Source organism: Hylemonella sp. P2_B10 (assembly GCF_056404875.1).
In genome coordinates this window covers 1-55,264 of sequence record NZ_JBFUDE010000006.1, presented here as the reverse complement: position 1 = coordinate 55,264, position 55,264 = coordinate 1, and the positions used below count along the sequence as shown (strand labels likewise).

Here is a 55,264-nt window from a genome sequence, read left to right as displayed (position 1 = left end):
ATCGTCGGCGTCAACGTGGACAAAAAACCTGACGACGCCACCAGGTTCCTCAGCCGCACGCCGGCCCGCTTTGATGTGGTGTTCGACACCGAGGGCAAGACGCCCAGCGCCTACGGTGTCAAGGCCATGCCCACCTCTTACCTGATCGCGCCCAACGGCAAGGTGCTGGCGGTGCATGGTGGCTTTCGCGAGGAAGACCGCGAGAAGCTGGAACGCGAGATCAAACAGATGCTGGACATCAAGTGAAGGCCTTGAACATGCTCAACACACTGACACGCGCCTCACTGGCCTTGATGGCCCTGTGCGGGCTGGCACTGCTCACCGGCTGCGCCAACCTGGGCCAGGTGCAGCCGTGGGAAAAGGGCAACCTGGCCCGCCCGGCCATGACCTTTGACAACGACCGGCTGGAAAAAGCCTTTGGTGAGCACACCTACACCAGCAAGGAAACCGCTGCCGGTGGCAGCGGCGTGGGTGGCGGGGGCTGCGGATGCAATTGAACAAGCTAACGGCTGCGCAAGCCGCTGGCGCCAGCAGCGCATGCGTCAGCGCGACCACCAGCGCGGCCCCGGCGCCCGGCTCGGTAGGCACCGCACTGCTGCTGGCCGCCATGGCGCTGCCCCTGGCGATGCCGGCACCGGCTCAGGCCGAGAGCGCGCCCGAGCGCGGCACCCTGGCCTTCAAGTACCTGGACTACCTGGACAGCCAGCCGGGCAAGGACCGCATCGCGGTGCGCGCGCCGTCCTTCCTGCTGGTGGCACCGGTGGGCAGCGACTGGTCCATCGCCAGCACGGTCACCTCGGACGTCATCTCCGGCGCCTCGCCGGCTTTCCACAACAACGGCTTTGGCAAGCTGTTTGACCACCGCCGCGCCGGCTCGCTGGAGGTCACGCGCTACTTCGGCAGCGGCACGGTCACGGTGGGCGCCAATGTGTCGAGCGAGAACGACTACCTGTCGCGCGGGGTGTCGCTGCAGATCACCCGCGCCAACGACAGCAAGAACACCACCTGGCAGTTTGGCCTGGCCCATACCGGCGACGAGATCAACCCCAGCAACCGCGTCACCCGCAACCAGACCAAGAGCGTCAACGAGTTGCTGGTGGGCGTGACACAGGTGCTGACGGCCAACGACATCGCGCAGGTCAACCTGGGCTTCTCCTGGGGCAACGGCTACTACAACGACCCCTACAAGGTGGTGGACCGCCGCCCGCGCGAGCGCAACCACGCCACGCTGATGGCGCGCTGGAACCACTTCTTTGACGCCCTTGACGCCACCAGCCGTGCCAGCTACCGCTACTACAGCAACACCTGGGGCGTGCGCGCCCACACGTTCGAGCTGGAATACGTGCAGCCGCTGGGCTTGGGCTGGACGCTGACGCCGTCGGCACGGGTCTACACGCAGACCGCCGCGCGCTTCTATGTCGATGCCGACCCCAGCATCCTGCCCTTTGCGCCCAACCCGCCCGAAGGCGCCGAGATCTATTCGGAAGACACGCGCCTGTCGGCCTTCGGCGCCCACACGCTGGGCATCAAGATCGCCAAGCAGTTGAACGACGACTGGTCGGTGGACTTCAAGGTCGAGCGCTACGAGCAGCGTGCCGGCTGGACGCTGTTTGGCGACGGCAGCCCCAACCTGCTGCCATTCCGCTACCGCGGCTACCAGCTGGGGCTGACGCGCCAGTTTTGATCCCATTGTTTTGACCGTCCGTGACTATCGTGCCAGACACCATTTCTTCCCCCGCCATGCCGACTTACCGCACCCAGTTCCAGGCCATGGCCAGCCTGTGCGAGGTGGTGCTGTCGGCGCACGACGAGTCACAGGCCCATGCGTTGGCGCAGGCCGCCGAGGCCGAGGTGCGCCGCATCGAGACCAAGTTCTCGCGCTACCTGCCCGACAGCATCGTGTCGCGCATCAACGCCGCCGCCGGCGGCCAGCCGGTGCTGTGTGACGACGAGACCTGGTCGCTGCTGGGCTATGCCGATTCGCTGCACCAGGCCAGTGGCGGCCTGTTCGACATCACCTCCGGCGTGCTGCGCCGGGTTTGGAACTTCAAGCAGCCGCGCGTGCCCGGGCCGGCCGAGCTGGCTGAGGTGCTCGCGCTGGTGGGCTGGAGCCGGGTGGAGCGCTTGCAGCAGCCGCAGGGGCGGCGCGTGCGCCTGCCGCAGCCGGGCATGGAGATCGACTTTGGTGGTTTCGGCAAGGAATACGCGGCCGACCGCGCCGCTGGCCTGTTGGCCCAGCGTGGCGTGCGCCACGGTTATGTGAACCTGGCCGGCGACATCCGCGTCATCGGCCCCAAGCCCGACGGCACGCCGTGGCACATCGGCATCCAGCACCCGCGCCACACCGGGCAACTGCTGGCCACCATCCCGTTGAGCCAGGGTGGCCTGGCCACCAGCGGCGACTACGAGCGCTATTTCGAACTGGACGGCCAGCGTTACTGCCACGTGCTGGATCCCCGCACCGGCATGCCCGTCACCCACTGGCAGTCGGTCAGCGTGATCGCGCCGCTGGCGGTGGTGGCGGGCAACTGCACCACCATCGCGATGCTGAAGCAGGCCCAGGGGCTGGAATTCCTGCAGGCCGCCGGCATGACGTATCTGGCGGTGGACCAGCACGGCACCGTTCACCAGCAAAGCCCGGAGCCTGCGCCCGCCTGATGCCATGGGCCTCGCGGCCACGGCCATTCACCCCATTCACAACATTTCCATCGGAGGGAACACACCATGCCAACACAACTTCTGGGCAACAGCAATGATCTGCGCACCATTACTGGCGGCAATCTGGAGATCGACCTGGACGGCCAGGGCGGCACCGACACGCTGAATCTGGGCACACAGTTCCAGAGCGATTTCAGCATCACCAAGTCGGCCGATGGCGCCGTGCACCTTGACACGCTGTCGGGCGCCAGCCAGTTCTTCCACGCCACGCTGTACAACTGGGAGCGCCTGGAGTTCGGCGACGGCACCTCCATCAACCTGCAGACCTTGTTCCCGTCCGCCACGCCCGTCACCGCCACGCTGGGCAGCAGCGCGCAGGGCAAGCAGAGCGGCAACGTCAACTACGCGCTGACCTTCAGCGAGTCCGTCACCGGGCTGGACGCGACCGACTTCACCGTCAGCAACGGCACCGTGGTGGGCGTGCAGGGCAGCGGCGCCACCTACACCGTGGTGGTGGCGCCCAGCGCCGGCGTGGACGGCCCACTGGGGCTGACCTTGAAGGCCTCTTCCGTCACCGGCAGCGGCGGCGGCACGCTGGCCAATGCGCTGGCCGCGGCAGCCGTGGCGGTGGACACCAAGGCACCCAGCCTGGCATCCAGCACGCCCGCGAACGGCGCCACCGGCGTGGCCATGGGCAGCACGGTGGTGCTGAATTTCAGCGAAGCGATCCAGAAGGGCAGCGGCAGCATCGTGCTGAAGGACGTCGCTGGCGCCGTGCTGGCCAGCTATGACGTTGCCACCAGCCCGCTGGTGGTCGTCAACGGCAGCAGCCTGTCGGTCTTCCCCACGCTGGCCTCGGGCACCAAGTACACGCTGGAGCTGCCTGCCGGCGCTGTCAAGGACAGTGCTGGCAACAGCCTCAGCGGCACGCTGTCCACCGGCTTTGCCACCTCGGGCGTGAAGGCCACCATCGTCGGCACCGCCAACGCCGACAAGCTGACCGGCACCGCCAACAACGACGTCATCCAGGGCCTCAATGGCGACGACAGCATTGACGGCCTGGGCGGCACCGACACCGCCGTCTACGAGGGCAGCCGCTCCAACTACGACCTGAAGCTGGGCGTCACGCTTGACGCCGTGACCACCGTGGCCGACAAGCGCGTGTTCATCGCCATCCTGCCCGGCGGCGACGGCACCGACAGCCTGACGCACGTGGAGCGCCTGCAGTTTGCCGACCAGAGCGTGGCGCTGGACCTGGGCGCCACGCAGGCGGCCGGCAAGGCGGTGCTGATGCTGGCCGCCACGCTGGGGCCGGGCATCCTGCAAAACCAGGGCCTGGGCGGCCTGTTCCTGAGCTTTTTCGACACCGGCGCCAGCGTGCAAGATGGTGCCAACCTGCTGGTGGGCGCCGGCATCGTCGCCGCCTTTGCCGGTGGCACGGACAACACCAGCTTCGTCAAGTTCATCTACAACAACGTCAACGGCAAGGCGCCTGATGCCGCCACGCTGGCCCAGGCGGTGGCCGCGCTGGACAACCACACCACCACGCAGGCCCAGTACATGGCCGACCTGACCGTTTCGCAGGCCAACCAGGACCATGTGAACCTGGTGGGGCTGGCGCAGACCGGCTGGAGCTACCTGCTCTGAGTGGCAGCGCTTGCCCCCGGGGCGCGGCGGACACGTTCGGGTTTTAGAATGGCCTGAACGGGCTTTGCTGCCGCACACACAGGGGATCACTTGAGCGCTTCGTCACCGGGTTTCATTCGCCGGGCCTTCCGGTTTTGCTGGCGCGTGCTGGACACCAGCCGGCGCGTGGTCGTCAACCTGATCTTCCTGGCGGTGGTGCTGGTGCTGGCGGTCGGCTGGTACACCAGCGGGCCGCGCAAGCTGGCCGACAAGACCGCGCTGGTGCTGGACTTGCGCGGCACCCTGGTCGAGCAGGACGCCGGCAGCCCGCGCGACCTGGCGCTGGCCCGGGTGCGTGGCGACTCGCGCAGCACCACCCGCCTGCGCGACGTGCTGGCGGTGCTGAAGGCCGGCGCTGCCGACCCGCGCATCAACAGCGTGCTGCTGATCACCGACGAGTTGCACGGCGCCGGCCTGCCCATGCTGCACGAGGTGGCGCAGGCGCTGGAGCGCTTCAAGGCCAGCGGCAAGCCGGTCATCGCCTGGGGCTCGCGCTATGACCAGCGCCAGTATTACCTGGCCGCGCACGCCAGCCAGATCTACCTGCATCCCATGGGGCAGGTGCTGCTGGAGGGTTTTGGCGGCTACCGCAACTACTACCGCGACGCGCTGGACAAGCTGGGTGTCAGCGTCAACGTGATGAAGGTGGGCACGTTCAAGAGCTTTGGCGAGCCCTACACCGCCAATGGCCCCTCGCCCGAAGCCGCCGAGGCCGACAACTACGTGCTGGGCGCGCTGTGGGCCGGCTACCTGGTCGACGTGGAAAAGGCGCGCAAGCTGCCCGCCGGCAGCATCATGAACGGCATCAACAAGCTGCCCGAGCTGATGAAGGCCGCCGAGGGCGATGGCGCCAAGCTGGCTGTCAGTAGCAAGCTGGTGGATGGCCTGAAGACGCGCGACCAGCTGCGCGACGCCATGCTGAAGCAGGGCGAGCGCGATGTGGCCAACAAGACCTTCCGCCAGGTCGGCATGGACGAGTACCTGGGCATGCAAAAGCCGCAGTTGAGCGGCGGCGTGGTGGGCGTGATCGTGGCCATGGGCGACATCACCGACGGCACGGCCAACGCCGGCCAGATCGGTGGCCTGTCCACCGCAGCGCTGGTGCGCCAGGCGCGCGACGACGATGACGTGAAAGCCATCGTGCTGCGGGTCGATTCGCCCGGCGGCAGCGCCTTTGGCGCCGAGCTGATACGCCGCGAGTTGGAGCTGACACGCCAGGCCGGCAAGCCGGTGGTGGTGTCCATGGGCAATGTGGCGGCCTCCGGCGGTTACTGGATCGCCATGGCCGCCGACGAGGTGGTGGCCGATGCCAGCACCGTCACCGGGTCGATCGGCGTGTTCACGCTGCTGCCCACCGCCGACAAGGCGCTGGACAAGCTGGGCGTGCACACCGGCGGCGCCACCAGCACCTGGCTGCGCGGCGCCTACGACCCGCGCCGCCCACTGGACCCGCGCCTGGCCGACGTCATCCAGAGCGGCATCAACCACATCTACATGGACTTCACCACCAAGGCCGCGCAGGCGCGCAAGACCACGCAACCCAAGATCGACCAGGTGGCGCAAGGCCGGGTGTGGACCGGCCAGCAGGCACTGGCGCGCGGCCTGGTGGACACCGTGGGCAGCTATGACGACGCGCTGAAGTCCGCCGCCAGGCGCGCCAAGCTGGGGGACGACTACCGCGTGGCCTACATCGAGCGCGGCATCTCGCGGCTGGACAAGGTGCTGCGCTTTGTCGGCCTGAGCGGCGTCAGCGTGGACGTGCAATTGCAGTGGCTGCCGCAGTGGCTGACCGGTGGGCCGGTGGGCCCTGTGGATGCGCTGCAGTTTGCACCGCAGGCCGCGCGCGACATGGTGGACGACCTGGCCTGGCTGGCCCAGGCGGCCGGTGGCCAGGCCTTTGCGCCGCTGACGCATTGCCTGTGTCGCCAGCCCTGAGCGGGTTTACAAAGCTTTACACCGCCATGCCCATGGGGTGACAGTGGGCATTTACGCTGGCCACAATGGTTTATTTGCTGCCCGCCACGCGGGCCAAGGAGAAACCCGGCATGAGCGCAACCGTGAATGACACCCTGAGTTACAGGCCCTTACAGCAGACCCGCATCGCGGCCGATGGCTGTTACGTGCTGGAGGCCTTCAACCCGCCCCAGGTCACCGCCGATTCGGCCGCCATCCTGGCCATGACCGACCTGGCGCGCATGCCGTCCGCCACCATCACCCCCGACGCCAGCCTTGCCGACGCCAACCAGTCCATGGTGCTGCGCGGCGTGCGGCTGTTGCTGGTGGTGGTGGAGGGCAGCCGCATCGCCGGCGTGGTGACCTCGGTCGATGTGCTGGGCGAAAAGCCGTTGCTGGTGGCGCAAAGGCGCCAGAGCCGGCGCAACGAGTTGCGCGTGGCCGATGTGATGGTGCCGGTGGAGCAGATGGAGGTGTTGCGCATCGAAGACGTGCGCAAGGCCAATGTGGGCCAGATTGCCACCACGCTGATGGCTGATGGCCGCGCCCATGCGCTGGTGGTCGGCCAGGGGCCGGGCCCGCGCCAGTCGCTGCTGGGTATTTTTTCGGCCACGCAGATCGCGCGCCAGCTGGGCGTGCAGATACAGACGCATGAGACGGCCCGCACCTTTGCCGAGATCGAGGCGGTCATTGCCGGCGTGTGAGCCGGCTTTTCTTTGCGCCACCGGTGTGTGAGTTCAGCCACGCCAGCGCGTGGTGATGCAACCAGCCAGCGCCTGCGCCCACAGCGCATAGCCGTGCGGCCCGGGGTGAAAGCCATCCGTGGCCAGTGCGTCGCCGGGCTCGGCGGCCGGCAGGGGCAGCAGCACCCGCAGTGCCGGCGATGCTGCTCCGGGATGCAGTTGCGCGGCCAGGCGGCGGTTCATCTCACAAGCCCAACGGCCCAGGAACCAGCGCAGCGGCTGCGGCAACGCGCTGAAACTGTGCATGGGCGGCACCGCGCTGTGGATGACCAGGCGCGGCGCAAAGCGCTGCTGCACCAGCCGCGCCAACGCGTCTTGCAGCGCCAGCCAGCGCGTCGGCGCGCACAGGCCCGTGACGTCGTTGACCCCCACGCTGAGCACCACGACGTCAAACGCTTGCTCGGGGATCCCGGCCAGCGCGCGCACCAACCCAGCGGAGTCCAGCCCGGTGCTGGCCAGCAACTGCCATTGCAGCGAGAAATGCCGGCCCAGCAGCGGCACCAGCTGGCCGGACAAGGCCTGCTGCTGCGTGGCCGCGCCCACGCCAGCCGCTGCCGAGTCGCCGGCCAGCAGCAGGCGCAGTGGCGGCCCGCTGCCGTGGCTGCCTGCGCGCTCACCGGGCGGTTCGGGCAGCTTGGGCGTCACCCGGCGCACATGCCGGCCCTGCAGCCACAGCAGCGGCCCCAGCGCGCCCATCAGCGCCATCCGCTGCCAATCGGGCAAGGGCGGGGTGCTGGCGGTCGTGCCAGGGGCGGGCGCCTGTTGGCTCACAGCCCCAGGTCGCTCAGGCTGGGGTGGTCGTCCGGCCGCCGGCCTTGCGGCCAGTGGAATTTGCGCTCCGTGGCGTCTATCGCCAGGTCGTTGATGCTGGCGTAGCGGTAGGCCATGTAGCCCTCGGGGCTGAACTGCCAGTTTTCGTTGCCGTAGGAGCGCCACCACTGGCCCTGCGCGTCGTGCCACTCGTAGGCGAAGCGCACCGCGATGCGGTCGCCGTCAAACGCCCACAGCTCCTTGATCAACCGATATTCCAGCTCCTTGGCCCATTTGCGCGTCAGGAATTCCTCAATCTGCGAGCGCCCACGCGGAAACTCCGCGCGGTTGCGCCACTGGCTGTCGGGCGTGTAGGCCATGGCCACGCGCTGCGGCTCACGCGTGTTCCAGGCGTCTTCGGCCATGCGCACCTTCTGGATGGCGGTCTCGCGGGTGAAGGGCGGCAGCGGCGGGCGGGGGGCTTCAGACGCGCTCATGCAAGGGTCTCCTTACGGGTGGGATGGTTGTCACACAGTGTCACTTGAATGCATTGTGCGCCACCTAGAATGCCTGTTATTCGCAAGAGATTATTCCTGCAACTGCAACAATATGGACCGCTTTCACCTGATGAACGTGTTCGTTGCCGTGGTGGACTCCGGCGGCCTGGCCGGCGCCGGGCGCAAGCTGGGCATGTCGCCGCCGGCCGTCACCCGGGCCATGGCCGAGTTGGAGGCCAGCGTGGGTGCGCGGTTGCTGGCGCGCACCACCCGCGTCGTGCGCGTCACCGAGGCCGGCGCGCGTTATGTGGAGGATTGCCGGCGCATCCTGGCCGACGTGGACATGGCCAACGAGTCGGCAGCCGGCGTGCACGCCGAGCCGCGTGGCCGCATCACCATCACCGCGCCCATGCTGTTCGGGCGCATGCACGTGACGCCCATCGTCACCGACTACCTGCGCCGCCACCCGCACACCAGCGCCGCCTGCTGGTTCCTGGACCGCATGGTCAACATCGTGGAAGAGGGCGCCGACGTGGCCGTGCGCATTGGCGAGCTGCCGGATTCCTCGCTGCAGGCGATTGCCGTGGGCAGCGTGCGCCGCATGGTGTGCGCGTCGCCCGCTTACCTGGCGCAGCATGGCAGGCCGCAGCAGCCGCAAGACCTGGCCGCGCACACGCTGATCTCGGCCAATGCCGTCACGCCCATGCCGGAGTGGCGCCTGGTGGAAAAGCGCACCGGCGAGGCGCGCAATGTGCGCACCGCGCCGCGCCTGCTGACCACCACCAACGACTCGGCCATCGCCGCCGCCGTCAGCGGCTTCGGCCTGACCCGGGTAATGAGCTACCAGGTGGCCGACGAACTGCAGTCCGGCGCCTTGCAGGTGGTGCTGGAAGACTTTGAGCCAGCACCGGCCCCCGTCCACGTGGTGCACCGCGAAGGGCGCTACGCGTCGGAAAAGGTGCGCAGCTTTCTGGACCTGGCGATCGCACGGCTGCGCGACAACGCGTCGTTGAATCCGGCGGGGCCGTAGCTTTTGACCCTGGGTTGAGGTGCTGCACGCCTTGCAAGGCACAATGGCCGCATGAAACCACCCGCGCGGCTGCAGAGCCTGGTAGAAGAAGGCCTGATCGACACCGTGGTGCGCCAGCTGATGAGTGGCAAGGAGGCCGAGGTGTATGTGGTGCGCTGCGGCGCCGAGACCCTGTGCGCCAAGATCTACAAGGAAGCCACCCAGCGCAGCTTTCGCCAGGCGGTGGACTACACCGAAAACCGCAAGGTCAAGAACTCACGCCAGGCCCGCGCCATGGCCAAGGGCACACGCTACGGCCGCCAGGCCACCGAAGCCGCCTGGCAAAGCGCCGAGGTGGACGCGCTGCACCGGCTGGCTGCCGCCGGCGTGCGCGTGCCCCGGCCGCACGACTTCTTTGAAGGCGTGCTGCTGATGGAGCTGGTGACGGACGCCCACGGCGACGCCGCCCCGCGCCTGAACGACGTCGCTTTCACCCCCGAGCAGGCGCGCCAGCACCACGCCACGCTGCTGCAGGAAGTGGTGCGCATGCTGTGCGCGGGCGTGGTGCATGGCGACCTGTCGGAGTTCAACATCCTGTTGGGCACCGGCAGCGACGGCCAGCCCAGCCCGGTCATCATCGACCTGCCGCAGGCGGTGGACGCCGCCGGCAACAACCATGCGCAACGCATGCTGCTGCGCGACGTCCACAACCTGCGCGACTTCTTCGGCCGCTTCGCCCCCGAGCTGCTGCCCACGCGTTATGGCGAAGAGATCTGGAGCCTGTACCAGCGCGGCATCCTGGGCCTGGACACGCCGCTGACCGGCCAGTTCGCCGGCCCCAAAGGCCCCGCCGATGTGGGCGCCGTGCTGCGCGAAATCAAGGACACCGAGGCCGACGAGGCGGCGCGGCGCCTGCGCATGGCCGCAGCCGCTGGGGTCACGCCCAGGTGATCTGGTAGTCCAGCGAGTGCCCGATGCGCTCCGAGAAGCGGGCGACCGATTTGGACGCCATCCGCTCGGCCAAACCCACCGGTATGTGCGCGACGAGCCAGTTGCCCATGCCCGGGGGGTCGCCTGCCAGCGTGCGCGGGCCCGAGGTGGGCGTATAGCCCACGGTCGCCTCCAGCTTGTCGGCCTTCAGCAGCAGGTCGTACAGGTGGCGGAACAGGATGAAGACGGAGTCGTTCTGGTGCGCCGCCCAGTTCGCCACCGGCAGGAAGTCCACCATGTGGATCAGGTGGTAGTTCAGCCCGATCCAGAAATCCCGGCCAGCCATGGTGATGGGCGCGTTGTCGATCACGCGGTGGAACGAGATGGAGGTCAGCGCGTCGGCGCGGTGGGCGTTGTCTTGCAGCTCCTGGCGCAGCGGCCCGACCAGCAGCAGCCGCAGCACGGAGGGGAAGGCCTCCACCTGCGTCCACTCGTCGGGCGTCATCAGCTGGCGCAGCGCCGGGATCTTGTCGGCCGTCATCGCAAACGTGTTGGTGCTGGTGCCCAGGATGGAGTGCAGGAACAGCACCAGCGGCGAATGCCCGGGGTAGTGCTGCACGCTGTACTCGTAGCAGAAGTACAGGTGGTCGAGGAAGGAGCCGTCGGCGTGCTCGACGTCGAAGTCGCACTCGCTCACCAGGAACTGCATCAGCGCCGGGTCGATCGGGGGCAGCGGGCGCCCCGCGCGGGCGGCGTCGTACTCGGTCTGCACCGCCTGGGCGGCCGCGGCGTCCCAATGGGCCTCGATGCCCACCCGGGTGTTCATCACGAAGCGGGCGGCGTTGCCCTCCAGGGTCTTGAAGATGGTGCGGTCGAGGTCGAAGTTGGGGATGGGCTCGACGCGCACCTTGCCGTTGTGCTCCAGGGCGGCGCCGCGGGCGATGGCAGCCTTGCGCTGGGTGGTGGGGTCGGGACGCTCGGCGGCGGACTGCTTCATGGTTGGGAACCTCGGCGACTTCTCGCTGTGTCTGTGTGCACGAGGGACAGTGCCGCCGTGCGTTCGCGGGCAGTTTAGCGCAGCCACTGCCTGTGGTCTAGAACGTCGCGTGCACAGCCCGCAGCAGTTCCGGCGTGATCTCGGGCAGCACGCCAAACCAGTGCTGAAACGCCAGCCGCGCCTGGTTCAGGAGCATGCCCAGGCCGTTCACCGTCGGGTTGCCGCGCAAGCGGGCGGCGGCCAGCAGCGGCGTTTCCAGCGGCACATAGACGATGTCGGACACCAGCGCGTGCGCCGGCAGCTTGTCCAGCGAAATGTCCAGCGCGTCCTGCCCCTTCATGCCCTGGCTGGTGGTGTTGACCAGCAGCGCTGCGCCATCCAGCGCGTCATGCCGCTGCTCCCACGGCAGCGCGCGCACCGGTGCACCGAATTCGGCCGCCATGGCCAGCGCCTTGTCGGGGCTGCGGTTGAGCAGCCGTATCTCCTTGGCCCCCCGGTCGGCCAGGCTGACGATGACGGCGCGTGCCGCCCCACCCGCGCCCAGCACCACCGCTGGCCCGGCGTCGGCACGCCAGCAGCCCTGCGCGTCCAGCAGGCTCTGGATATACCCGAGGCCATCCGTGTTGTAGCCCTTCAGTTCACCGGCAGGTGACACCACGATGGTGTTGACAGCCCCAATGCGCCGCGCCAGCGGCTCAATGTGGTCCACCAGCGCCATCGCCTCGACCTTGTGCGGAATGGTCAGGTTGCAACCCGCAAAGCCCAGCGCCGACAAGCCGCGCAGCGCATCACCCAGGCGCTCAGGCGGCACCGGCAGCAGCACATAGCGGCCGTTGAGCCCCAGTTCGCGGATCCAATGGTTGTGAATGGCCGGCGACCGCGAATGCGCCACCGGATGGCCCATGACGCCGGCCAGGATGAAGGGTTTGTCGTTCGTGCTCATGCGACGCCAATGGTAACTTCAGACGTGGCATGGAATGCGGGTGCATGCTGGCGTGGCTGGTTGGCTAGGATCAGGCCGCCACGGCACTCCGCTCCGCGGCTGTCCCCCGGCCCTGCGGGCCTCCTCCTTGATGCCGCTGCGCAGAGTGCCATGACGTCCTGATCCTGCGGAGGAAGTGTGCGAGCGGCTCTGCCGGGCCCTCTTACTTAGGCTTGCGGTCCGCGGTCAAAGCGTCGAAGACCATATCCCGAACCGCCGCCAAGTTATGAACAGATGCTTCTTCCAGGCGATACGAGACAATTTGACCATCCCAAGTATTGGAGTACACCCGTTGGTTCAGGTTGTCGACCAGAACTGATCCCATGGTTGTCCCTGGACCAGAGTTAACAACCATTTGAGAATTGCGCCATGGTCCAACAAACGTGTGTTCCAAGGTTTTTTCTGCGCTTTCAAATCGTTCACCTGAGTGGGCTACAGCGTGGCGAACCGCAAAAAGGTTTGGGAAGTCGTCCAAAAGCTTTTTTCGAGCCATTCCGATTTCTTTGACACGCTCCTCCATCACCAGTTTTGTCAGCTTGGCGGACAAGGAAATCAAGCCATCGAGCGTTCTTAGAAAATTAAACAAAGTGAGGGCACCATCCCGACCAGCTATGGCCACCCAACCATCAACAATCTCTAGCGTGAGATCTGCCTGGGCATCATTGGGATCGTTCTCAAATTCGCTGCGCGCTTGTGCGTGCACTGCCGCAATATGTTCGTAGAGTTGCATTGCCGCCTCAAAGGCGCGAACATAGTAGTTCAGCATGGCAGCGGATGTTCTAATTTTTATAGCTATGTCTTGATCCTCGACGTCAACCAAGTCAAGAACGTGGGGTTCGTGCCGATGAAAATTGGGCATCGCACCACTGGGTGTGGTCCCCGTGGCTCGATGTCCGAAAACAGTCAGCATGCTTGCAGATGGTGGCGTTTGGACTGACTTAGGTTTGGGCTGCCTAGGCATTTCGCGATGCTATCAGCCATGCGGTCAAGCTGCTGACTGAGCGTAGGCGTTTTGCGGTAGGCCCGTCAACGACCCCGATGTCGCTGGGGCGTGTGGCGCAGCGGCATCAAGGAGGAGGGCCGAAGGCCTGGGGGACAGCCGCGGAGCCACACGCACCAGCGGCGTCGGCAGCGAGCGAACTAAGCCGCGTCTGCGGTCAGTCCGCGCCCCACATCTCCCGAGCAGTCTCGACAACGAGACGCAGCTTCGCCCGCTGGGCTTCCACCGCGATGTTGTTGCCATGCACCGTGCTGGAGAAACCGCACTGCGGCGACAAGGCCAGCTGCTCCATGGGCGCGTAGCGGGCGGCATGGTCTATGCGGCGCTTCAGCTCGTCCTTGTCTTCCATCTCGCCAAACTTGGTCGTCACCAGGCCCAACACCACCGTCTTGCCCTTGGGCAGGAAACGCAGCGGCTTGAAATCGCCCGAGCGGTCGTCGTCGTATTCGAGGAAATAGGCGTCCAGGTCCATCTCCTTCAGCAAGGCTTCCGCCACCGGCTCGTAGTTGCCTGCGGCGGCGTGCGTGCTCTTGAAGTTGCCCCGGCACAGGTGCATGGCCAGCAGCATGCCCGGGGGCTTTTGCGCCACCACCTTGTTGATGAACTGGGCGTAACGGTGCGGCAGCTCGTTGGGGTCGTCACCGCGCTGGCGGGCCGCCTCGCGCATCTTCTCGTCGCACAGATACGCCAGGTTGGTGTCGTCCATCTGCACATAGGTGCAGCCGGCGGCAGCCAGCGAGTGCAGCTCTTCGCCATAGGCCTTGGCCACGTCGTCGTAAAACGCGGGGTCGAGCTCCGAGTAGTGTTCGCGGCTGATGCCGGCGCGCCCGCCGCGGAAATGCAGCATGGTGGGCGAGGGGATGGTCACCTTGGGTGTGCAACCCGCCGCCACCTGGCTCTTCAGGTATTCAAAATCGGCGCGCTGGATGTCTTTCACATGGCGCACCTTGTCGATGACGCGCATCACCGGCGGCGCCAGCTCTTGCGTGCCGTCGGGCTTTTGGATGGTCACCGGGATGTCGGTCTTCACCCCGCCCAGCTGCTCCAGGAAGTCGATGTGGAAGTAGGTGCGGCGGAACTCGCCATCGGTGATGCTTTTCAGGCCCACATCCTGCTGGAACTTCACCGCTTCCGTGATGGCCTTGTCCTCCACCACCCGCAGCTGTTCGGGCGTGATGGCGCCGCGCGCCTTGTCCTCGCGGGCTTGCAACAGGTAGGCGGGGCGCAGCAGGCTGCCTACGTGATCGTAACGGGCGGGTAGCTTTTGCATAGGGGTCTCTTCGGTTGGCGAACGGCGGGTTTAGGAGGTATTGTTGAGCAGGGGGCCATGCAACAATGGCGCCGCGGTTATTGTGATGCGCCTGTGGCCCGGGTGGGCGCCGCCTTGGCTCCAGCTGCTATTGCAAACTGCTATATCTAAAAGTCTAAAACACCGCTTGTGGAATAACGCAAGCCCCCCGACACTTCCGCAAAACCCAAGCATTGGAGACACCATGAAAAAACGCCTGTTCCTCAGCGCCACCGTGGCAGCCGTGGGTGCGCTGTGCGCCAGCGCCGCGCTGGCCCAGGACGCTAACACCTTCAAGATCGGCCTGATCCTGCCCATGACCGGCCAGCAGGCCACCACCGGCAAGCAGATCGAGGCGGCGGCCAAGCTGTACATGGCGCAAAACGGCGACATGGTGGCCGGCAAGAAGGTGGTGCTGATCGTCAAGGACGACACCAGCGTGCCTGATGTCACCAAGCGCCTGGCGCAGGAGCTGGTGGTCAACGACAAGGTCAACGTGCTGGCGGGCTTTGGCATCACGCCGTCAGCCATGGCCACGGCACCCATCGCCACCCAGTCCAAGACGCCGCAGGTGGTGATGGCGGCGGCCACCTCCAGCATCACCGAGGCGTCGCCCTACATCGTGCGCACCAGTTTCACGCTGCCGCAGGTGTCGGTGGCGCTGGCCGACTGGGCGCCCAAGAACGGCATCAAGCGCGTGGTCAGCCTGGTGTCCGACTACGGCCCCGGCATCGACGCCGAAAAATTCTTCAATGCCCGCATGGCGCTCAACGGCGGCACCGTGGTAGAGGCGCTGCGCGTGCCGCTGCGCAACCCCGATTTCGCCCCCTTCCTGCAAAAGGTTCGCGACGCCAAGCCGGACGCGCTGTTCGTCTTCGTGCCCTCGGGCGCTGGCGCTGCGGTGATGAAGCAGTTCCTGGAGCGCGGCATGGACAAGGCCGGCATCAAACTGATCGCCACCGGCGACGTGACCGATGACGACCAGTTGAACGACATGGGCGACGGTGCCCTGGGTGTGGTCACCTCGCACCACTACTCGGCGGCCCACCCCTCGGCCACCAACAAGAAGTTCGTCGAGGCCTTCCAGAAGGCCAACAAGGGCATGCGCCCCAACTTCATGGGCGTGGGCGGCTACGACGGCATGCGCGTGATCTACGAGGCGTTGAAGGCCACCAAGGGCAACGGCGGTGGCGACGCGCTGCTGGCGGCCATGAAGGGGCAGATCTTCGAAAGCCCGCGCGGCCCGGTCTACATCGACGCGCAGACGCGCGACATCGTGCAAAACGTCTACTTGCGCAAGGTCGAGAAGAAGGACGGCCAGCTGTACAACGTGGAGTTCGACGTCATCAAGGACGTCAAGGACCCCGGCAAGGCGAAGTAAGCCTTCTTCCCCTGTTTCTGCTTGCTAGCGGAGCCGCCCATGCGCGATGATGTGGCGGCTTCCCCCGGTGTTGCCTTTTTGAATCCATGCTGACCATCCTCTTCGACGGCATTGCCTACGGCATGCTGCTGTTCATCCTGGCCGTGGGGCTGGCCGTGACCATGGGGCTGATGAATTTCATCAACCTGGCGCACGGCGCCTTTGCCATGATGGGCGGCTACATCACCGTGCTGGCGATGCAGAAGCTCAATGTGCCTTTCCTGTGGTGCCTGCCGCTGGCCTTTGCCGGCGCCGCGCTCATCGGCGGCCTGGCCGAGCGGCTGCTGTACCGCCGGCTGTACCACCGGCCGCACCTGGACCAGGTGCTGTTCTCCATCGGCCTGGTGTTCATGGCGGTGGCGGCGGTGGACTATTTCGTTGGCTCCAGCCAGCAGATCCTGCAACTGCCCGAGTGGCTGAAGGGCCGCACCGAGCTGGGCAGCGGTGCGCTGATGCTGGGCATGGGGCATTACCGGCTGTTCATCATCGCCGTCTGCGCCGCGCTGACGGTGGCGCTGCAGTATGTGCTGGCGCGCACCCGCTTTGGCAGCCGGTTGCGCGCGGCGGTGGACGACCAGCGCGTGGCGGCGGGCATGGGCATCAACGTCAACATCATCTTCCTGTCCACCTTCGCCTTCGGCTCCGGCCTAGCAGGCCTGGGCGGCGCTTTAGGCGCCGAGGTGCTGGGCATGGACCCGGCCTTTCCGCTGAAGTACATGATCTACTTTCTGATCGTCGTCGCCGTGGGCGGTACCTCGTCCATCACTGGCCCGCTGCTGGCGGCGCTGCTGCTGGGCATTGCCGATGTGGCCGGCAAGTACTACATCCCCAAGCTGGGCGGCTTCATCGTCTACACGTTGATGATCGCGCTGCTGATCTGGCGGCCCCAGGGCCTGTTCGTGCGCAAGGGGGGAAAGGCATGAACCCGAACGTGCAACATAGCGGCGAAGTTGCTCAAGCAGCGCTCTTGCGCAGCAGCCGCTGGCGCTGGTGGGAACCGTTGTTCTGGCTGGCCGCGCTGGCCTCGCCCTGGCTGCTGAGCAGCCAGGCGCTGATCATCAACGAGGTGGCCATCGTGGCGCTGTTCGCGCTGTCGCTGGACTTGATCCTGGGCTACGCCGGCATCGTGTCACTGGGCCAGGCCGCCTTCTTCGGCCTGGGCGGTTACGCGGCGGCGTTGTTTGCCAAGCTGGTGATGCCCGACCCGCTGGTGGGCCTGCTGTTTGGCACCGTGTGCGCCATGGCGCTGGGCGCGGTGTGTTCGCTGACCATCCTGCGCGGCAACGATCTGACGCGGCTGATGGTGACCATGGGCGTGGCGCTGATCCTGGCCGAAATCGCCAACAAGCTGGACTGGCTGACCGGCGGCGCCGACGGCCTGCAAGGCGTGGTGATGGGCCCGCTGCTGGGCCGCTTCGAGTTCGACCTCTATGGCCAGACCGCCGCCAGCTACTCCCTGGTGGTGCTGCTGCTGGGCTTCCTGCTGGCGCGCCGCCTGGTGCATTCACCGCTGGGTGCCACGCTGAAGGCCTTGCGCGACAATCGGTTGCGCGCCATGGCCATCGGCATACCGGTCTCTGCGCGCCTCAGCCTGGTCTATACCGTGGGCGCCGCGCTGGCCGGCGCGGCCGGCGCGCTGCTGGGGCAGACCTCGGGCTTTGCCTCGCTGGAGCTGTTCGAGTTTCACCGCTCGGCCGACCTGATGCTGATGCTGGTGGTGGGCGGCGCCGGCTGGCTGTATGGCGGCGTGCTGGGCGCGGTGGTGTTCAAGCTGCTGCAGCACCATCTGTCGGCCATCACGCCGCAATACTGGACCTTCTGGCTCGGCCTGTTCCTGGTGCTGCTGGTGCTGGTGGGGCGCGACCGGCTGGTGCGGCCGTGGACGTGGTTCCGCCGTGGCGGCGCTGACGCAGGCCAGCAAGGAGGCCACTCATGAGCGGCACGGATACCAACAGCACCGTGCTCGCCGCACAAGGTTTGGTGATGCGCTTTGGCGGCATCACCGCCACGCAGGACGTCACGCTGAACCTGCAGCGCGGCGCCCGCCACGCGCTGATCGGCCCCAACGGCGCCGGCAAGACCACGCTGATCAACCTGCTGACCGGCGTGCTGCAACCCAGCGCCGGCCGCATCCTGCTGCAGGGTGAAGACATCACCACCCTGGCGCCGCACCGCCGGGTGCGCCGTGGGCTGGTGCGCACCTTCCAGATCAACCAGCTGTTCGACACGTTGACACCGCTGGAAACCCTGGCGCTGACCGTGTCGCAGCACCAAGGCCTGGGCCTCAAATGGTGGCAGCCGCTGGGCAAGAGCCGCGCCGTGGCGCAGCGCTGCGAAGAGCTGCTGGCGCAGTTTCACCTGACCGCGCAGATGAACCAGCCTACCCGGCTGCTGCCCTACGGCAAGCGCCGGCTGCTGGAGATCGCCATTGCGCTGGCCTGCGAGCCGCGCGTGCTGCTGCTGGACGAGCCGGTGGCCGGCGTGCCGGCCGGCGAGCGCGAAGAGCTGCTGCAAACCGTGGCCGCGCTGCCCGACGATGTGTCAGTGCTGCTGATCGAGCACGACATGGACTTGGTGTTCAGCTTTGCCAAGCGCGTCACCGTGCTGGTCAACGGCGCGGTGCTGACCGAGGGCGACCCGGTGGCGATTGCCAACGACCCGCAGGTGAAGGCCGTGTACCTGGGCCATGGTGAGGAGGCCCACCATGGCTGATTTGCTGCAAGTCGAGAATCTGAGCGCCGGCTACGGCGAAGCGGTGATCCTGAACCACATCTCGTTCACGCTGCCGCAGGGCGAGACGCTGGCGCTGCTGGGCCGCAACGGCACCGGCAAGACCACGCTGATGGACACGTTGGCAGGCGCCACGCGCCAGCACGGTGGCAGCCTGCGCCTGATGGGCGATGGCCCCGACGCGCCGATGCTGGATCTGGCCAAACTGCCCTCGCACGAGCGCGCCGCCGCCGGCATAGGCTGGGTGCCGCAGGAGCGCAACATCTTCAAGTCGCTGACGGTGCATGAAAACCTCACCGCCGTGGCCCGCCCCCCGCGCGCCGGCAGCCCGCACAAGCCCTGGACGCCCGAGCGCGTGTACGAGATGTTTCCGCGCCTGGCCGAGCGCAAGGGCAACCTGGGCACGCAGCTGTCGGGCGGCGAGCAGCAGATGCTGGCCGTGGGCCGCGCGCTGGTGCTCAACCCCAAGCTGCTGCTGCTGGACGAGCCGCTGGAGGGCCTGGCGCCCATCGTGGTGGAAGAGCTGCTGCGCGCCATTGCCCGCATCACCCGCGACGAGGGCCTGAGCGCCATCATCGTCGAGCAGCACCCACAGGCCATCCTGGCCATCTCGCACCGCGCCGTGGTGCTGGACCACGGCAGCGTGGTGCACAGCGGCCCGGCCCAGGCGCTGCGCGATGCACCCGAGCTGCTGGACAAGCTGCTGGGCGTGGCGCGCTGAACTGGTGGCCGGCCGCGTGGCCGTCTGCCCGGACACGCGGCCGTCTGCCGTGATAATTTGGGCATGACTGATACACCTGCGCCTGCGCCGGCCGCCACCTTGACCCTTGACCAGATTTTCCAGCAGGCCATCACCCACCATCAGGCCGGGCAGTTGCCCGAGGCCGAGCGCCGTTACCGCGCGATTTTGCAGGCGCAGCCCCAGCATGGCGACGCCAACCACAACCTGGGCATCCTGGCCGTCAGCCTGGGTCAGGCTGCTGGCGGCCTGCCGTATCTGACGGCAGCGCTGGAGACCAACCGTGTCCACAGGCAGTACTGGCTCAGCTACCTTGATGTGTTGGCCAAGCTTGGCCGCGGCGCCGAAGCGCGCGTGTCGCAGGCGGTGATGCACCGGGAGTTTGGCCGCTACAAAGATTCCGCCGAGGTGCTGCAAGCCTGGCTGGCAGAGCACCCGCAAGACGCGGGCGCGCACGCGTTGCTGGCCTATGCGTTGTCGCTGGGCCAGCAGGAGTCCGCGGCGTGGCAGGCGCTGGACGCGGCGCTGACCCTGGATGCGACCCTTCCCGTGGTCAGGCTCACCCACGCGCGCTTGTTGCTGAGGCAGGGCAAGGTGGAAGAGTCCTTGAGGGCCGCGCTCGCCGCGCACCAGTCTCGCCCCGGTGATGCCGAGGCCCAGCTGGTGCTGGCGACGGCATGGATGGCGGCGAAACAGGACCAGCACGCCCGGCCGCTGCTGGATGGCGCGCTGCAGGCCCGCCCCAACTATGCCGAAGCGCTGGGCCAGCGCGCCGTGCTGAAACAGCGCAACGGGGACTTCGTGGGCGCCCGCCAGGATGCCGAACAGGCCGTGGCCCTCAAGCCGCATCTGACACCGCTGTGGGGCGTCGTCGGGGCGCTGCGCCACCACTTCAAGGACCTTCAGGGCGCCATTCAAGCGCTGGAAAAAGCCCTTGAAGGGGAGCCCGCCGCGATCGACCACCTGCTCAGCCTGGGCGAGTTCAAGCAACAGGCGGGACAGTTGGATTCCGCGGTCGCCGTGCTGCAACAAGCCACCGAGCACCATCCCACCCATGTCGCCGCATGGACCCATCTTGGCAACGCGCTGCACCAGATGGGGCGCAAAGGCGACGCCAGGGCGGCCTACACCAAGGCGCTGGCCCTTGCGCCCAGGCAGGCGGAGGTGCTCAGCAACCTGGGTTTCATGGCGACGAACGAGGGCCAGCTGGACGAGGCCATGGCCTACCTTGAGCAAGCGCTGGCACTGCAGCCGGACAACCCCGTCTTCATGGCCAACCACTTCGCCGTGCTGCAGGCGCTGGAGCGCCATGACGATGCCGAGGCGCTCGCCAGGCGGATGGTGCAAGTGGCCCCGGCGTACGTGACCGGGCATCTGGCGCTGGCCAGCGTGCTGACAGCCCAAAAGCGCTACGTTGAGGCGCAAGCCACTCTGGATCTGTTACCCAGATCCGGGGCCATGGACGCCAAGGATTTGCAGCAGCTGGGCCTCAGCTATGGCAACCTGTTTGGCGCCCAGCAGCGCTGGGGTGAGGTGGAGGCCTGGATGCGGCGCGTGTTGCAGGCCACCCCCGACGACCGGCAGGCGCTCAACATGCTCGCAAACTGCCTGTTGTCCCAAGGACAAGCCATCGACGAGGCGCTGGACATCATGCTGCGGTCCTTGACGCTGGAGGAGAGCGACGAGGCGAAGCGGCTGTTCATCGTCTGTGTGAAGACCTTGCCGTCATTTCGGGCCAATGAGTCCCTGCGCCAGTTCCTGACGCACGCCATCGAACAGCCCTGGGAGATGCCCACCACCTGCGCGGCTCCGAGCATTGCGCTGCTCAAGGAAACACCCGGGCTGAGGGACTGCATCGCACGCGCGTCGCAGGCCTGGCCGAAACGACTGGGCGCGCAAGACTTGTTCGGCGCCGACGCCCTGGCCGCCCTGGCTGGCGACCGGCTATTGCACGCCGTGCTGGTCACCATGCCGGTGTGCAGCCTGGAGTTGGAGTGCTGCCTCACCATGGCGCGCCAGGTGATGCTGCAGGCCGTGATGCCTGGCGAGCCAGCGCCTGCCATCGATATGGCCGGCGCCTTGGGTTTCTGGTGCGCCTTGGCCAGGCAGTGTTTTGTCAACGAATACGTGTTTTCGCCCACCGATGCCGAACTGCTGGCCGCAACCGATCTGCGGGCCTTATTGGTTGATGCCCTGGAGCGCGGCGCCGACATTCCCCAGCTTTGGCCCGTTGCGGTGGCGGCGTATTTCCCGCTGATGAGCCTGGCCCATGCGCAGCGGCTGCTGCAGCGGTCCTGGCCCGACGAGGTCATGGCCGTGCTGGTGCAGCAGGTTGCCGAGCCGCTTGCCGAGCGGCAGTTGCGCCAGTCCATCCCCTGCCTGACGCCGATTGAGGACCAGGTGTCGTTGCTGGTGCAAAGCCAGTATGAAGAAAATCCCTACCCGCGTTGGGTCAGCATCGCGGCCACAGGCAAGCCCAAGAGAGTGGGCGCGGAGCTGCTGAGGCTGTTTCCATTGTCCGGCTTCCAGCCGTCGGACATGTTCAACAACCCCGAGGTATTGATCGCCGGCTGCGGTACCGGCCAGCATTCCATTCTGACGGCGCAACGTTTCCAGGCGGCAAGGGTGCTGGCCGTGGACTTGAGCATGTCCAGCCTGAGCTACGCCAAACGCAAGACCGGTGAATTGGGCCTGTCGCACGTGACCTACGCGCAGGCTGACCTGCTGCGCCTGGGGGCGCTGGACCAGCGCTTTGATGTCATCGAATCCGTCGGTGTGCTGCATCACATGGACGACCCCTGGCTGGGCTGGCGCACGCTGTTGTCCGTGTTGCGGCCCAAAGGCGTCATGCGGCTGGGCTTCTACAGCGAGGCGGCACGCAGCGGCGTGGTTCGCGGGCGCGCGCGCATTGCCGAGCGAGCCTATCCGCCCACGCCAGAGGGCGTGCGCCAGTGCCGGCAGGACCTGATTCAATTGGACAAGGGCGACAGCTTTGGCGGCGTGATGACGACCATCGACTTCTACTCCGTCAGCGCCTGCCGCGACCTGCTGTTCAACATCCAGGAGCACCGCATGACGCTGGACAGCATCGCCGCCTTCCTGCGCGAGCACGATCTGAGCTTCCTCGGCTTCGAGCTCAACCCGGTGGTCGTCGCTGCCTACAGGCAGCGCTTTCCAGAGGACCCCGCCGCCACCGATCTCGGCCGGTGGCAGGCCTACGAGCGCGAGAACCCGGACACCTTCTTCGGCATGTACCAGTTCTGGGTGCAGAAAAACAGCTAGTCGGCGCCGGGGGCCTCAGCCCAGCACGCCGCGCGCGTCCACCGCAAACACCTGCGTCACCCGCCCGGAGGTCAAGCCACCGCTGACGCCCAGCATGTGGTCGTGCAGGTTCACCGTCGGGTCGCAGTGGCCGGGGATCAGCCACACCGTGTCGTCCAGCGCCGGCAGCAGGCCGCCGCCGCCGTCTGCCGGGTACAGCACGCCATGCTCGTCGCTGGCCTTGGCATACACCAGCGGCGTGTGGCCCGGCTGGTTCAGCACCGCCGGCATGCCGGTGTCAATCGCATGGCTCTTGTGCCCGGCATCGCACACCACCCGGCCCGGCGCCGCGCTGATGATGCTGCCCTTGACGAACAGCGCGTGCTCAAAGGCCGGCTGCGCCGCGTCCCAGCGGTTGGCGGCATAGTCCGCATCCATGAACAAGAAGGAGCCGGCCTGCAGCTCGCCATACACGCCGCTGGCCGCCTCGTTCACCATGGTGCCGGTGCCAGCGCCGGTGACCATGGGCACGTCCATGCCATTGGCCTCCAGCAGCGCCACGGTTGCTTTCAACTGGGTCAATGCCTGGCCCACCGCCTGCTGGCGCTCGGCCGGCGTGCGCAGGTGCTGCGCATGGCCCAGGTAGGCCTGCAGGCCGGCAAAGTGCAGCCGGTCCGGGTGCCGGTCGATCAGCCACGCCAGGGCCAGCACCGGGTCGCCCGGCGCCACGCCGCAGCGGTCTTGCCCCACGTTGACTTCCACATACACGTCGATGGCGGCGTCGCCGCCGTCACCCTCGCCAGCCAGGCGCCCGGCGTCCTGCATGGCCTGCGCCAGCCGGGTGACGCCCAAGGCGCTGTCCACCGCAATGCCCAGCCGCCCGCCGGCGCCGGCCAGCTTGTGCGCCAGCCAGGCCACGCGCGCCAGCTTGGGCACGGCCAGCACCTCGTTGGTGATGAAGATGTCGCGCATGCCGCCCTGGGCCATGGCCTCGGCCTCGCCCACGGTCTGCACGCACACGCCCACCGCGCCGTGCGCCACCTGCATGCGCGCCAGGGCCGAGCACTTGTGCATCTTGGCGTGCGCGCGCCAGCGCACCCGGTGCTGGGCGGCAAAGTCGGCCATGCGCAGCAGGTTGCGCTGCATGGCGTCGAGGTCGATCACCAGCGCCGGGCTGTCTATGGCGTGCACGCTCTCGCCGACCAGGGCCAGCAGGTGGGGGGGGATGATATCCAGCATGGGGCAACTGTACACAATCCCCTCGGGCGGCCGTCGACGAGCTCCAGCAGGTTTCCGACCGCATCCAAGGACTATGGACAAGCCTCTGTGTATGATTTACCCGCGATCGAACAAGAACCACTGCGTGGTTGCGTTTCGGCTCTTCAGGGGGAAACATGAACACCGGAAAACCGGCTTGCCGGCTTGGCGCAAAGCTGGCCTTGCTTTTCGTCCTCAGTGCTTTCGCGCGCTTCGCAAGTGCTTGCTCGTGTTCGCCCATCTCAACCGAGCAGTTGCTGGAATCTTCGGCGCTAGTTTTCCGAGGCACCGTTACCGGAATTGAGGCAACAGGAACCGTTGCCCGCTTCAGTGTCAGCCAGCAATACAAGGGCATGCCGGTGGGCGATACGGTGGCCATCGTGTTCGGCAGCGGGCGTCGCGATACCTGCAGCACCACGTTCAGGGTGGGGCAGATGGAGATCGTTTTCGCCCATCGTTGGCGCGACAAGGATGGCCACGATGTGTTTGCCACCGGTATGTGCTCCCTCAGAAGTCCGCGCGAACCTCAGCCGGCGCTCGACACCTATGCAGCAAAGGTCGATGCCGCGAAGGGCCTGGTGGAGCAATCCCCCGTTTCCGCCCAGCGCTGGGATTCTTTGGCCAACGTCTATGAGTTGGCCAAAGACCACGCTTCCGCGCTGGACGCACTGCAACACCTGCGCGCGTTGTCCGGCGACGCCGTGAACACGTTGGTTCGTATCGGAGAGGCGGAGATGGCCCTGGAGCGCCTGGAGCAGGCGCTGTCCAGTTTCCAATCGGCATTGGTCAAGGACCCGGCTTATGACGCGGCCCGGCGAGGGCGTAACCAGGCGCTGCTGAAGCTGCGCTTGAGCAAGGAATTGCCGTCGGGCGAGCGCGATTTCGCAGGAATGCTGATGGGGGCGCCGAATTTCAGCGGCAAGAACATGGCCGGTGCTGACTTCAGCAAGGCGCGCATGGGCGGGGCACGATTTGAGTCTGCTGACCTGTCGGGCGCGCTGTTTGTGGGGTCCGATGTCTACAAAGTGAACTTCAAAGGTGCAGATCTGCGCGGGTCCAACTGGATGGGAGTGAGGACCTATGAGAGCAACTTCACAGACGCTGATCTGACGGCGGCCAATCTGACCGACGCGGACCTTCGTCTTGGCAATTTCTCCGGCGCCAACCTGACTGGCGCACGGCTAACGGGCGCCAAGGCCGAGAGTGCAGTTTTTTCAAAAGCGGTTTTGCGGGGTGCCATCTTCGCCCGCGCCTATCTCCATGGCGCCGACTTCACGGATGTTGATTTGTCGGGACAGGACCTGAGTGGCCTGGAAATGCAGGGTGCCCGGTTTACCAACGCCAAGCTTGTCAACGCCAATCTGGCGGGTGCCTACTTTGCGGGGCCTACGCTGCCGCACCGCGGCAACGAGGCATTGCACGGCCCCGGTCGCTCTGCGGACTTCCGCGGAGCGGACCTGACCGGCGCCCGTTTGGATGGTGCCGATTTGCGTTATGCCTTGTTCGACTGCAATACGCGTTGGCCTGCGGGCTTTCAACCTGCGATACACCCGTTGCTGCCCGTTAGTTCCCGCGCCTGCCCCGTCCCATTTCGGACAACACTGTTTACAGACCCGCCGGTGTTGCGGGAAGTGGAAGGGCGGATTGGTGGTGAAAGGGCGGAGGTCAGGGGGCCTAAGATGGAAGGCCTGGACTTTACCGGCATTAACTTGGCTGGGGCACACCTGAGCGGCTTCAGCTTCTGGCGCGTGAAATTCATCGGTGCGGTGCTGGTAGGGACCGACCTGCGTAATGCGAGCTTACAAGGGTCCGACTTCTCGGACGCCGACTTGCGTCAGGCTGATGCCAGCGGTGCCAACTTTTGGGGGGCCAAGCTCACGGGTGCCAAGTTGGACGGAGCCAAGTTGCAGGGAGCTTGGTACAGTGCCCAGACCGTGTGGCCGGCCGGCTTTGATCCTGCCAAGGCCGGGGCGTTACTGCAGTAGACCTGCGTGGTCACTGCAACGCCACCCGCTTGATCGTCGCCCGCGCGCCGGCCACCGACTGCAGCCGCTCGCGCAGGTAGTCCGCCAGCCGCGGCTGCTGGCCAAACGCCACGTTGAAGCGCAGGTGCGAATCAAACGCCTTGTCGGCAGAAAACGTGCTGCCGCGCGCCAGCAAGATCTTGTTGCGGTAGGCGTCCTGCACCAAGAGGCCCGTGTCCACCCCCTCAGGCAGCGCGCCCCACAGGAACAGGCCGCCTTCGCCCGGGTGGTCCAGCTGCATGCCGGCTGCAGTCAACTGGCGGGCGCAGTTCAGGCGCGCCTTCAGCAGCCGGGCCTGCAGCCGGTCCAGGTGCTTGCGCCAGCGGCCGGCGGCCAGCACCTCCAGCATCACGTATTCGTTCAGCGCGGCGGTGGTCAGCACGCTGTAGATTTTTTCGCGCAGCAGCACCTTCAGCAGCGCCGGGTCAGCGGCCATGTAGCCCAGGCGTATCGCGGGGCTGAGCGCCTTGCAGAAGCTGGAGTAGTAGATCACCCGCTCCAGCCCCGACAGGCTGGCCAGCCGCACCGCGTGGCCGGGGTGAAAGTGGCCTTGCACGTCGTCCTCGGCAATCAAAAAGCCATGCTGCTGCGCCAGCACCAGCACCTTGTGCAGGTTGGCCGCGCTGCTGCCCCAGCCGGTGGGGTTGTGCAGCACGGTCTGGATGAACAGCAGGCGCGGGCGGTGCGCCACGCAGGCGGCCTCCAGCTGGGCCAGGTCCACCCCATCAGGCCGGCGCGCGATGGGGATGACGCGGTAGCCGTCCTTGCGCAGCCGCTCAAACATCAAAAAGTAACCCGGGTCTTCCACCAGCACGGTGTCGCCCGGCTGCAAAAAGGCGCGGCAGATCAGGTCGATGGCATGCGTGCCGCCATAGGTGGTCAGCACCCGGCCGGCATCCACGGCAATGCCCATGCCGCGCAGCACCAGCGCAATGCGCTCGCGCAGCTCGGGCAGGCCCTGCGGTGGGCAGCGCGAGGCCATGCCGGCCGTGCTGCGCGCCAGGCCGCGCTGCACGGCGGCGGCGGGCACGGCGTCTTCCAGCCAGGTGGGCGGCAGCGCGCCGCTGCTGGCCAGCAGCACGCCCTGGCGCTGGTCGTGCGCCTGCTGGGCCAGCCACACGCCGTCCTGCTCCTCGCCGGCCTCCAGCGCCTGCGCCTCGGGGAAGCTGGGCGCGCGCTGCTCGTTGACGAAATAGCCCGCAGTGCCGCGCGAATCGATCAGCCCCAGCGCCACCAGCCGGTCATACGCCGTCACCACCGTGTTGGGACTCACGGCCAGTTGCGAAGCGAGTTGGCGGATGGACGCCAGCCGCGCGGCTGGCGGCATCTGGCCACTTGCGATCAGCTCGCGCAGGCGCAGCTCGATCTGGTCGGCCAGTGGCGTGGGGGAGGAGCGGTCCAGCGAGAACATGGCGCCAGCTTAACCGAGGCAGCGCTCCCGTTCACACCAGGAAGCTGATGGCCAGCACCACCAGCGCCGCGCCCATGCTCAGGTTGAACAGCCGGCGCTGCAGCGGGTTGGTCAGCCAGCGGCGGATCAGCATGCCAAACAGCGCCCACATCGACGCGCTGGGGAATCCGATCACCAGCCCGATCACCGCCACCAGCAGCGCCGCCAGCGGCGTGGGCATGCCCGAAGGCATGAACACCGTGGCCAGCGTGATGGCCTTCACCCAGCTCTTGGGGTTGATGGCCTGGAACAGCGCCGCCTGCATGAAGCTCAGCGGCTTGCCCTCGCGGTTGGCCTCGCTGACCGAGGCGCGGCTCAGCTGCCAGGCCAGCACCACCAGGTACAGCGCGCCGGCAATGCGCAGCACCTGGTGCAGCACCGGGAATTCGGTGAACAAGGCACCCAGGCCCAGGCAGGTCAAAAACGTCTGCAGCGCCACGCCGCTGTTGGTGCCCAGAATCTGCGGCAGCGCGCGGCGGTAGCCAAAGTTGGCGCCCGATGCGGCCAGCATCACGTTGTTGGGCCCCGGTGTGCTGGACATCACGAAGCAATAGGTCATCAAGGGCAGCAGGTCGGTGAACATCATGGTCTCGCAGAGTACGGGCTCCATCATGCGGATGCTTCGCTCTGGAGCGAAGATACAAACGCTTACTGTGCCAACGCGCTGTATCAGTCCAGGCACTCACACAGCGCGGCGTGTGACGGCGCGCACAACCCACAGCACTCAGCCGGTTTGAAATGTGCGTTTTGGCCCTACAGTTGAGCCTACATAAATTCGCCCGCATGCCGACCCCACCGGCATGCAGGGACGCAAAGCAGGGACGGCGGGGTTTTTCTCTCTTTCATCATGAATGCAATTCAAGCAATGAAGAAGCGCGCCTTCTTCTTTTTGGCGCTGGCGTTTGCCGGCCTGTCTGCCACTGTGGCTGACGCACAGGTGCCCACACCGGCCGGTGCGCCGGTGCCGCTAGAGCTTTTTTTCGGCCCGCCCGCGTTGCAGCGCGCGCAGCTGTCGCCCAGCGGCCGCTTCCTGGGCTCGCTGGTGCACGGCGCCTCGGGCCGCGTCAACATCCAGGTGCTGGACCTGGACGGCGTGGAGCCACCCCGCGTGGTGCAAGCCTCCGCCGCCGACGATGTGTACTGGTTCCAATGGGTCAGCGACGACTGGCTGGTGTTCAACCTGGACGACGCCGACGCCAAGCGCGACGCCTTCCGCGGCCCCGGCCTGTTTGCCATGCGCCGCGACGGCGCCGACCTGCGCATGCTGATCTCGCGCGCGCCCGACACGGCGATGGACGTGCGCGGGGTGCGCGCCGGGCCGCTGAACACGCTGTCGCCCAGGTTCCGCTACCTGGGCCTGGGCGCACCCGGCAGCCTGACGGTGATCCTGGGTGAGAACGAAAGCGACGTCGGCTACGAATACAGCCACACCCGCTTTCGCGCGCTGAACATCGTCACCCGCCAGTGGGAACGCATTGGCGAAGACGCCCCCAAGGCCTCCGGCTGGCTGTTTGACGCCCAGGGCCGCCTGCGGCTGGTGAGGCAGCGCACCGACATGCAGATCAAATACCTGTGGAGCGACCTGGACGCCGCCGGCAAGCCCGGCCCCTGGCGCGAGATCGCCACCATGAAGGCGCTGGACGAGCCCTGGTCCCCCGCCTACATCGACCAGCGCGGCGACCTCTACGTCACCACCTTCGACGCCCAGGGCTTCACCGAGCTGCGCAGGTTTGACACCGCCGCGCGCAAGCCGGCCGACCAGGTCTTGCTGACCACGCCCGGCTTCACCACCGACGTCTCCAGCATCACCAGCGTGCCCGGCGGGCCGGTGGTGGGCGCCCGCCTGGCGGTGGACAGCGCCACCACGGTGTGGTTTGACCCCAAGCTCAAGGCCCTGCAAGACCGCGTGGACGCGCGCTGGCCCGGCCGCGTGAACCTGATGCAGTGCCGCCCCTGCGACGACCCGAAACGCGTGCTGGTGTTCTCTTACGCCGACACCGACCCCGGGCAGTTCCTGCTGTTCTACCCGGCCAAGAACGAATGGCAGCACCTGGGCGCCATGCGCCCCGACATCGACCAGGCCCGGATGGCGCGCAAGGACTTTGAGCGCATCCCCGCGCGCGACGGCCGCGACCTGCCGCTGTGGATCACCCACACCAGCGCCAAGGGGGCGCCACCCGCACCGGCCGTGGTGCTGTTGCACGGCGGGCCGCACATGCGCGGCACCTCGTGGCTGTGGGACAACGAGGCGCAGTTCCTCGCCTCGCGCGGCTATGTGGTCATCGAACCCGAGTTTCGCGGCAGCACCGGCTATGGCGAGCAGCACTTCCGCGCCGGCTGGAAGCAGTGGGGCACCGGCATGATCGACGACATCACCGATTCGGTGCGCTACGCCGTCAAGGCCGGGCTGGTGGACGCCAAGCGCGTCTGCGTGATGGGCAGCAGCTACGGCGGCTACGCCTCGCTGATGAGTCTGGTGAAAGAGCCGGACATGTACCGCTGCGGCATCGCCCACGCCGCCATCAGCGACCCGCGCAACCGGTATGACTTCTTCTGGTCCGACCTGTCCAGCTACGGCCGCAAGATCGTCATGCCCATCCTGATGGGCGACCCGGTTGCCGATGCCGCCATGATGCTGGCCACCTCGCCGGTGGAGCAGGTGGCCAGCATCAAGGCGCCCGTCCTGCTGATGCACGGCGACAGCGACTACCGCGTGCCGCTGGAAAACGGCGAGCGCATGCGCGACGCCCTCAAGCGCGCCGGCAAAGACGTGGAATGGGTGGTCTACCAGGACGAAGGCCACGGCTTCGCCAAGCTTGCCAACGAGCAGGATTACTGGCGGCGCATCGAGGTCTTCCTGGCCAAGCACCTGAAGTGACGCGCGCGGCCGGGCGGCCGTGCCGGGTCCCGATTGCAGCCTACCAGTTCACTTCGCGCTCCGGCGTGGCGCTGATCTTGTGGATGGACAGGTCGGCGCCGTCGTATTCCTCCTCCTGGCTCAGGCGCAGGCCGGTCATGACCTTGAGCAGCCCATACACCACAAAGCCGCCGGCCAGCGCCCAGGCGATGCCCAGGCCCGTGCCCAGCAGCTGCGCCCCCAGGCTGACGCCGCCCAGGCCACCCAGCGCCTTGGCGCCAAAGATGGCAGCCGCCAGCCCGCCCCAGGTGCCGCACAGCCCGTGCAGGGGCCACACGCCCAGCACGTCGTCGATCTTCCACTTGTTCTGCGTCAGGGTGAACATGCCGACAAAGATGACACCGGCGACGCCACCGGTAACCAGCGCCCCCAGCGGGTGCATCACGTCGGAGCCGGCGCACACCGCCACCAGCCCGGCCAGCGGACCGTTGTGTACAAAGCCGGGGTCGTTCTTGCCCATCACAAACGCGGCCAGCGTGCCGCCCACCATGGCCATCAGCGAGTTCACGGCCACCAGGCCCGATATCTTGTCCAGCGTCTGCGCGCTCATCACGTTGAAGCCGAACCAGCCCACCGTCAAGATCCAGGCCCCCAGTGCCAGGAAGGGGATGCTGCTGGGCGGGTGCGCGGCAATGGCGCCATCCTTGCGGTAGCGGTTGCTGCGCGCGCCCAGCAGCAGCACCGCCGCCAGCGCGATCCAGCCACCCATGGCATGCACCACCACGCTGCCTGCAAAGTCATGGAACTCGGCCCCGGTGGTCGCCTGCAGCCACTGCTGGAAACCGAAATGCTGGTTCCAGGCGATGCCTTCAAAAAAAGGATAGATGAACCCCACGATGACGCCCGTGGCCAGCAGCTGCGGCCAGAACTTGGCGCGCTCCGCAATGCCACCCGAGATGATGGCCGGTATGGCCGCCGCAAAGGTGAGCAGGAAGAAGAAGCGCACCAGCTCGTAGCCGCCCTTCAGCGCCAGCTGGTCCGCGCCCACGAAGAACGTGGTGCCATACGCCACCGCGTAGCCCACAAAGAAATAAGCCACGGTGGACACGCAGAAATCCACCAGGATCTTCACCAAGGCATTCACCTGGCTCTTGCGGCGCACGGTGCCCAGTTCCAGAAATGCGAAACCGGCATGCATGGCCAAGACCATGACGGCGCCAAGCAGTAAGAACAGGGCGTCCACGCCCTGTTTGAGTGCATCCATGGGGAGTCCTCTGGTAAAAATGATCTTTATTGGTGCTTTTTCAGCGAGAAAAGCAGAGTTGCACCAATAGAAAGCAAAACGCATGCCAAATTTGCGCCAAATGGGTGCGCCTGGGTTTTGCCGCACAAACCTGCACCAATTTTGCGCACTCTGGTGCATGGGCGCCGCAGATGCCTCTGGGTAAATTAAACTAAAGTTAAAATCAAGGAAAGGCCTTGTCTATTGATGGATTGCTGCTAATATTGAACTATAGATTAATTAATTTAACGCTTAGTTCAAGATGGGCCAATTCATCAAAGACCAGCTGCCAGACCCGCAGGCGTATTACGAAGCCGAAGGCCTTGTCTTCCAAAAGGGCGGCAAGCAGTGGCGCACCACACGGTGCGCCTTTCACGGCGGCAGCGACAGCATGCGCATCCACCTGCCCAGCGGCGCCTTCATCTGCATGGCCTGCTGCGGCGCGCGCGGGGGCGATGTGCTGGCCTACCACATGGCCGCGCATGGCCTCAGCTTTGTAGAGGCCGCCAAGGCCCTGGGCGCCTGGCGGGAAGGCACCGGCAACGGGCTGCACCACACCGCCAGCCGCGAGGCCCCCGAACGCCCCGAGCGCCCCGAACGCAACCGCCCCGCGCAGCCCACGGCCCGCGCCATCATGTCGCTGGTGCACTCGGAGCTGATGCTGTGCGCCATCTTCATCAGCGACGCGCTGCGCGGCAAATCCATCAGTGAAGAAGACGCCGCCCGCTTCCGCGAAGCGGCGGCGCGCATCCAGTTCGCAGCCAACTTTGCCGGCATTGAGGAAGAGCACCATGACTGACACCACCCACAGCAACCCCTTTTCGGCAGACAGCCAGCTCAAGCGCACCATGGCGCAGGTGGATGCAGCCATCGCGCGCCAGCAGGCCGCCGAAGCCGAACGCCAACAAATCACCGCCGATGACGGCGTGCTGCTGTTCAACGTCGCCCAGCTTGCCCCCAAGCCCGTGCGCTGGCTGTGGCCCGGCTGGCTGGCCCAGGGCAAGCTGCACGTGCTGGCCGGCGCGCCCGGCGAGGGCAAGACCACCATCGCCATGTCCTTCGCCGCCACCATCAGCGCCGGCAACCAGTGGCCCGATGGCACCTGGGCCGAGCCCGGCAACGTGCTGATCTGGAGCGGCGAGGACGACCCCGAAGACACCCTGGTGCCGCGCCTGATAGCCGCTGGCGCCGAGCCCAGCCGCTGCTACATCGTCGGCGGCCGGCGGGTGGATGGCGAGCTGCGCAGCTTCGACCCCGCGCGCGACATGGCCGCGCTGCACGAGCAGGCCAGCCGCATCGGCGACGTGCGCCTGCTCATCGTGGACCCGCTGGTCAGCGCCGTGGCCGGCGACGGCCACAAGAACAACGAGGTGCGCCGCGCCCTGCAGCCCATGGTGGACCTGGGCCAGCGCCTGGGCGCCGCCGTGCTGGGCATCAGCCACCTGAGCAAAGGCGGCGGGGCAGACGGCAACCCGCTGAACCGCGTCAACGGGTCGATTGCCTTCGGCGCGCTGGCGCGCCTGGTGCTGCTGACCGGCACCGCCCGCAAGCCCACCGGCTTGAATGCAGAGGCCCAGGCCAGTGGCCTGGCCGGCAGCGGCGGCAGCGACACCTGGCGCCTGCTGACCCGCGCCAAGAGCAACATCGGGCCGGACGGCGGCGGCTTCGCCTACCAGGTGGAGCAGGTGATGCCGCGGCCGGGCATCACCACCAACGGCATTGTGTGGGGGGAGCAGTTGGCGGGGTCGGCGAGGGAGTTGTTGGCGGATACGTCAGGTGACAGGGCCGGCAACGACGCCCCCAGCCAGACTGCGCTGGACGAAGCAGCTGAGTTTCTGCGCGACGCGCTGGTAGCCGGCCCGATGCGCAGCAACGCGGTAAAGGCCGAGGCCGCCGAAGTTGGCCTGTCGTGGGTGACCGTGCGGCGCGCCTCAGACAACATGGGGGTGATCAAGACGCGACACAGCGGCGGGTATTGGGAATGGGCGCTGGCGCGGTTGCCGAGGGAGATGTGAGGGCGTATTTGCATCAGGAGCCGAGCAACTTGCTCATGGGCCGCAGGGACGGAGGATGAGCAAGTTGGGCAAATCGAGATCCGAGATTTGACTTCAGCTGCTGGTTCGCTTCAGGCAGAATATTCGTATCCGTTCAACAAGACCGGAAATAATCAAAGTGAAGCTGCAAGCCACTTTCAGGAGGATTCGATGGCCAGTTTATCGAGCAGTGTCCAACTTATAGAGCAGCGTTTGCTCTATACATTGCGTTAGAGCGCAACCACTGTGCCCGGTATGCCAAGTCTTCCTTCATCGCTCCGTATCCTGGCCATTGCCATGTATCTCATCTCGCTCGCGATGGTGCCGTACACGGCCCGAGAACACCAATTGGAAATGCGCGGAATCGGGATTCTCTTTTTGGGATGGGGAGCGTTGCCTACAATTCTGGCTTGGTCGGCAAATCCATTGCTTATCTTTGCATTGATTCGAATGAAAAAGGCGCCCGTCTTGAGCATTGCACTATGCGTACTCGGATTGTTGCTTGCCTTGGACTTTCGGAGCGTTCAAAGTCTGGGTTGGGATTCATCCAACGATATAGATATGGGTACTGTGATGGCGATCAATTCTGGGGCTTATATCTGGCTTGCCAGTCTCATTCTTGCGGGCGTGGCGGCAACAGCCTATGCGCTTCAAGATTATCTAAGCAGTTTGCCATCCAACAGTTGAGCTCATCAATATGAATGTGTGCTCTAACTGGGCAGCCAAATCGGAAGGCTTCGCCTCCACTTGCTTTCGGCGTTAGGTCCCGCTTCATGCCGTACTTGTCCGCGCCACTTCGAATCGGCACTGCTGGTGTAGTGATGTGTTTAGTCGCGATGCACGGGGTTCATGCCGTGGCGCAGCCCAGTTTCCCCAGTCAACCGAACTGCCAGTTGAACACGCCCCCGAAGAGTGCCATCGTCGTGGTAACCCACGGAGTCGACCTTTTCTACTATCCGCAGCGCGCGGCAATCACGACCAGATACACCGGCTGTCAAAGTGGTTGGATGGGCGACAGTCGCCGTCCGTCCGATGCACAGCTGCTTCTCAGAGGCTACTTCGAGAATGGTGAGCTGAAGAGTGTGTGGGTGTTTGAGCCTAGTAAGCCTGCGCTTCACTGCCAGTACTCCGCAGGCGCAGTAATCAAGCCACTACCAGCACCAGAGGCTTGCCCTGCTTCCTCCACACTTCCCCTCGACCCGCAGAAGGTGCCCAAGTGACGGGCAAAGTGACTGCTCTGAGCACTGACACGCTTGGCGCAATGACGGACGCAATCGACCAACGGTCTAACCGTGCGTTCGACACTGGTACGCAAGCGTGCCGGTCAACTTTGCGTTAGACCTCATGGAAATCCAAGTCGAAGACCATCGTGGGGTTCTCGAATCGGAGATTCGGCTTCATGCAACGCATGCGGTTTCGCTTGAGATCGTTCCCGATGTTGGGGAGTGGGCAAAGGCCAACGAAATACTCGTCCTCGGGAATCCAATCGGGGCTTCGATTCCAACTCGGGCTCTCCTGCCTCGCGCTGTAGTTGTCCGTTCCAAGCTGAGCGAAGGCGACATTGCAGGATCTCTTGGGAGGCTCGACCACCGCGGCTACTGGAGTGAGACCAGAGAGATGAGGAAGAACCCCGTCTTGTTCCTCAGGCATTTGGTTCTGCATGAGCTTGCACACCTCGAAAACAACTGGGACCAAACACGCGAGGATGACTGCGACAAATGGGCCTTCGATCGCCTTGTCCCCTAGTGTGACCCGCTGGCTGTTGACCAACTTGCTCATCCCTGTCTCTAGCTTTGGATGAGCAAGTTGCCGACGATCTCTTGCATTCAGAATTGAAATTTGCAGTGGCTCCTTTATACTGTTTGTATGTACAGTATTGCGCCACCAAGCGGCACGCTCACCGAGCCAGCCCCTCCCATGCCCCTCCCATGGGTAGAGGGCACCATCCGCGCCGGCTTCCCATCCCCGGCGGCGGATTTCACCGTCAAGCGGCAAGACCTCAATGAGCTGCTGATCACCCATCCGGCGGCCACCTTCTTCTGGCAGGTCAGTGGCACGTCGATGGAAGGGGCCGGCATTGGCGATGGCGACATCCTGGTGGTGAACCGGGCGCTCACCGCTCGCCATGGCGACGTGGTGGTGGCCGAGGTGGATGGGGATTTCACTGTCAAATACCTGCACAAGCGCGGCACGGTCATGTCGCTGCGCGCGGCCAACCCCACGTTTCCGCCCATCAGCTTTCGCGATGGGCAGACGGTGGTGGTGTGCGGGGTGGTGACGGCCAACATACGGCAGTTTCGGCGCTGCAATTGACGATATGTATTGGATATGCATAATATGAGCATAGACATAGAATTTGACCCTGCCAAGGCGCAAGCGAACTTGCGCAAACATGGCGTCGACTTTGCTCACGCGGAACAGGTGCTTCGTGATCCTTTGGCGTACACCATTGAAGATCCTGACGCCAAGGGCGAACAGCGCTTTGTCACATTGGGTATGGATGCCCTGGGCCGGATACTGGTCGTTGTCCACACGCCGCGCGAAGACCGAATCCGGCTAATTTCTGCGCGCAAGTCCAGCCGGAGAGAAGCGGAGAAATACCATGCGTAAAGAATACGATTTCAGTCAAGGTAAGCGGGGTGCTGTTGTGGCATCGGCGGGTAAAACCCGCATCACCATCATGCTGGATGACGATGTAATTGAGTTCTTTCGAGCCTACGCAGAGGCGGCAGGTGCTGGCTATCAAACCTTGATCAACACGGCATTGCGAGCAACGATGGCAAACGCCAAGACCAGGAAAAGTGACGACGAACCAGTGACGGTCGCCAAGTTGCGCACAGTGCTTCAAGAAGTGCTTCTTGCGGCACCGGCGCCTGGCGAGGCGTTTGGGCTTAAGTTGCTGCAGTCGGTGCGGGAGATGAATGCGAAGGAATTTGCTCGCATCACTCAGATGTCCTCAGATTTGGCAGTGAGTTCAAGTCCGGCAAAGCGCAAGCGCGCTGCGGCCTGATTTCGGCGTACAGCATGTACGCGCTGCTTGACGGCAACAACTTCTACTGCGCCTGCGAACGCGCCTTTCGCCCCGCGCTGCGCGACCGCCCGGTGGTGGTGCTGAGCAACAACGACGGCTGCGCCATCTCGCGCAGCGACGAGGCCAAGGCGCTGGGCATCAAGATGGGGGCGCCGTGGTTCATGCTGGAAAAGCAGGCCGAGGCCGATGGCGTGGTGGCGCTCAGCGCCAACTTCGTGCTGTATGGCGACATGAGCCACCGCATGATGAGCATTGCCGCCAGCCTGGGTGTGCAAGAGGTGTATTCGATAGACGAATGCTTCTTGCACCTGGGCACGCTGCGCGGCGACATGACGGCCCAGGCCCAGGAGCTGCGCGAGCGGGTGCAGCAGTGGATAGGCATTCCGTGCTGCGTGGGCATTGGCGCCACCAAGACGCTGGCCAAGCTGGCCAACCACGTGGCCAAGACGGCTTACCGCAAGCCGGGCATCTACCCCGCAGAGCTGGCCCGCGTGGCCAACCTGGCGCGGCTGCCCAGTTCGGACATGGATGCGATATTGGCCGCCACGCCCGCGCGCGAGGTGTGGGGCATAGGCCCGCGCCTCAGCGCCAAGATGACAGAGGCGGGCATCCACACCGCGCTGGACGTGGCCCGCATGGACGCCACCACGGCGCGCAGCCGCTGGAGCGTGATGGTGGAGCGCACCGTGCGCGAGCTGCAAGGCCAGCCCTGCATCACGCTGGACGACGCACCGCCGCCGCGCCAGCAGATTGCCTACACCCGCAGCTTTGGCCGCGCGGTGACGCGGCTGGCAGACCTGAGCGAGGCCGTCACCCACTTTGCCACCGGTGCGGCTGAAAAGCTGCGCAGCGACGGCAGCGTGGCCGGCCAGGTGCAGGTGTTTGTGCGCACCAGCCCGCACCGCGACAAGCCGCAATATGCGCAGCAGGTGACCGTGCCGCTGCGCAAGCCCACTGCCGACACCAGCGCCATCGTGCACGCGGCGCGCGCGGGCATGGCGGCCATCTACAGGCCGGGGTTTGACTTTGTGAAAGCCGGCGTGATGCTGCTGGACTTGTCGCCCGACACCACCGAGCAGCTGGAGCTGGATTTGGCCACCGAGCCAGCGCCAGCGCAGGCCACCCCCCGCAGCCGCACCAGCCTGATGGCCGCGATGGACGAGATCAACGACAAATATGGCCGCGGCACCTTGCTGCCGGCCGGTGCCGGCGCCCGCCAGAACAGCAAGCGCGCCTGGGGCACAAGGCAGGTGCGGCTGACGCCGCAATACACCACGCGGTGGGCGGATGTGCCTGCGGCGCGGGCGTAGCCAAGCCGCTAAAACAAGCCCGGGTCTTCAATCACCGGTGGCGCTGGCGGCGGCTTCTTCGCCCGCGGTGCCTTTGGTTTTGCCTCAGCCGGGTCTTTCTTCTTGCGCGGTGGCAGCGGTGCCGGCGCGGTGACCAGTTCGCCTTGGTATTGCTGGAAGTAGCCCTTGGCCTCGTCGGGCGAGCAGGTCAGCCAGCCGTCATACTGGTCTTTCGTCAGCATCACCACCATGCGCTTTTCGTCGTCGGGCTTGTGAAACTGCGACATCACCGGATGCGTGTCCGCGTTGACGGTGATCATGGTGAATGAGTTGCGCGGCAGGCCCGCAGGGTCTCGCCACACGCGGTAGATGCCGGCGATGGCCATGGGCTTGCCTTCCGGAAAGCTGATGCGCCAGCGCACCGGGTTCTGGCCAAACATGTCGTACTTGGGTTCGTAGATCAGCTCTGCGGGGATGATGCAGCGGCGGCTCTTTTCCCAAGATTCTCTGAAGCTGGCCAGGGTGGCGATGGTTTCGCTGCGGGCGTTGTAGGTCTTGCGGCCATAGGCGATCTCCTTGGCGAAATGGGGCAACAGGCCGAAGTGGCCGCGCTCTACGATGCGTTTGCCGGACTCGCTCAACCGAATGAATGGCCCCAGGCCCATCGGCCAGGTGTCGCCGTCCGCGCTGCCGGCGTCGCCGGTGGCGCCGAACTCATCCTCCAGGCCGCCGAGGTCGAAGTAGGCAAGGTAATTGGCACACATGGGCGTATTGTGAGGTTGCAATTGCACGCGATAATACTGTATATTTAAACAGTGAAATGCGCTGTTTATCGATCACGCTTCAAGGGCAACAAGTTGCCTCGGCCAGACGGCCCCATATGGGGTGTTTTGGAGGTCATGCCCTTTCAGGATGGTAGCAATGGACCGCCTATCCTCCGTGCGGATCTCCTCGGCACTGAGGGGCAAGGCTTGCTGCCGTTGCTGTATCACGTTCGCGTGGGCCGTGTGCAGGGCATGTGGCTTTCGGTGACCGGCACGGAACATGTGCCACGGAGCAGCGGCAGTAAAAGCAAGATGGACCACTACAGGCAGACTTGGTGGTGCCTGGTAGACAGCGCCTGGCCCACAATCGACAACGAAGCGGAGAAGCGCAATGAACCTGGACGATGAACCCGATGACGAATTGACGGACCACGACGCACCGCTGAGTTACCACATCAAGGTGACGCAGCGCACCGGTGAACCGCTGACGTCTGCGCAAACGCTGGGTGTGCAGTCTCGTGCGTGGAATGTGCTGTTTGCCATATTCGGTAGCGAGGCGGCTGTGGTGAAGGCCGCGCAGGATGACGAGGCGTCAGTCTCTGCTGCCGCCATCATCTTGTGGGAGGGCGCCTGGGCCAAGGCTGGCATAGCGGGGAGATTCGGGTTGCCGGCTGGGGTGCGCGTGGAGTTGAGCATCGCCTTTCATCACACGTTCTGACCTTAGGCTATTGCGCGGCAGACCTGTGGTGCTGAAAATCCACAACCGGTGAGGTGACGGATTGGCGCGAAGAGTCGATCTGCATTGATAGTGGCAGTGGCTGCGCAGCTGAACCCAGCCCCCGCCCTAAAGCGCCGAATTCTTCTGGCTCCGTATCGCCTCGTAGCACACCTTGGCGTTCTTGAATTCGTAGGTCAGCATCAGATAGGCCTGTGCCTGGTTGATCATCGTCGTTTCGATGCTGATCGTGGCCAGGTTGTCCGGCAGGGGCTCGCCGTTCATGCCCCAATAGGCTGCCAGCGCGCGCTCTTTCTTCAGCATGGCCATAGTCCAGTCGCGGGGTTCTTTCCAGATGCTGCCGTCCAGCAGCACGTCCTGGCGCTCTGCGGCGCCGTATTTGTCGGCCAGCGCTGCTTCGAGCTTGCCAAACTGCTCCATCACTTCACGGCCATAGCTGCTGGTGGCGATGGGTTTGCCGGCGGCCATGATCTTGCACAGGCCGGGCCCGGGCATGATGACCAGCTGGTAAGTGCCAAAGTCCGGGTGCGCCTTGGGCACCGAGGGCGTCCTGTAGGCGCCGGGGAACGAGCCCTTTTGCAGCGGCATCTGCCTGGCCAGCTGCTCATAGCTCTGGCCCATGTCGAGCCCAAAGGGGCCGGCCAACACCGCGCCCGGCGCGGCGATGAGCAGCGCGAGCGATAGTTTCCACGTCAGTTTGCTACCCATGGTTCCTCCCTTGTTTTTCAAGCAGAGCACGCATCACGCCAACACTTCCAACCCCTTGCGCTCCACCAGGTTCAACAGCTTCAGCGACGGGCCGTTGGGGTGCTTGTCGCCGCGCTCCCATTTCTGCACGGTGGACGGGCTGGTGTTCAGGTAGGCCGCAAACACGGCCTGGCTGGCCCGGCAGCTCAGCCTCAGGGACTTGATCTCGTCGGCCGTGTAGTCCTTGACGGGCGGCAGGCAGGCGATGTCGAACTCGCGCATGGTCTGCGCGTCCAGCAGCCCGATGTCCGCGAGGTCTTTCGCGCTATCGTGCAGGGTCTTCAGCAGCCGGCTGGTGGCCATGGTTCACCTCTGTCAATTTGCCTTCGCGCAATGCATGCGCCAGTTGTTCATGGGTCAGCGCCAAGTGAATGGCCGCTAATTGCTTCAAGGCTTGCAGTTCCAGGTCGTTCACGTTGTCGCGTTCGTTCTTGGCGAAGCCATACACAAAGAAGGCGCGCTCACCCACCCGATAAGCCAGCAGGGTGCGTGCGCCGCCGCGCTTGCCGCGACCAGGGAGCGCCACGCGTTTCTTCACCACGTGGCCACCCAGGTGGGCATCGACAAGACCGCTTTCCATCTCGGCCACGGCTTGCATCAAGACTTGGTCAGACAAGGCTTCTTTGCCGGCCCATTTGTCGAATTGCCGCGTTTTGAAAACACGCACCATGGGTTGTCACTCGGTTAAATATATCACTAAGTGCTATAGAAGAGGTTTGTTTGCCATGAAAACCTCAATGCCTGTTTATACTGTATAAATATACAGTTTTCAAGGGGCCATGGTCGATGTTGGCTGTGGCTGCTGAGCGGTGTGTCGAGGCACCTGCCCTACCGCGCAGAATTCTTTCCGGCCGCCCCCGCCTGCAACTCCTCCAGCGTCCCCGCCGTCGCCGCCTTCAGCAGCCGCCGAAACGAAGGGCATTCCATGTGACTCGGCGCCGGGCACTTGACGGCGTGCTTCAGGCTGTTGCTCATGGCGCGCAGCCGCTTGATGGTGGCGTCCACCTGATCGGCCTTGGCCTGCAGCATCTTGCGGTCGATGACGGGCCGCTTGCCCGGCGTGAAAACGCGCGAAATCTCGTCCAGCGAAAAGCCCGCAGCCTGGCCCAGTGCGATGAGGGACAGCTGCTCCAGCACGGCGGGCTCAAAGAGCCGCTTCAAGCCGTGGCGGCCGACTGAGGTGATCAACCCGCGCTCTTCGTAGTAGCGCAGCGTCGATGCCGGCAGGCCTGAGCGTTTGGCGACTTCGGAAATGTCCATGTTACAAAAAACCTGTTGACCTCAAGTTGACTTGAATTTGTATATTAGCTTCAACACATCGCTCAGTCCACCTGAAAGGCACCCATGATCCTCTTTGACCCAACCATTCCCCGCGTGATCGCCATTGGCGTAGGCGCAACCGTCTTGATGGACATGTGGCTGATGCTGCTCAAGACGCTGGACGTGCCCACGCTCAACTTCGCCCTGGTTGGCCGCTGGGTGGGCCACATGCCCGCTGGCCAGTGGGCGCACAACGGCATCGCCAAGGCGTCGCCCGTGCGGGGCGAGGCGGCCTTGGGCTGGGCTATCCACTACGCCACCGGCATCGCCTTTGCGGCGCTGTTGGTGGCGCTGGCCGGCCGGGCGTGGCTGCATGCGCCCAGCCTGGTGCCGGCTTTGGCGGTGGGCATGGTCACGGTGGTGCTGCCGCTGTTCGTCATGCAGCCGGCCATGGGTGCGGGCGTGGCGTCGTCGCGCACCAAGACGCCGCTGCGCAACTGCCTGAAGAGCCTGGCCAACCACACCGTGTTCGGCCTGGGCCTGTATGTCGCGGCCCTGGCCACTTCCATCTGGGCCTGAGGCCCGGTTTCGCTCAACCCCATTCAATCCCATTTACAGGAGTCATTCACCATGAAAAAGATCGCAGTCATCTACCACAGCGGACACGGCAACACCGCGCACTTTGCCCGCCACGTGGTGATCGGGGCGCAAGCCGTGCCCGACACCGAAGTCAGCCTGCTGCAGGCCGATGCGTTGACCGGCAACCCCGATGCGCTGCTTGAGTTTGACGGCTTCGTCTGGGGTTCGCCCACCTACCTGGGTGGCGTGAGCGGCCCGTTCAAGACCTTCATGGACGCCACGGGCCGGCTGTGGCGCACGCAACAGCTCAAGGGCAAGCTGGCGTCGGGTTTCACGGTGTCGGCGCTGCCGTCGGGCGACAAGCAGTCGACACTGCTGTCCATGTTCACCTTCTCCATGCAGCACGGCATGATCTGGGTGGGCAACCCCTTCCTGCCGGAGCAGGCCAGCGGTGTGCCCTACGAGCAGGCGCTGAACCGCCTGGGCTCGTGGACCGGCATGATGGCGCAGGCCGGCCACTCGAATGGCGCACAAACCTTTGCGCCTGGCGATGTGCGCACCGCCGAAGCCTTTGGCAAGAACTTCGCCAGCGTGGTGGCACGCATGGCCGAGCAAGACGAAGAGGCGGTGGCGTGATGTTGCCCGCGCGGTTTGCACCGGTGTTGTTTGGCTTCATCCTGTCGGGGCTGATGTCGCTGGTGGTGTCTGCGATCTCCACGGTGCGCGCGGTGGGTTGGCGGCCAGACTTCGCCGCGCTGTGGATGGGCGGGTGGCTGGTGGCCTGGCTGATCGCCTTCCCGCTGGTGCTGGTGGCAGCACCTGTCACACGCCGCATCGTGCAGCGCCTGGTGGGGCCGCGTTGACCATGAAAAAAGCCGGCTGCAAGAGCCGGCTTCTTTCGCTAACTGATCCGTGGATCAGTAGTTGCGGCCACCGCCGTAACCACCACCACCGCCGCCACCGCCGTAGCCGCCGGAGCTGCTGCGGTCTTCCTTGGGGCGAGCCAGGTTGACGACGATGGAGCGGCCATCGACGGATTGGCCGTGCAGGCCGTTGATGGCGGCTTGTGCGAAATCGGCGGAGCCCATTTCAACAAAGCCGAAGCCCTTGGAACGGCCGGTGTCGCGGTCCATCATCACCTTGGCAGAGGTCACGTCGCCGAATTCAGCAAAGTTGCTTTGCAGGGTAGCGTCGGTGACGGAGTAGGGCAGGTTGCCCACGTAAATTTTGCTGCTCATGTCAGAGCCTTTCAGAAAAAGCGTGCAGGGCGATAAGGTGCCGATGCAGCGCGGGAGAAGCGGTCTCTCGGAGGATTCCGCGGAAATGGGGTGGGGGTGCGTGAGCAACTCAGGGAATCGGCTGGCTGCAGCTCAGCAGTTCAGCGTGGTCGACATGCGTCGAAGGAAGCCAGGCCCGTTTGCAGGAGACATCTCTTGTCGGGCCTTGGGGGTCAGCGTTGCATGGTTGTATGCGCGGTGACCTCAGCACGTATTATAACTCGTAATTGAATAATTCGACATCTTTATTCTCATTTTTCATAAAGATGACGTGCCGGTATGACCGCACGCCGGCTCGGATCACGCAAGTTTCGGTTTCAAATACGTTCATGCATGGCATCAGGACATTGTCGAAACTGTGTATCGCTGCGAGCGTGCTTGCTGCAGCTTGCTTCAGTTGGCCCGCTGCTGCTGCCGATGCGGCCAGGGTCTTGCGGCTCACCACGGTGCAAGAGACCGATCAACTCGTCAAACCGGCCAAGCAGGTTCTTGACGTGGCTTATCGCAGTCTGAACATCCAGATCGACATCATCCCCCTCCCGCTTGAGCGATCTCTGATGCTGGCAAGTTCAGGTGCGTATGACGGGGACTTGGGACGCACCCAGAGTGTGGAGTTGGATTTTCCCCGGTTGCTGCGCGTGCCCACCCCCATTGGCACCGTCGAGGTTGTGCCGTATGTCTTGCGACCAGTGGGCAGCGATGCCTCGTCATGGAGTGCCTTGAAGGCCTCCAAACTGAAGGTCGGAGCGAAGTTTGGCGACCGGATGACGGATGCCCATCTTGGCGACTTCGTCAGTTCGAAGGCCACGTCCTTCGAGTCGCTGTTTCAAATGCTTGTCCTCCAAAGGGTTGATGTGGTCATCGCTCCCCGGGGTGAGCTCCAAAGGCTGCTGCCTTTGTTGCCAACGGACAGGCAGGAAGAACTCAAAGGCGTCATGGCACTTCCCGCGTTGAGCTCGGTCCCCATCTATCACTTTCTGCATGAAAAGAACAGAGACCTGCTGATTCCTCTGGACCGTGAACTTCAGAAAATGACCAAAGCCGGCACGATTGACTTCTTGTGGCGGCAGGGGGGGAAGTGACGCGACATCAAGCCGGCGCTCCAGTTGCGGCTGCGGTTTGGGGGGCCAAGGCCACGCGGTTGCGGCCCAGGTTCTTCGCGTCGTACAGGGCCTGGTCTGCCGATGCAAGCAGTTGCAGTGCGCTCATGCCGGCGTCTGCGGGAATGACGGCCACGCCGGCGCTGATGCTGACGCAGGCAGCCGTGGGGGACGTGGCGTGCGCAAGCTTCAGGTTGCCCACGGCCTCCCGGATGGCCCTGGCCACCTGAAGCGCACCGTCCAGATCCGTGTCAGGCAGCACCACTGCAAACTCTTCGCCGCCATAGCGGGCCACCATGTCGGCCGGCCGCTGGCAGCAGGCTTGCAGCGCCGCCGCCACCTGCCGCAGGCACTCGTCCCCACCCGTGTGTCCATAGTGGTCGTTGTACAGCTTGAAATGGTCCACGTCGAGCAGGATCAGGGCCACCACGTCCTTCTGGCGCCTGGCCAGGGCGATCTGGCCGTCCAGGTATTCGTCCAGAAAGCGGCGGTTGAAAAGCCCGGTCAACCCGTCGCGCCGGGACAGTGTCGCCAGCGCCTGGTTGGCCGTGTTCAGCTCAACGGACACCTGCACCAAGCGGGCGTATTGCCGGCCGTGCTCGACCAGCAGCACGATGAGCAGGAAGCTTGCCGCCAGCAGGCCGTAGATGCGCCCCACGTACCACCCCAGGTCATAGCGCCCGGTGTTCAAAATGGCCGCCAGGCCAATGTCGCACAGCCACACGCACATCACCACCAGCAGCCACACATCGAGCACGGAATGCGGCTTCTTGCGCCACAGCACCAGCAGCGCCACGGCACTCAGCACCCAGATGGCCGCCAGCACCCCGCGGCCCAGAGCGGTGGTCTGGTTGCCGTCGATGAATGTCGGAATCAGCGCCTGCCCCTGCAAGGCGAACAGGGTGCAGCCCAGCACCACCGCCAGCACCCCACCCACCACGGCACTGATGGTGAAACCCGAGCCGGTCGTTTGGTCAGCCAGCGCAATTGCCTCATTCCTTTTCTTGCCTTTCAGCCACGCATAGGCGATGACAAACAGCGGAAAGCCGCTGTGCCAGAACATGTACATGGCGGATGACGTTTGCGGCCCGGCGCCGGATGCCTCGGGCGACCAGAACAAGCCGGGAAAGATCAGCGCATAGGCCAGCGTGATGGAGGCGGAAAAAAGGTAGCCGCCCGCCAGCACCAACAGCCCGGTGGAGCGCAGCACGCTGAACTGGCCGAACAGCAGCACCGCCGTGATCAGGTCGCACAGCACCAGCGAAGACACATACGCCGGAATGAACGCGGGCACCTGTGCCAACGGCAGTTTGGCGAGCGGCGCAGCCGCCACAAAGACCAGGGCCGACACCAGCACGGCGGCCAGGGCCAGCCGGGCCTCGCGCTGACCGGCGCGCTCGGTCGACATGAACACCCAGTGCTCTTTCGGCAGGTTGTGCAGCATCGTTGTCCCAACGGCGGCTCATGCCGCTCTGAAACCGTTTAGTTGTGTATCCCCGAGTCAGCAGTGTCCCGCAGATTCATGCACCGTGGGTTGTTTTTTGGAAACGCTAGGCTGTCACGGCCTGCTGCAACAAGATCGTCAGCTTGTCAAAGGCAACCGGCTTGCTGAACCAGTAGCCCTGCATCTGGTCGCAGCCCAGCTGGGTCAGCACGTCGGCCTGCTGCTGCGTCTCCACCCCTTCGGCAACCACCGTCAGGCGCAGCGCGTGCGCCATGGAGATGATGGTGCGCACCAGCGTCATGGTGTCCTCGTCCTCCTGCATGGCGATGACGAATGAGCGGTCTATCTTCAGCGATTCCAGCGGCAGCTTGGCCAGGTAGGCCAATGAGGAGTAGCCGGTGCCAAAATCGTCCAGCGAGATGCCCATGCCGAGTTCGCGCAAGGCGGTCAGCTTCGCTGCGCTGGTTTCAATGTCCTCCATCAGCAGGCTTTCCGTCACCTCCAGGTCGATGCCGGTGGGTGCCGGGCCCGCACTGATGGCGCGTTGGACGACGCCCACAAAGTCATCCCGCCTGAGCTGGATCGCCGACACATTCACCGCCACGCGTGGCGCGGCCAAGCCCAGCTCAACCCAGCGCCGGTGGTCATGGGTGGCCCGCTGCAGCGCCCAGGCGCCAACCTGCAGGATCAGGCCGGTCTCTTCCAGCAGGGGGATGAAATGCACCGGGGACACCAGCCCCCGCGTGGGGCTGTTCCAGCGGATCAGCGCCTCCACGCCCACGATGTGCAGGCTGCCCAGCTGCACCTTGGGCTGGTAGTGCAGCACAAATTCTTCCCTGTCCAGTGCCTGGCGCAACTCGTTCTCCATGGCCAGCCCTTCGGCGATGCGCTCGGTCATCCTGGCCTCGAAGAACAGGTACCTGTCGCCGCTTTCCTTGGCCCGCTTGAGGGCGGACTCGGCGCAGCGCAACAGGGTTTCCGCGCTGTCCCCGTCCTGCGGAAACATCGCGATGCCGGCCCTGCCAGGCACGGTCAACTCCTGCCCATTGATCAGGAATGGCGCGCCAAAACACGCGCCGAGCTTGAGTTCGGTCAGCCGCCCCACTTCAGCTTCGTTCTGCACGTCGGCGGACACCACGGCGAATGTTTCGGAACTGATGTGGGCCAGCCGGGTCGGGTCGCCACGGTGACGGGTCAAGCGGTCTGCCACCTGCAACAGAAACTGGTCGCCAGCCGATCTTCCGAATGCGTCGTTGATGGGCTTCAGCCGCTCAATGTCGAGCACCGTGACCGACAGCAGGCTTTGCGTGGCTTTGGCGTTGAGCAGGCGTTCTTCCAGGCGCGCCAGGAACAAGGCGCGGTTAGCCAGACCTGTGAGCACATCGTAGTAGGCCAGGTAACTCAGCCGCTCCTCCTTGGCAATGTGGTCCAGCGCGAACGAGATGTCGCCGGCCAGCTCCTGCAACAGCAGCATTTCCTCGTCGTCAAAGTAGCCGGGCTCGCCCGCCAGCAAGGTGAACACACCAGTGACCTCGCCTGCGACGATCAACGGCAACACGGCGGTTGAAAAGATGCCGGACGCCGCACATTCCTTGGCAAATGCAGACCTGGGGTCGTTTTGCACATCGTTGGAGGCGATGGGCCGCTTGTCTCTCATCACTTGCCCAACAATGGTATTGCGCTGGGGTGCGTCTTCCCTCAATGAAAAGCCGTCTTTGTGGCTGGCAAGAAACTCTGTGCTGAGGCCAACCGAGGCAACCACCCTGAGCTTTTGAGCGCCAGCATCGACGAGGCTGACCATGGTGGCCTTGAACTGGCCGTGCTCTACCGCGATGCGGCAGGCCTCTTGAAACAGCTCGTCGCGGTCACGCACACGCACGATCAGCGTGTTGATGCCGCTCAGCACGGCGTGCACGCGGTTCAGCCGCTTGATCTTGGCTTCGGCGCGTTTTTGTTCCGTGACGTCCTGCAGCGTGTTGAACCAGCGCGAGCGCCCGTCCGTGCCCGGCTGGTCAAGCGGCTCCATGACTTGGGCCACATCGATGGCGGTGCCATCGGGCCGCTGCAGCCGGTAGTGTTGGTCGGTGCGCTGGCGGCTGGCGCCAGCTTGCAGGCTCCTGGCGCGAAACTGCGCCCGGTCGTCAGGGTGCAGGTGGGAGAGCCACTGGCGGGTGCTGGTGGGCATTTGCTCCGGTGCGATGCCCAGCAACTTGGGCAGCGTGTCGGACCAGCTCTCAAAACCCCCGTCGGGCGTCGTGATGACGTGGGCCAGCTTGGCTATGGCCTGCGCGTGCTGCAAGCCTGCCTCGCGCTCACGCAAGGCGACTTGCATGGGGTCGTACAGGCGCCGCATGGTAAGCCAAACCAGCAGCGCCACCAGCAGGCCCAACAGCAGGGTGGTCTGCATGATGTGTTGCCGGGCCGACGCAATGGGCTCGTAGGCTTCCTCAATTGGCAAGGACGCAACCAGCACCCAAGGCACTGCTTTGAGCTGGGCGTAGCTGTAGATGGCATGCAGGCCGCGCTTGTTGCCGACCTCTTCCGAACCATCCGCGCCTGAAACTGCGCGGTCAAAATACGGTGATTCCCCCGGCGCCGGCCCTTGTGTCAGCAAGCCGAGTTTGCTTGGGGTCATGACAATGGTGCGATCGCGGGTGAACACCTTGAATGCGCCGGTCTTGCCCACCTTGGCGTGGGCCAGCTTGCCAAGGAAGTTCGGCTTCAGCAGGTTGAGCGTGCCAACCAGGACGGCGACCACGCCGCCGTGCTGGTCAAGAACCGGCGCCGCAAAGGCAATGACGGGCTGCTTCAAGGTCTTGCCCAGGAACGGTTTGGAGATGGTGGGCTTGCCTGTTGCCAGCGTGGTTTTGAAGTAGTCGCGGTCGGTCACGTCAACCCCGTGCCGGCCCAGCGCTGGCGCATCCGCCAGCACGGCACCCGCTGTCGAAATGATGAGAATGTCGTCAAAGACGGAGCGTAGGCCAACGCGCTGGGCCGCCCAGGCCTCCAGGCTGCCGACATCTTTGTTCATCCCGGGTGAAATGGTCTTGGCGCCCACCACGAGCAAATTGAGATTGCTCAACAACTTCTGATCAAGGTCGTCGGCGATCCGGGCCACGAACGCGTGCTGCTGTTCGGCAAGCACCGTCTTCAGCTCGTCCTTGACATGGTAGAACTGAACAACGGAGACCAGGGTGAGCGACAGCAGAAAGAACAGCGTCACGCCCAGCGTGACCTTTGTCTTGACGCTCAGGCGCCTGAACGTCGCCTTCCAAGGCTGAGTCAGCCGGGCCATTGTGCGGGCGGCGAACCCAACAGTTTTCCCTGGCAATGGCTTGCCGATTTGACTTTGCCGCGAAGGCGTGGGCACCGACTCCTCCAATCGAGACCTCGAACGCGACCAGAGAGACGTTCATGGTGCCTAATTTGATATAGACCGCTTTGGTCGTCGATGGCTGAGTATGCGCCCTGGCAGGAGCAGGTGCAATTGCCAAGGAGAAGGAGGACCAAGCCCTGGCTTGCGGGTTTGCCCCATGCCCCTTTCGGGGCTGTCGAAGGCACTTACACGTGGCAAGTTTTCCGGCCTCGGTGGATTGCGGGATTGCGAAAAAACTTATTACAAATCAGGCGCTTATAAGATATGTAACAAGCGAGGCACCACTCTTGCATGCATACGCTTGGGGCGATAGCACGGGGTGCTAAGGATCCAAAAACCTATCAGGCAAACAACAATTCTTCATGGAGAAGTGCATATGACAAGTCAATTGGGTGCGGGTCGTCTTTCCAAGCTGGTGGCCGTTCTTGGCGGCCTGGTGCTGTCGGCGCATGTCGCGGCGGCACCCTTGATCGTGACACCGACGAACCTGCAGGGTTGGACGCTCGGGGACTTCAAAAGCTCAGGCATCCCCTCGCCGGCGACCATCACGGGTGCGCAGCCGTATGCCGGCAACGGCTCGCTGCAGTTCACCATCAACCAGGCCGGCACCCAGCAGCCGGCTGCGGCTTACTTATTCGGCGCCTCGTCCGTCACCTTCGGCAGCTTGCTGGACGGCAGTTCGTCGTTCAGCTACAGCTACATGCTGCCGGTGGGCTCGCCGCCGGCCACCAGCCCGACCATCCGCCTGCTGGTGAGTGGCTTGACCAACTCCGGCCAGTCTGGCCGCAGCGACGGTTCGCTGGGTTTCTATGTCAACGGGGCCGGCGACGGCAACTGGCATACCCAAGCGCTGGACATGGACAGCGGCGACTTCTTCTTCCGCGTGGGCGGCAAGGGCCAGGCAGGGTTGAACTGCTCGAACTCGGTGTACGGCCAGAGCTTTGACGACCGGCGCCAGACGCTGGACGCCTGGGGCGACATCTGCACCGGCACCGGCGGCACGGTGGACCTGGTGGACGCCATGGTCATCGGCATCGAGGTGGACTGGGGCTCCATTCCCAATGTGGACGGCGCGATGTCGGTGTTCACAGACGGCATCACCTTCAACATCGGTCGCAACGTGGGCGACTACAACTTTGAACTCGACGCCACTGTGCCCGAGCCCGCCTCGCTGGCGCTGGTGGGCCTGGGCCTGGCCGGTGTGGGCTTGGCCCGCCGCCGACGCGCAGCCAGCAAGCGCTGAGCGCGCCAGCGCCGGCCTGAAAGCCCGCTTCGGCGGGCTTTTTACATGCTGCGGCGGCGGATACAGTAGTGGCTGACGGCCTCACCCTTTGGAGACGAACCATGACCCCCCTGTCCCCCAACGCACAGCTTGTCTCGACCATCTTTGACGAAGTCGCCAAGGGCAATGGCGCGCCCTTTTGGGACGCCTGCCATGACGACATCGTGTGGCGCACCATTGGCCAGGGCTCGTGGAGCGGCGAGTTCGTCGGCAAGCAGACCATCATCGACGAGATCTTCCGCCCGCTGAACCGGGTGCTGGTCGAGCGCGCCACCATTCCCACGCGGCTGATCGACGGTGGCGACGTCATCGTGCTGCAGGCCCGGGGCAGCAACCTCACGCGCGACGGCCAGCGCTACGACAACGACTACGCCTTCGTGATCCACTTCAGGGACGGCAAGATCAGCCGCTATGAAGAGTATTGCGATACCGACCTGATCGCGCGCGTGTTGCCCGACCGGCTTGCGGCCAAGACATTGCCCAAGCAGTGCTGACCCCTTGGCCATGATTGACCCCAGCTACGCGCGCACCCTGGCGAACTACAACCAGTGGTTCAATGAGCGGCTGTACGCCTGCTGCGCCTCACTGTCCGAAGAAGAATTGCGCAAGGACAGGGGCGCGTTCTTCAAGTCCATCTTCCTGACGCTCAGCCACCTGGCGGATGCCGACGAGCGCTTCCTTGCGGCCTGGAGTGGCCACCCCATCCAGAGCGAGCAGGAGCGCACGTTTGCGTCCTTTGCGGCGCTGCAGTCCGCGCGCGCCGAGCTGGACGCGCGCATCACGGCATGGGCGGCCAACGTCACACCGGCCTGGCTGGCGGAGCAGCGCACGTTTGCAAGCCAGGTGGATGGGGCGCCGCGCACGGTGCAGCGGGCCGCCTTCGTCGTCCACATGTTCAACCACCAGGCCCACCACCGGGGCCAGGTCACCACGCTGTTGTCCCAACTCGGGCTGGACGTCGGCATCACCGACTTGCACGGGTCGTTTTAGGCTGGTTGGCCGGGCCAGTGGCGTTGCCGGTGTGCTTGCACACGCTGCCAAGTACGCTGCCGCACAGACAAGCCAACGCACAGTGAGCAAGCTTGTGTTTGCCAAGCAATCGGCGAAGTGTCTGTCGGCACTGGATCGAAACCTCTTGTTACCCGCTATGTGCGCGGCAGGTCATCCCACACCGGTGGGCCGCGTTGAGCAAGGGTCACAAGACAACCATAAGGAGATCACCATGATCACAGCATTCAAGAGTTCACTGGCGCTTTGCGCGCTGGTGCTGGCCGGCCACGCGGCGGCCCAAGTCACCTTCTACGAGCGCGAAAACTTCGGCGGGCAGAGCTTCACCACCGACCGCCGGATAGGCAATCTGGAGCGCTATGGTTTCAACGACCGGGCCTCGTCGGTCGTGGTGCAGTCGGGCGAGCGCTGGGAGGTTTGCGACGACGTGCGTTTCGGCGGTCGCTGCGTGGTGCTGCGCCCGGGGCGCTACCCGTCGCTGCGTGCGCTGGGCCTGAATGACCGCATCAATTCGGTGCGCGTGGTGGAGGGCCGCCGGCCGATTGACGAGCGCCGCTATGCACCGGCGCCGGTGGCCATTGCACCTCCTGCGGTGATGCCCCAGGTCATCTTCTATGAGCATGAGAACTTTGGCGGCCGCAGCTTCACCGCCGACCGCCCGGTGGAAGACCTGCGCCGCTTCGGCTTCAACGACCGCGCCTCGTCGGTGGTGGTGCTGGGCGACCGCTGGGAAGCCTGCGACGACGTGCGCTTTGGCGGCCGCTGCATCATGCTGCGCCCGGGCCGCTACCCGGACCTGGCTTCCATGGGCATGAACGACCGCGTTTCCTCGGTGCGTGAACTGGCCCCGGATGTGCGCTTGGACGACAGGCGCTATGCGCCCCCGCCGCCGGCTGCGGTGTACGACAACCGCCGCCGCCCGGATGAGCAGCTGTTTGAAGCCAACGTCACTTCGGTGCGGGCCGTGATGGGCACACCCGAACAGCGTTGCTGGGTGGAGCGCGAACAGGTGGTGCAGCAAAACCGCAGCGAGCCCAATGTGGGCGGCGCCCTTGCCGGCGCACTGATCGGTGGCGTGCTGGGGCACCAGGTGGGTGGCGGCACCGGCAAGGACCTGGCCACCGCCGGTGGCGCGGTCGCGGGTGCCATGATTGGTGCCAACGCCGGCCGCAGTGATGCCGGCACGTCGTTGCAGACGCAAAACGTGCAGCGTTGCGCCACCACACCCGCACAGGCGCGGCCGGCCTACTGGGACGTGAACTACGTCTTTCGCGGCCAGATGCACAGCGTGCAGATGACCACGGCACCGGGTGCCACCCTGACGGTCAACGCCAGGGGTGAGCCGCGTTCCTGAGGCAGGAAAAAAAGGCCGGGTCACCCCGGCCTAAACCCTTCTACATCACGAAACCTTTGTCGAACAACCTGGCGCCGGCAGCTTGCCGGCCCAGTGTCAGAACCTGTAGTCTGCCGACAGCACGTAGGAGCGGCCCAGCACGTCGGCAACGCTGGTCAGGTAGCCGCGGTAGGCGTTGTGGTTGGTCAGTGGTGGCTGCACGTTGAACAGGTTGCTGATGCCCAGCGACAGGCCCACGTTCTTGATGCCGGTGTACTTGATCAGCAGGTTGTACTGTGAGTAGGCCGCAACGTCGCGCGGGGCATTCGTGCCAATGACCGCCGGCAGGTTCTGGTCAACGATCTTGCTCTGGTAGCGCTGCGACAGCTGCACCAGCCACGCCGGGGTCTGCCAGGCCACCTGGGCCGTGTGGCGCCAGCGGTTGTTCAGACCGCGCGTGGCGTTGGACAGGCCCGCGTTCGGGTTCACCGGCACCACATCGTTGTAAAAGCCCAGGGCCGACACCCAGTTGCCGTTGTTCACGCCTTCGGAGCGGGCATCCCATTGGGTCAGGTAAGCCACATCGATGCCGCCCGACAGCGTGCCCCAGGGTTGCTTCGGGGCGGTGTACTTCATGCTGAAGTCAATGCCCGCGCCGCGCAGGGAGCCCAGGTTGGCGGGCGTGTTGATCACCGCGTCCCTGGAGCCCGAGGCGCTCAGCACGCCCAGCGTGCCGTCGGCATTGCGCAGGAACAGGTTGGGGTAGACCGACGGGTTGGCCAGGATGTAGTCGATGGCGCGGTTGCCGATGACGTTGTTGATCTCGGTGCGCCAGTAATCCGCCGTCATGGTCAGGTTCTTGACCGGCTCGAAACCCAGGCCGAAGGTCATGCTGCGCGAGGTTTCGGGCCTGACGCCGGCGTTGTTCGGCACCTTGGTGATCTGGTTGTAGCCGGTGAGGCTGCACACCAGCTCAGGCGCATAGCCTGCCTTGGCTGTGGGCACGCCATTGATGGAGGGGCACAGCAGCGGGTCGTTGAAGACCGGGATCGACGTGCGCTCGGTTTCCTTGGTGTAGATCTCGGGCAGGCTGGGTGCGCGGTAACCGGTGTTGGCCGATGCGCGCAGCACCAGGTTGCTCACCGGCGTCCAGCGCGCGCTGATCTTGGGGTTCACGGTTGTCTCGCCCAGGTCGTTGTACTTGTCACCTCGTATCGAGGCATTCAGCGTGACGTCCTTGAGGACCGGGGCGTCAAGCTCGGCGTACAGCGACGTGATGTTGCGGCCGATCTTGGTGCTGGTGCTGGAGTTGGCGCCGCTGGAGATGTTGTCGCCGCCCAGCAGGTCGATCTGGCGGTTCAGCGCCGGCGACAGGTCGTTGCTGGCCAGCCCGACCGCCTCCCAGGTGTCGCGGCGCACCTCGGCGCCCGCGGCCAGCACCAGTTCGCCACCGGCCAGCTTCATCAGTGAGCGGGTGAAGGTGGCGTCCAGGCTGGTGTTCTCGGCCTTGTGCAGGCGCAGGGTCTGCCCATCGATCGCCGCGGCGGCCAGCACGGCCAGGCCGGCGGCGTTTTGCAGGCCAAAGGGGTTGAGCTTGGGGTCCAAGTAGAGCGTGGTCGCCGTGCCCTGCACGGTGGCAATGCCGCTCACGCGCAGCCAGCCGGAGCCGGCCTGGGTGTCGCGTTGGGAGCGGCCCATGTTGAAGCCCGCGCGGTAGTCCCAGCCGGCGACGCCGCCCTCCAGGGTGAGGACGAAGCGGTCATTGGTGTGGATGTCGTCACGGATGCGCGGGCCGGCGTCGGCCACCGACCACAGCACATCGATGGGGCGCCCGGCAAGGTTCAGGCCCGGCACGGCCGGCACGATGCCGTTGCCCGGGTAGTAGGGGTGGGTGTTGGTCAGGCGCACGGTAGGCGCAGCGGGGTTGTTGTACTGGTCGACGCTGAACTTGCTGTGGTTGAACTCGGCCGTCAGCAGGTGATCGGCGCCAAGCTGCAGCTTGCCCTGCGCGTAGAAGTTGAGGATGTCGTTCTTGTTGTTGAAGGCCGTGTACTGCGTGTTGGCATCCAGGAAACAGGTCTGACGGCCGCCCGATGTGCTGGGCACCGAGTAGGGGGCCAAGCAACCGGAGGCGTACATCGGGTTCCAGCGCACGGTGCGCTGCGATGACGTCGGGTTGGTCGGGTCGGTGAAATTGCCTGGCGTGGCGTTGGCGCCCAGGCCCGGCGCGGTGCTGATGCCCAGCTGGGTGAGGGCGGAGCCGTCGGTCAGCTCCGGGCGTGCCTCACGCAACAGCACGTCGCGCTTTTGCACATCGAAGGCGGCGTAGACATTCCAGCCTTGCGAATCCAGATCGCCAAGACCGCCGATCAGCCCCAGGGCCTTGGTCGCACCACCGCCGGATCGCTGCGGTTGCATGGTTTCCACCTTGATGCCGCCGCCCTTGTAGCTGTTCAGGGTGTAGTAGGCCTGCACGCCGCCAATGGCGTCGG

The 55,264-nt window shown here is 65.1% G+C and carries 53 protein-coding genes (1 of these 53 cut by a window edge); 33 read left to right on the top strand and 20 right to left on the bottom strand.

Features of this window, described 5'->3' with window-relative positions:
- The 7 genes from AC1DX2_RS23050 to AC1DX2_RS23020 all read left to right on the top strand — a co-directional run.
- Window positions 1-246 carry the end of a TlpA family protein disulfide reductase gene (locus AC1DX2_RS23050; protein ID WP_477198765.1) on the top strand. Its footprint begins 273 nt before the window's first position, so the window shows 246 of its 519 coding nt (coding positions 274-519); the start codon falls outside the window, past its left edge; it ends in the stop codon at window positions 244-246.
- Window positions 247-257: 11 nt separating this feature from the next.
- Window positions 258-497, top strand: coding sequence for a DUF4266 domain-containing protein (locus tag AC1DX2_RS23045; protein ID WP_477198764.1), 240 nt, complete (start codon window positions 258-260; stop codon window positions 495-497).
- On the top strand, window positions 494-1,684 hold the full coding sequence (locus AC1DX2_RS23040) for a DUF3570 domain-containing protein (protein ID WP_477198763.1): 1,191 nt from the start codon (window positions 494-496) through the stop codon (window positions 1,682-1,684). Before AC1DX2_RS23045 ends, AC1DX2_RS23040 begins: the two co-directional genes overlap by 4 nt.
- A gap of 56 nt (window positions 1,685-1,740) precedes the next feature.
- Window positions 1,741-2,658, top strand: coding sequence for an FAD:protein FMN transferase (locus AC1DX2_RS23035; RefSeq protein ID WP_477198762.1), 918 nt, complete (start codon window positions 1,741-1,743; stop codon window positions 2,656-2,658).
- 66 nt (window positions 2,659-2,724) lie between these two features.
- Window positions 2,725-4,305, top strand: coding sequence for an Ig-like domain-containing protein (locus AC1DX2_RS23030; protein ID WP_477198761.1), 1,581 nt, complete (start codon window positions 2,725-2,727; stop codon window positions 4,303-4,305).
- Window positions 4,306-4,395: 90 nt separating this feature from the next.
- The gene (gene sppA, locus AC1DX2_RS23025) at window positions 4,396-6,279 is read left to right on the top strand and encodes a signal peptide peptidase SppA (RefSeq protein WP_477198760.1); all 1,884 of its coding nucleotides are present in this window, start codon (window positions 4,396-4,398) and stop codon (window positions 6,277-6,279) included.
- A gap of 110 nt (window positions 6,280-6,389) precedes the next feature.
- A complete protein-coding gene (locus AC1DX2_RS23020) occupies window positions 6,390-7,001 on the top strand; it encodes a CBS domain-containing protein (RefSeq protein WP_477198759.1) in 612 nt (203 codons plus the stop codon).
- Window positions 7,002-7,034: 33 nt separating this feature from the next.
- Here AC1DX2_RS23020 and AC1DX2_RS23015 read toward each other — a convergent pair whose 3' ends face one another.
- Complete coding sequence (locus tag AC1DX2_RS23015) at window positions 7,035-7,745, bottom strand: SGNH/GDSL hydrolase family protein (RefSeq protein WP_477199042.1); 711 nt, start codon at window positions 7,743-7,745, stop codon at window positions 7,035-7,037.
- A gap of 62 nt (window positions 7,746-7,807) precedes the next feature.
- Window positions 7,808-8,287, bottom strand: a complete 480-nt coding sequence (locus AC1DX2_RS23010; protein WP_477198758.1) for a nuclear transport factor 2 family protein — start codon at window positions 8,285-8,287, stop codon at window positions 7,808-7,810.
- Between the two features lie 112 nt (window positions 8,288-8,399).
- Between AC1DX2_RS23010 and AC1DX2_RS23005 the strand changes: the two genes are divergently transcribed.
- Together AC1DX2_RS23005 and AC1DX2_RS23000 are read left to right on the top strand one after the other, a co-directional pair.
- Entirely contained in the window at window positions 8,400-9,317 is a 918-nt protein-coding gene (locus tag AC1DX2_RS23005) for a LysR family transcriptional regulator (protein ID WP_477198757.1), read from the top strand.
- A 51-nt stretch (window positions 9,318-9,368) separates the two neighbouring features.
- Window positions 9,369-10,247, top strand: coding sequence for a PA4780 family RIO1-like protein kinase (locus AC1DX2_RS23000; RefSeq protein ID WP_477198756.1), 879 nt, complete (start codon window positions 9,369-9,371; stop codon window positions 10,245-10,247).
- Here AC1DX2_RS23000 and AC1DX2_RS22995 read toward each other — a convergent pair.
- From AC1DX2_RS22995 to AC1DX2_RS22980, 4 genes are all read right to left on the bottom strand, one after another.
- Window positions 10,234-11,223: a hypothetical protein gene (locus AC1DX2_RS22995; protein WP_477198755.1), complete on the bottom strand. Its 990-nt coding sequence runs from the start codon at window positions 11,221-11,223 to the stop codon at window positions 10,234-10,236. The genes AC1DX2_RS23000 and AC1DX2_RS22995 overlap by 14 nt on opposite strands.
- 97 nt (window positions 11,224-11,320) lie before the next feature.
- Window positions 11,321-12,166 carry a shikimate dehydrogenase gene (locus AC1DX2_RS22990; protein WP_477198754.1) on the bottom strand — a complete coding sequence of 282 codons (846 nt, stop codon included), beginning with the start codon at window positions 12,164-12,166 and terminating at the stop codon, window positions 11,321-11,323.
- Between the two features lie 202 nt (window positions 12,167-12,368).
- On the bottom strand, window positions 12,369-13,025 hold the full coding sequence (locus tag AC1DX2_RS22985) for a hypothetical protein (RefSeq protein WP_477198753.1): 657 nt from the start codon (window positions 13,023-13,025) through the stop codon (window positions 12,369-12,371).
- Window positions 13,026-13,362: 337 nt separating this feature from the next.
- Window positions 13,363-14,475 (bottom strand): 5-methyltetrahydropteroyltriglutamate--homocysteine S-methyltransferase, encoded by a 1,113-nt coding sequence (locus AC1DX2_RS22980; RefSeq protein WP_477198752.1) that lies wholly within the window; start codon window positions 14,473-14,475, stop codon window positions 13,363-13,365.
- 223 nt (window positions 14,476-14,698) lie between these two features.
- Between AC1DX2_RS22980 and AC1DX2_RS22975 the strand changes: the two genes are divergently transcribed.
- The 6 genes from AC1DX2_RS22975 to AC1DX2_RS22950 all read left to right on the top strand — a co-directional run bounded on the left by AC1DX2_RS22975 (window position 14,699) and on the right by AC1DX2_RS22950 (window position 22,664).
- Entirely contained in the window at window positions 14,699-15,874 is a 1,176-nt protein-coding gene (locus AC1DX2_RS22975; protein WP_477198751.1) for an ABC transporter substrate-binding protein, read from the top strand.
- 86 nt (window positions 15,875-15,960) lie between these two features.
- Window positions 15,961-16,836, top strand: a complete 876-nt coding sequence (locus AC1DX2_RS22970) for a branched-chain amino acid ABC transporter permease (protein WP_477198750.1) — start codon at window positions 15,961-15,963, stop codon at window positions 16,834-16,836.
- A complete protein-coding gene (locus AC1DX2_RS22965) occupies window positions 16,833-17,849 on the top strand; it encodes a branched-chain amino acid ABC transporter permease (RefSeq protein ID WP_477198749.1) in 1,017 nt (338 codons plus the stop codon). The genes AC1DX2_RS22970 and AC1DX2_RS22965 overlap by 4 nt, the downstream gene beginning before the upstream one ends.
- Complete coding sequence (locus AC1DX2_RS22960) at window positions 17,846-18,625, top strand: ABC transporter ATP-binding protein (protein WP_477198748.1); 780 nt, start codon at window positions 17,846-17,848, stop codon at window positions 18,623-18,625. Before AC1DX2_RS22965 ends, AC1DX2_RS22960 begins: the two co-directional genes overlap by 4 nt.
- Entirely contained in the window at window positions 18,618-19,364 is a 747-nt protein-coding gene (locus AC1DX2_RS22955) for an ABC transporter ATP-binding protein (protein ID WP_477198747.1), read from the top strand. The genes AC1DX2_RS22960 and AC1DX2_RS22955 overlap by 8 nt, the downstream gene beginning before the upstream one ends.
- 63 nt (window positions 19,365-19,427) lie before the next feature.
- Window positions 19,428-22,664: a tetratricopeptide repeat protein gene (locus AC1DX2_RS22950; protein WP_477198746.1), complete on the top strand. Its 3,237-nt coding sequence runs from the start codon at window positions 19,428-19,430 to the stop codon at window positions 22,662-22,664.
- 15 nt (window positions 22,665-22,679) lie between these two features.
- Here AC1DX2_RS22950 and AC1DX2_RS22945 read toward each other — a convergent pair whose 3' ends face one another.
- The gene (locus AC1DX2_RS22945) at window positions 22,680-23,882 is read right to left on the bottom strand and encodes a DSD1 family PLP-dependent enzyme (RefSeq protein WP_477198745.1); all 1,203 of its coding nucleotides are present in this window, start codon (window positions 23,880-23,882) and stop codon (window positions 22,680-22,682) included.
- A gap of 155 nt (window positions 23,883-24,037) precedes the next feature.
- Here AC1DX2_RS22945 and AC1DX2_RS22940 point away from each other — a divergent pair, with 155 nt between their 5' ends.
- Window positions 24,038-25,885, top strand: coding sequence for a pentapeptide repeat-containing protein (locus tag AC1DX2_RS22940; RefSeq protein WP_477198744.1), 1,848 nt, complete (start codon window positions 24,038-24,040; stop codon window positions 25,883-25,885).
- Window positions 25,886-25,895: 10 nt separating this feature from the next.
- Here AC1DX2_RS22940 and AC1DX2_RS22935 read toward each other — a convergent pair whose 3' ends face one another.
- Both AC1DX2_RS22935 and AC1DX2_RS22930 read right to left on the bottom strand, forming a co-directional pair.
- The gene (locus AC1DX2_RS22935; protein ID WP_477198743.1) at window positions 25,896-27,335 is read right to left on the bottom strand and encodes an aminotransferase-like domain-containing protein; all 1,440 of its coding nucleotides are present in this window, start codon (window positions 27,333-27,335) and stop codon (window positions 25,896-25,898) included.
- A gap of 31 nt (window positions 27,336-27,366) precedes the next feature.
- Window positions 27,367-27,987 (bottom strand): LysE family translocator, encoded by a 621-nt coding sequence (locus tag AC1DX2_RS22930; protein ID WP_477198742.1) that lies wholly within the window; start codon window positions 27,985-27,987, stop codon window positions 27,367-27,369.
- Between the two features lie 234 nt (window positions 27,988-28,221).
- On the opposite strand from AC1DX2_RS22930, the gene AC1DX2_RS22925 reads away from it, so the two are divergent.
- Window positions 28,222-30,252, top strand: a complete 2,031-nt coding sequence (locus tag AC1DX2_RS22925) for an alpha/beta hydrolase family protein (protein WP_477198741.1) — start codon at window positions 28,222-28,224, stop codon at window positions 30,250-30,252.
- Window positions 30,253-30,292: 40 nt separating this feature from the next.
- Here AC1DX2_RS22925 and AC1DX2_RS22920 read toward each other — a convergent pair whose 3' ends face one another.
- Window positions 30,293-31,495, bottom strand: a complete 1,203-nt coding sequence (locus AC1DX2_RS22920; RefSeq protein ID WP_477198740.1) for an ammonium transporter — start codon at window positions 31,493-31,495, stop codon at window positions 30,293-30,295.
- 280 nt (window positions 31,496-31,775) lie between these two features.
- Between AC1DX2_RS22920 and AC1DX2_RS22915 the strand changes: the two genes are divergently transcribed.
- From AC1DX2_RS22915 to AC1DX2_RS22905, 3 genes are all read left to right on the top strand, one after another.
- Window positions 31,776-32,312 carry a CHC2 zinc finger domain-containing protein gene (locus AC1DX2_RS22915; protein WP_477198739.1) on the top strand — a complete coding sequence of 179 codons (537 nt, stop codon included), beginning with the start codon at window positions 31,776-31,778 and terminating at the stop codon, window positions 32,310-32,312.
- Window positions 32,305-33,528 (top strand): AAA family ATPase, encoded by a 1,224-nt coding sequence (locus tag AC1DX2_RS22910; protein ID WP_477198738.1) that lies wholly within the window; start codon window positions 32,305-32,307, stop codon window positions 33,526-33,528. The genes AC1DX2_RS22915 and AC1DX2_RS22910 overlap by 8 nt, the downstream gene beginning before the upstream one ends.
- Before the next feature lie 273 nt (window positions 33,529-33,801).
- Complete coding sequence (locus AC1DX2_RS22905; RefSeq protein WP_477198737.1) at window positions 33,802-34,233, top strand: hypothetical protein; 432 nt, start codon at window positions 33,802-33,804, stop codon at window positions 34,231-34,233.
- Window positions 34,234-34,881: 648 nt separating this feature from the next.
- Here AC1DX2_RS22905 and AC1DX2_RS22900 read toward each other — a convergent pair.
- Window positions 34,882-35,325 (bottom strand): hypothetical protein, encoded by a 444-nt coding sequence (locus tag AC1DX2_RS22900; RefSeq protein WP_477198736.1) that lies wholly within the window; start codon window positions 35,323-35,325, stop codon window positions 34,882-34,884.
- Window positions 35,326-35,463: 138 nt separating this feature from the next.
- Here AC1DX2_RS22900 and AC1DX2_RS22895 point away from each other — a divergent pair, with 138 nt between their 5' ends.
- From AC1DX2_RS22895 to AC1DX2_RS22880, 4 genes are read left to right on the top strand one after another with little or no spacing between them, the layout of a single operon-like run.
- A complete protein-coding gene (locus AC1DX2_RS22895) occupies window positions 35,464-35,859 on the top strand; it encodes a LexA family protein (protein ID WP_477198735.1) in 396 nt (131 codons plus the stop codon).
- A 24-nt stretch (window positions 35,860-35,883) separates the two neighbouring features.
- Window positions 35,884-36,156 (top strand): BrnT family toxin, encoded by a 273-nt coding sequence (locus tag AC1DX2_RS22890; RefSeq protein ID WP_477198734.1) that lies wholly within the window; start codon window positions 35,884-35,886, stop codon window positions 36,154-36,156.
- Window positions 36,149-36,556: a BrnA antitoxin family protein gene (locus AC1DX2_RS22885; RefSeq protein WP_477198733.1), complete on the top strand. Its 408-nt coding sequence runs from the start codon at window positions 36,149-36,151 to the stop codon at window positions 36,554-36,556. The genes AC1DX2_RS22890 and AC1DX2_RS22885 overlap by 8 nt, the downstream gene beginning before the upstream one ends.
- A gap of 14 nt (window positions 36,557-36,570) precedes the next feature.
- Window positions 36,571-37,887 carry a Y-family DNA polymerase gene (locus tag AC1DX2_RS22880; protein WP_477198732.1) on the top strand — a complete coding sequence of 439 codons (1,317 nt, stop codon included), beginning with the start codon at window positions 36,571-36,573 and terminating at the stop codon, window positions 37,885-37,887.
- A gap of 8 nt (window positions 37,888-37,895) precedes the next feature.
- Here the strand turns inward: AC1DX2_RS22880 and AC1DX2_RS22875 are convergent, their stop codons facing one another.
- On the bottom strand, window positions 37,896-38,630 hold the full coding sequence (locus tag AC1DX2_RS22875) for an SOS response-associated peptidase (protein ID WP_477198731.1): 735 nt from the start codon (window positions 38,628-38,630) through the stop codon (window positions 37,896-37,898).
- A 391-nt stretch (window positions 38,631-39,021) separates the two neighbouring features.
- Here AC1DX2_RS22875 and AC1DX2_RS22870 point away from each other — a divergent pair, with 391 nt between their 5' ends.
- The gene (locus AC1DX2_RS22870; RefSeq protein ID WP_477198730.1) at window positions 39,022-39,348 is read left to right on the top strand and encodes a hypothetical protein; all 327 of its coding nucleotides are present in this window, start codon (window positions 39,022-39,024) and stop codon (window positions 39,346-39,348) included.
- 126 nt (window positions 39,349-39,474) lie between these two features.
- On the opposite strand, the gene AC1DX2_RS22865 is transcribed toward AC1DX2_RS22870, so the two are convergent.
- From AC1DX2_RS22865 to AC1DX2_RS22850, 4 genes are all read right to left on the bottom strand, one after another.
- Window positions 39,475-40,074, bottom strand: coding sequence for a hypothetical protein (locus AC1DX2_RS22865; RefSeq protein WP_477198729.1), 600 nt, complete (start codon window positions 40,072-40,074; stop codon window positions 39,475-39,477).
- 33 nt (window positions 40,075-40,107) lie between these two features.
- Window positions 40,108-40,416 (bottom strand): helix-turn-helix domain-containing protein, encoded by a 309-nt coding sequence (locus AC1DX2_RS22860; RefSeq protein WP_477198728.1) that lies wholly within the window; start codon window positions 40,414-40,416, stop codon window positions 40,108-40,110.
- Window positions 40,379-40,783 (bottom strand): type II toxin-antitoxin system RelE/ParE family toxin, encoded by a 405-nt coding sequence (locus tag AC1DX2_RS22855; protein ID WP_477198727.1) that lies wholly within the window; start codon window positions 40,781-40,783, stop codon window positions 40,379-40,381. The genes AC1DX2_RS22860 and AC1DX2_RS22855 overlap by 38 nt, the downstream gene beginning before the upstream one ends.
- A gap of 158 nt (window positions 40,784-40,941) precedes the next feature.
- Complete coding sequence (locus AC1DX2_RS22850; protein ID WP_477198726.1) at window positions 40,942-41,373, bottom strand: helix-turn-helix domain-containing protein; 432 nt, start codon at window positions 41,371-41,373, stop codon at window positions 40,942-40,944.
- 84 nt (window positions 41,374-41,457) lie between these two features.
- On the opposite strand from AC1DX2_RS22850, the gene AC1DX2_RS22845 reads away from it, so the two are divergent.
- From AC1DX2_RS22845 to AC1DX2_RS22835, 3 genes are read left to right on the top strand one after another with little or no spacing between them, the layout of a single operon-like run.
- On the top strand, window positions 41,458-41,952 hold the full coding sequence (locus tag AC1DX2_RS22845; protein ID WP_477198725.1) for a DUF2938 domain-containing protein: 495 nt from the start codon (window positions 41,458-41,460) through the stop codon (window positions 41,950-41,952).
- 51 nt (window positions 41,953-42,003) lie between these two features.
- Window positions 42,004-42,588, top strand: a complete 585-nt coding sequence (locus AC1DX2_RS22840; RefSeq protein WP_477198724.1) for a flavodoxin family protein — start codon at window positions 42,004-42,006, stop codon at window positions 42,586-42,588.
- Window positions 42,588-42,815 carry a DUF2798 domain-containing protein gene (locus AC1DX2_RS22835; protein ID WP_477199041.1) on the top strand — a complete coding sequence of 76 codons (228 nt, stop codon included), beginning with the start codon at window positions 42,588-42,590 and terminating at the stop codon, window positions 42,813-42,815. Before AC1DX2_RS22840 ends, AC1DX2_RS22835 begins: the two co-directional genes overlap by 1 nt.
- 54 nt (window positions 42,816-42,869) lie before the next feature.
- On the opposite strand, the gene AC1DX2_RS22830 is transcribed toward AC1DX2_RS22835, so the two are convergent.
- Window positions 42,870-43,190, bottom strand: a complete 321-nt coding sequence (locus AC1DX2_RS22830; RefSeq protein WP_477198723.1) for an RNA recognition motif domain-containing protein — start codon at window positions 43,188-43,190, stop codon at window positions 42,870-42,872.
- A 266-nt stretch (window positions 43,191-43,456) separates the two neighbouring features.
- On the opposite strand from AC1DX2_RS22830, the gene AC1DX2_RS22825 reads away from it, so the two are divergent.
- On the top strand, window positions 43,457-44,311 hold the full coding sequence (locus AC1DX2_RS22825; RefSeq protein WP_477198722.1) for a hypothetical protein: 855 nt from the start codon (window positions 43,457-43,459) through the stop codon (window positions 44,309-44,311).
- Between the two features lie 7 nt (window positions 44,312-44,318).
- On the opposite strand, the gene AC1DX2_RS22820 is transcribed toward AC1DX2_RS22825, so the two are convergent.
- Together AC1DX2_RS22820 and AC1DX2_RS22815 are read right to left on the bottom strand one after the other, a co-directional pair.
- Window positions 44,319-45,773, bottom strand: a complete 1,455-nt coding sequence (locus tag AC1DX2_RS22820) for a sensor domain-containing diguanylate cyclase (RefSeq protein WP_477198721.1) — start codon at window positions 45,771-45,773, stop codon at window positions 44,319-44,321.
- A 106-nt stretch (window positions 45,774-45,879) separates the two neighbouring features.
- The gene (locus AC1DX2_RS22815; protein ID WP_477198720.1) at window positions 45,880-48,996 is read right to left on the bottom strand and encodes an EAL domain-containing protein; all 3,117 of its coding nucleotides are present in this window, start codon (window positions 48,994-48,996) and stop codon (window positions 45,880-45,882) included.
- 529 nt (window positions 48,997-49,525) lie between these two features.
- Between AC1DX2_RS22815 and AC1DX2_RS22810 the strand changes: the two genes are divergently transcribed.
- The 4 genes from AC1DX2_RS22810 (at window position 49,526) to AC1DX2_RS22795 (ending at window position 52,793) form a co-directional block, all read left to right on the top strand.
- A complete protein-coding gene (locus AC1DX2_RS22810) occupies window positions 49,526-50,392 on the top strand; it encodes a PEP-CTERM sorting domain-containing protein (RefSeq protein ID WP_477198719.1) in 867 nt (288 codons plus the stop codon).
- Between the two features lie 101 nt (window positions 50,393-50,493).
- Entirely contained in the window at window positions 50,494-50,925 is a 432-nt protein-coding gene (locus tag AC1DX2_RS22805; RefSeq protein WP_477198718.1) for a nuclear transport factor 2 family protein, read from the top strand.
- A 10-nt stretch (window positions 50,926-50,935) separates the two neighbouring features.
- The gene (locus AC1DX2_RS22800) at window positions 50,936-51,421 is read left to right on the top strand and encodes a DinB family protein (RefSeq protein ID WP_477199040.1); all 486 of its coding nucleotides are present in this window, start codon (window positions 50,936-50,938) and stop codon (window positions 51,419-51,421) included.
- Between the two features lie 232 nt (window positions 51,422-51,653).
- A complete protein-coding gene (locus AC1DX2_RS22795) occupies window positions 51,654-52,793 on the top strand; it encodes a beta/gamma crystallin-related protein (protein WP_477198717.1) in 1,140 nt (379 codons plus the stop codon).
- 96 nt (window positions 52,794-52,889) lie between these two features.
- Here the strand turns inward: AC1DX2_RS22795 and AC1DX2_RS22790 are convergent.
- Window positions 52,890-55,264, bottom strand: a 2,375-nt coding sequence (locus AC1DX2_RS22790; RefSeq protein WP_477198716.1) for a TonB-dependent receptor domain-containing protein, incomplete at its 5' end; no start/stop codon positions are given.

What these genes read in the sequence shown, in the direction of transcription:
- AC1DX2_RS23045 (WP_477198764.1), top strand. Translation starts at nt 258, where the DNA reads ATGCTCAACACACTGACACGCGCCTCACTGGCCTTGATGGCCCTGTGC.
- AC1DX2_RS23035 (WP_477198762.1), top strand. Translation starts at nt 1,741, where the DNA reads ATGCCGACTTACCGCACCCAGTTCCAGGCCATGGCCAGCCTGTGCGAG.
- AC1DX2_RS23030 (WP_477198761.1), top strand. Translation starts at nt 2,725, where the DNA reads ATGCCAACACAACTTCTGGGCAACAGCAATGATCTGCGCACCATTACT.
- AC1DX2_RS23020 (WP_477198759.1), top strand. Translation starts at nt 6,390, where the DNA reads ATGAGCGCAACCGTGAATGACACCCTGAGTTACAGGCCCTTACAGCAG.
- AC1DX2_RS23015 (WP_477199042.1), bottom strand. Translation starts at nt 7,745, where the DNA reads ATGGCGCTGATGGGCGCGCTGGGGCCGCTGCTGTGGCTGCAGGGCCGG.
- AC1DX2_RS23010 (WP_477198758.1), bottom strand. Translation starts at nt 8,287, where the DNA reads ATGAGCGCGTCTGAAGCCCCCCGCCCGCCGCTGCCGCCCTTCACCCGC.
- AC1DX2_RS23005 (WP_477198757.1), top strand. Translation starts at nt 8,400, where the DNA reads ATGGACCGCTTTCACCTGATGAACGTGTTCGTTGCCGTGGTGGACTCC.
- AC1DX2_RS23000 (WP_477198756.1), top strand. Translation starts at nt 9,369, where the DNA reads ATGAAACCACCCGCGCGGCTGCAGAGCCTGGTAGAAGAAGGCCTGATC.
- AC1DX2_RS22995 (WP_477198755.1), bottom strand. Translation starts at nt 11,223, where the DNA reads ATGAAGCAGTCCGCCGCCGAGCGTCCCGACCCCACCACCCAGCGCAAG.
- AC1DX2_RS22990 (WP_477198754.1), bottom strand. Translation starts at nt 12,166, where the DNA reads ATGAGCACGAACGACAAACCCTTCATCCTGGCCGGCGTCATGGGCCAT.
- AC1DX2_RS22980 (WP_477198752.1), bottom strand. Translation starts at nt 14,475, where the DNA reads ATGCAAAAGCTACCCGCCCGTTACGATCACGTAGGCAGCCTGCTGCGC.
- AC1DX2_RS22975 (WP_477198751.1), top strand. Translation starts at nt 14,699, where the DNA reads ATGAAAAAACGCCTGTTCCTCAGCGCCACCGTGGCAGCCGTGGGTGCG.
- AC1DX2_RS22970 (WP_477198750.1), top strand. Translation starts at nt 15,961, where the DNA reads ATGCTGACCATCCTCTTCGACGGCATTGCCTACGGCATGCTGCTGTTC.
- AC1DX2_RS22965 (WP_477198749.1), top strand. Translation starts at nt 16,833, where the DNA reads ATGAACCCGAACGTGCAACATAGCGGCGAAGTTGCTCAAGCAGCGCTC.
- AC1DX2_RS22960 (WP_477198748.1), top strand. Translation starts at nt 17,846, where the DNA reads ATGAGCGGCACGGATACCAACAGCACCGTGCTCGCCGCACAAGGTTTG.
- AC1DX2_RS22955 (WP_477198747.1), top strand. Translation starts at nt 18,618, where the DNA reads ATGGCTGATTTGCTGCAAGTCGAGAATCTGAGCGCCGGCTACGGCGAA.
- AC1DX2_RS22950 (WP_477198746.1), top strand. Translation starts at nt 19,428, where the DNA reads ATGACTGATACACCTGCGCCTGCGCCGGCCGCCACCTTGACCCTTGAC.
- AC1DX2_RS22945 (WP_477198745.1), bottom strand. Translation starts at nt 23,882, where the DNA reads ATGCTGGATATCATCCCCCCCCACCTGCTGGCCCTGGTCGGCGAGAGC.
- AC1DX2_RS22940 (WP_477198744.1), top strand. Translation starts at nt 24,038, where the DNA reads ATGAACACCGGAAAACCGGCTTGCCGGCTTGGCGCAAAGCTGGCCTTG.
- AC1DX2_RS22935 (WP_477198743.1), bottom strand. Translation starts at nt 27,335, where the DNA reads ATGTTCTCGCTGGACCGCTCCTCCCCCACGCCACTGGCCGACCAGATC.
- AC1DX2_RS22930 (WP_477198742.1), bottom strand. Translation starts at nt 27,987, where the DNA reads ATGATGGAGCCCGTACTCTGCGAGACCATGATGTTCACCGACCTGCTG.
- AC1DX2_RS22925 (WP_477198741.1), top strand. Translation starts at nt 28,222, where the DNA reads ATGAATGCAATTCAAGCAATGAAGAAGCGCGCCTTCTTCTTTTTGGCG.
- AC1DX2_RS22920 (WP_477198740.1), bottom strand. Translation starts at nt 31,495, where the DNA reads ATGGATGCACTCAAACAGGGCGTGGACGCCCTGTTCTTACTGCTTGGC.
- AC1DX2_RS22915 (WP_477198739.1), top strand. Translation starts at nt 31,776, where the DNA reads ATGGGCCAATTCATCAAAGACCAGCTGCCAGACCCGCAGGCGTATTAC.
- AC1DX2_RS22910 (WP_477198738.1), top strand. Translation starts at nt 32,305, where the DNA reads ATGACTGACACCACCCACAGCAACCCCTTTTCGGCAGACAGCCAGCTC.
- AC1DX2_RS22905 (WP_477198737.1), top strand. Translation starts at nt 33,802, where the DNA reads ATGCCAAGTCTTCCTTCATCGCTCCGTATCCTGGCCATTGCCATGTAT.
- AC1DX2_RS22900 (WP_477198736.1), bottom strand. Translation starts at nt 35,325, where the DNA reads ATGAGCAAGTTGGTCAACAGCCAGCGGGTCACACTAGGGGACAAGGCG.
- AC1DX2_RS22895 (WP_477198735.1), top strand. Translation starts at nt 35,464, where the DNA reads ATGCCCCTCCCATGGGTAGAGGGCACCATCCGCGCCGGCTTCCCATCC.
- AC1DX2_RS22890 (WP_477198734.1), top strand. Translation starts at nt 35,884, where the DNA reads ATGAGCATAGACATAGAATTTGACCCTGCCAAGGCGCAAGCGAACTTG.
- AC1DX2_RS22885 (WP_477198733.1), top strand. Translation starts at nt 36,149, where the DNA reads ATGCGTAAAGAATACGATTTCAGTCAAGGTAAGCGGGGTGCTGTTGTG.
- AC1DX2_RS22880 (WP_477198732.1), top strand. Translation starts at nt 36,571, where the DNA reads ATGTACGCGCTGCTTGACGGCAACAACTTCTACTGCGCCTGCGAACGC.
- AC1DX2_RS22875 (WP_477198731.1), bottom strand. Translation starts at nt 38,630, where the DNA reads ATGTGTGCCAATTACCTTGCCTACTTCGACCTCGGCGGCCTGGAGGAT.
- AC1DX2_RS22870 (WP_477198730.1), top strand. Translation starts at nt 39,022, where the DNA reads ATGAACCTGGACGATGAACCCGATGACGAATTGACGGACCACGACGCA.
- AC1DX2_RS22865 (WP_477198729.1), bottom strand. Translation starts at nt 40,074, where the DNA reads ATGGGTAGCAAACTGACGTGGAAACTATCGCTCGCGCTGCTCATCGCC.
- AC1DX2_RS22860 (WP_477198728.1), bottom strand. Translation starts at nt 40,416, where the DNA reads ATGGCCACCAGCCGGCTGCTGAAGACCCTGCACGATAGCGCGAAAGAC.
- AC1DX2_RS22855 (WP_477198727.1), bottom strand. Translation starts at nt 40,783, where the DNA reads ATGGTGCGTGTTTTCAAAACGCGGCAATTCGACAAATGGGCCGGCAAA.
- AC1DX2_RS22850 (WP_477198726.1), bottom strand. Translation starts at nt 41,373, where the DNA reads ATGGACATTTCCGAAGTCGCCAAACGCTCAGGCCTGCCGGCATCGACG.
- AC1DX2_RS22845 (WP_477198725.1), top strand. Translation starts at nt 41,458, where the DNA reads ATGATCCTCTTTGACCCAACCATTCCCCGCGTGATCGCCATTGGCGTA.
- AC1DX2_RS22840 (WP_477198724.1), top strand. Translation starts at nt 42,004, where the DNA reads ATGAAAAAGATCGCAGTCATCTACCACAGCGGACACGGCAACACCGCG.
- AC1DX2_RS22835 (WP_477199041.1), top strand. Translation starts at nt 42,588, where the DNA reads ATGTTGCCCGCGCGGTTTGCACCGGTGTTGTTTGGCTTCATCCTGTCG.
- AC1DX2_RS22830 (WP_477198723.1), bottom strand. Translation starts at nt 43,190, where the DNA reads ATGAGCAGCAAAATTTACGTGGGCAACCTGCCCTACTCCGTCACCGAC.
- AC1DX2_RS22820 (WP_477198721.1), bottom strand. Translation starts at nt 45,773, where the DNA reads ATGCTGCACAACCTGCCGAAAGAGCACTGGGTGTTCATGTCGACCGAG.
- AC1DX2_RS22810 (WP_477198719.1), top strand. Translation starts at nt 49,526, where the DNA reads ATGACAAGTCAATTGGGTGCGGGTCGTCTTTCCAAGCTGGTGGCCGTT.
- AC1DX2_RS22805 (WP_477198718.1), top strand. Translation starts at nt 50,494, where the DNA reads ATGACCCCCCTGTCCCCCAACGCACAGCTTGTCTCGACCATCTTTGAC.
- AC1DX2_RS22800 (WP_477199040.1), top strand. Translation starts at nt 50,936, where the DNA reads ATGATTGACCCCAGCTACGCGCGCACCCTGGCGAACTACAACCAGTGG.
- AC1DX2_RS22795 (WP_477198717.1), top strand. Translation starts at nt 51,654, where the DNA reads ATGATCACAGCATTCAAGAGTTCACTGGCGCTTTGCGCGCTGGTGCTG.